30 protein-coding genes and 7 pseudogenes (1 of these 37 running past the window's edge) are annotated in these 57671 nt (G+C 64.7%); 20 read left to right on the top strand and 17 right to left on the bottom strand.

Annotated elements, in window-relative coordinates; translation table 11 throughout:
• The 3 genes in view from GD429_RS32920 to GD429_RS32910 are tightly spaced (at most 1 nt apart) and all read right to left on the bottom strand, a layout consistent with a single transcriptional unit that may run on beyond the window.
• Positions 1-3974: the beginning of a non-ribosomal peptide synthetase gene (locus tag GD429_RS32920; protein WP_152863417.1), read on the bottom strand. It extends 7135 nt beyond the left edge of the window; only the first 3974 of its 11109 coding nucleotides appear in the window; it begins with the start codon at positions 3972-3974; its stop codon lies beyond the left edge, outside the window.
• Positions 3971-11626, bottom strand: coding sequence for a non-ribosomal peptide synthetase (locus GD429_RS32915; protein WP_193727264.1), 7656 nt, complete (start codon positions 11624-11626; stop codon positions 3971-3973). Before GD429_RS32915 ends, GD429_RS32920 begins: the two co-directional genes overlap by 4 nt.
• Position 11627: 1 nt before the next feature.
• Positions 11628-18011: a non-ribosomal peptide synthetase gene (locus GD429_RS32910; protein ID WP_152863413.1), complete on the bottom strand. Its 6384-nt coding sequence runs from the start codon at positions 18009-18011 to the stop codon at positions 11628-11630.
• A 319-nt stretch (positions 18012-18330) separates the two neighbouring features.
• Between GD429_RS32910 and GD429_RS32905 the strand changes: the two genes are divergently transcribed.
• The 8 genes from GD429_RS32905 (at position 18331) to GD429_RS32870 (ending at position 29513) form a co-directional block, all read left to right on the top strand.
• Positions 18331-19674: an MFS transporter gene (locus GD429_RS32905; RefSeq protein ID WP_152863411.1), complete on the top strand. Its 1344-nt coding sequence runs from the start codon at positions 18331-18333 to the stop codon at positions 19672-19674.
• Positions 19675-19784: 110 nt separating this feature from the next.
• Positions 19785-20654 carry a S66 peptidase family protein gene (locus GD429_RS32900; RefSeq protein ID WP_152863408.1) on the top strand — a complete coding sequence of 290 codons (870 nt, stop codon included), beginning with the start codon at positions 19785-19787 and terminating at the stop codon, positions 20652-20654.
• Between the two features lie 467 nt (positions 20655-21121).
• Positions 21122-21451 carry an H-NS family nucleoid-associated regulatory protein gene (locus GD429_RS32895; protein ID WP_152863406.1) on the top strand — a complete coding sequence of 110 codons (330 nt, stop codon included), beginning with the start codon at positions 21122-21124 and terminating at the stop codon, positions 21449-21451.
• Between the two features lie 325 nt (positions 21452-21776).
• Positions 21777-22337 carry a hypothetical protein gene (locus GD429_RS32890; protein WP_152863404.1) on the top strand — a complete coding sequence of 187 codons (561 nt, stop codon included), beginning with the start codon at positions 21777-21779 and terminating at the stop codon, positions 22335-22337.
• Positions 22338-22406: 69 nt separating this feature from the next.
• The gene (locus GD429_RS32885; RefSeq protein ID WP_321575060.1) at positions 22407-25205 is read left to right on the top strand and encodes a type VI secretion system Vgr family protein; all 2799 of its coding nucleotides are present in this window, start codon (positions 22407-22409) and stop codon (positions 25203-25205) included.
• Between the two features lie 4 nt (positions 25206-25209).
• Positions 25210-27600, top strand: coding sequence for an effector protein Tle3 domain-containing protein (locus tag GD429_RS32880; protein ID WP_193727263.1), 2391 nt, complete (start codon positions 25210-25212; stop codon positions 27598-27600).
• 93 nt (positions 27601-27693) lie between these two features.
• Complete coding sequence (locus tag GD429_RS32875; protein WP_227791886.1) at positions 27694-29244, top strand: type VI lipase adapter Tla3 domain-containing protein; 1551 nt, start codon at positions 27694-27696, stop codon at positions 29242-29244.
• A gap of 8 nt (positions 29245-29252) precedes the next feature.
• A complete protein-coding gene (locus tag GD429_RS32870; protein WP_152863400.1) occupies positions 29253-29513 on the top strand; it encodes a PAAR domain-containing protein in 261 nt (86 codons plus the stop codon).
• Here the strand turns inward: GD429_RS32870 and GD429_RS41915 are convergent.
• The gene (locus tag GD429_RS41915; RefSeq protein ID WP_321575059.1) at positions 29510-29797 is read right to left on the bottom strand and encodes a tyrosine-type recombinase/integrase; all 288 of its coding nucleotides are present in this window, start codon (positions 29795-29797) and stop codon (positions 29510-29512) included. The two genes, GD429_RS32870 and GD429_RS41915, sit on opposite strands and share 4 nt — an antisense overlap.
• Before the next feature lie 379 nt (positions 29798-30176).
• Between GD429_RS41915 and GD429_RS32860 the strand changes: the two genes are divergently transcribed.
• Entirely contained in the window at positions 30177-30464 is a 288-nt protein-coding gene (locus tag GD429_RS32860; RefSeq protein WP_152863399.1) for a hypothetical protein, read from the top strand.
• A gap of 451 nt (positions 30465-30915) precedes the next feature.
• Here GD429_RS32860 and GD429_RS32855 read toward each other — a convergent pair whose 3' ends face one another.
• The 3 genes and pseudogenes from GD429_RS32855 to tssI form a co-directional block, all read right to left on the bottom strand.
• On the bottom strand, positions 30916-35781 hold the full coding sequence (locus GD429_RS32855) for an RHS repeat-associated core domain-containing protein (protein WP_152863396.1): 4866 nt from the start codon (positions 35779-35781) through the stop codon (positions 30916-30918).
• A gap of 103 nt (positions 35782-35884) precedes the next feature.
• A pseudogene (locus GD429_RS32850) lies at positions 35885-36208 on the bottom strand (hypothetical protein); the annotation flags it as partial.
• A pseudogene (tssI, locus tag GD429_RS32845) lies at positions 36178-36931 on the bottom strand (type VI secretion system tip protein TssI/VgrG); the annotation flags it as partial. The pseudogenes tssI and GD429_RS32850, both read right to left, overlap by 31 nt.
• An 873-nt stretch (positions 36932-37804) precedes the next feature.
• Between tssI and GD429_RS32840 the strand changes: the two are divergent.
• The gene (locus tag GD429_RS32840) at positions 37805-39757 is read left to right on the top strand and encodes an ATP-dependent nuclease (RefSeq protein WP_227791877.1); all 1953 of its coding nucleotides are present in this window, start codon (positions 37805-37807) and stop codon (positions 39755-39757) included.
• A gap of 30 nt (positions 39758-39787) precedes the next feature.
• Here GD429_RS32840 and GD429_RS32835 read toward each other — a convergent pair.
• Positions 39788-40018, bottom strand: a pseudogene (locus GD429_RS32835) (tyrosine-type recombinase/integrase); the annotation flags it as partial.
• 490 nt (positions 40019-40508) lie between these two features.
• Here GD429_RS32835 and tnpC point away from each other — a divergent pair.
• A pseudogene (gene tnpC, locus GD429_RS32830) lies at positions 40509-41165 on the top strand (IS66 family transposase); the annotation flags it as partial.
• On the opposite strand, the gene GD429_RS32825 reads toward tnpC, so the two are convergent.
• The 5 genes and pseudogenes from GD429_RS32825 to GD429_RS32805 all read right to left on the bottom strand — a co-directional run bounded on the left by GD429_RS32825 (position 41159) and on the right by GD429_RS32805 (position 48038).
• Positions 41159-41428: a hypothetical protein gene (locus tag GD429_RS32825; RefSeq protein WP_321575057.1), complete on the bottom strand. Its 270-nt coding sequence runs from the start codon at positions 41426-41428 to the stop codon at positions 41159-41161. The pseudogene tnpC and the gene GD429_RS32825 sit on opposite strands and share 7 nt — an antisense overlap.
• A gap of 280 nt (positions 41429-41708) precedes the next feature.
• Positions 41709-42440, bottom strand: a complete 732-nt coding sequence (locus tag GD429_RS32820) for a hypothetical protein (protein WP_152863392.1) — start codon at positions 42438-42440, stop codon at positions 41709-41711.
• A 223-nt stretch (positions 42441-42663) separates the two neighbouring features.
• Positions 42664-45610, bottom strand: a pseudogene (locus GD429_RS32815) (Tn3 family transposase).
• 333 nt (positions 45611-45943) lie between these two features.
• The gene (locus GD429_RS32810) at positions 45944-47365 is read right to left on the bottom strand and encodes a Cu(+)/Ag(+) sensor histidine kinase (RefSeq protein ID WP_152863390.1); all 1422 of its coding nucleotides are present in this window, start codon (positions 47363-47365) and stop codon (positions 45944-45946) included.
• Positions 47355-48038 (bottom strand): heavy metal response regulator transcription factor, encoded by a 684-nt coding sequence (locus tag GD429_RS32805; RefSeq protein ID WP_152863388.1) that lies wholly within the window; start codon positions 48036-48038, stop codon positions 47355-47357. The genes GD429_RS32810 and GD429_RS32805 overlap by 11 nt, the downstream gene beginning before the upstream one ends.
• A gap of 216 nt (positions 48039-48254) precedes the next feature.
• Between GD429_RS32805 and GD429_RS32800 the strand changes: the two are divergent.
• The 9 genes and pseudogenes from GD429_RS32800 to GD429_RS32760 form a co-directional block, all read left to right on the top strand.
• Positions 48255-48668, top strand: a pseudogene (locus tag GD429_RS32800) (copper resistance protein B); the annotation flags it as partial.
• A 210-nt stretch (positions 48669-48878) separates the two neighbouring features.
• On the top strand, positions 48879-49505 hold the full coding sequence (locus GD429_RS32795; RefSeq protein ID WP_152863386.1) for a LemA family protein: 627 nt from the start codon (positions 48879-48881) through the stop codon (positions 49503-49505).
• A gap of 50 nt (positions 49506-49555) precedes the next feature.
• Positions 49556-50362 carry a TPM domain-containing protein gene (locus tag GD429_RS32790; protein WP_152863384.1) on the top strand — a complete coding sequence of 269 codons (807 nt, stop codon included), beginning with the start codon at positions 49556-49558 and terminating at the stop codon, positions 50360-50362.
• 2 nt (positions 50363-50364) lie between these two features.
• On the top strand, positions 50365-50889 hold the full coding sequence (locus GD429_RS32785) for a TPM domain-containing protein (RefSeq protein WP_152863382.1): 525 nt from the start codon (positions 50365-50367) through the stop codon (positions 50887-50889).
• A gap of 91 nt (positions 50890-50980) precedes the next feature.
• Positions 50981-51250, top strand: coding sequence for a copper resistance protein CopC (locus GD429_RS32780; RefSeq protein WP_193727262.1), 270 nt, complete (start codon positions 50981-50983; stop codon positions 51248-51250).
• Between the two features lie 14 nt (positions 51251-51264).
• Positions 51265-51573, top strand: a complete 309-nt coding sequence (locus GD429_RS32775) for a DUF2933 domain-containing protein (RefSeq protein ID WP_152863380.1) — start codon at positions 51265-51267, stop codon at positions 51571-51573.
• Positions 51570-52217: a methyltransferase family protein gene (locus tag GD429_RS32770; RefSeq protein WP_152863378.1), complete on the top strand. Its 648-nt coding sequence runs from the start codon at positions 51570-51572 to the stop codon at positions 52215-52217. The genes GD429_RS32775 and GD429_RS32770 overlap by 4 nt, the downstream gene beginning before the upstream one ends.
• Before the next feature lie 46 nt (positions 52218-52263).
• Positions 52264-52536, top strand: a complete 273-nt coding sequence (locus GD429_RS32765) for a heavy-metal-associated domain-containing protein (protein ID WP_152863376.1) — start codon at positions 52264-52266, stop codon at positions 52534-52536.
• 94 nt (positions 52537-52630) lie between these two features.
• Positions 52631-55096, top strand: coding sequence for a copper-transporting P-type ATPase (locus GD429_RS32760; protein WP_227791869.1), 2466 nt, complete (start codon positions 52631-52633; stop codon positions 55094-55096).
• A gap of 120 nt (positions 55097-55216) precedes the next feature.
• Here the strand turns inward: GD429_RS32760 and GD429_RS42170 are convergent.
• From GD429_RS42170 to fghA, 4 genes and pseudogenes are all read right to left on the bottom strand, one after another.
• Positions 55217-55665: pseudogene (locus GD429_RS42170) on the bottom strand (hypothetical protein); the annotation flags it as partial.
• A gap of 85 nt (positions 55666-55750) precedes the next feature.
• A complete protein-coding gene (gene hutC, locus GD429_RS32750; RefSeq protein ID WP_152863374.1) occupies positions 55751-56446 on the bottom strand; it encodes a histidine utilization repressor in 696 nt (231 codons plus the stop codon).
• Positions 56447-56593: 147 nt separating this feature from the next.
• A complete protein-coding gene (locus GD429_RS32745; RefSeq protein ID WP_152863372.1) occupies positions 56594-56977 on the bottom strand; it encodes a VOC family protein in 384 nt (127 codons plus the stop codon).
• 56 nt (positions 56978-57033) lie between these two features.
• Positions 57034-57671 (bottom strand): S-formylglutathione hydrolase (gene fghA, locus GD429_RS32740; protein ID WP_152863370.1); only part of this gene is annotated, 638 nt, incomplete at its 5' end.

Raw genomic sequence — 57671 nt, 5'->3', positions numbered from 1 at the left:
CCGTGGCGCTCCGCATGCGCGCGCAGCGCGGCGGCGGTCGCGTCCGGCAGCGCGCGATCGTGCCGGCCGGCGCGCGGCGACTGCAGATCGCGCGCCGGATGCGGCCAGCGCGGCAGCGCGGCGGCCGGCGCGCCGGCCAGCCGTTCGGTCCAGAAGCGGCGCGTCTCGGCGTCGTCGAGCGCGGCTTGCTCCAGCCGCACGAATTCGCGATACGGCGTGGCCGGCGCGACGAGCTCGCCGCCGCCGACCAGCGTCGCGAAATCGGCGAGCAACCGCGCGACGCTCCAGCCGTCGAGGATCGCGTGATGGAACGCGATGCCGATCTGCCAATCGTCGCCGCCGAGCGCCTGCAGCACGATGCGTAGCGGCGACGGCTGCCGCGGGTCGCAGCGCTCGGCGCGCAGCCGCTCGAGCAGGCCGGTGAAGCGGCGTTCGCGTTCGAGCGGGTCGAGCGCGCTCAGGTCCTCGAGATCCCAGCGCGGCGTCGCGCGCGCATGGACGAGCTGCAGCGGCCGCTCGACGTTGTCGAGCAGGAAGCGCGTGCGCAGCACCGGATGCGCGGCGGCGAGCGCGTCGAGCGCCGCGGGAACGCGCTCGACGTCGATGCGGGCCCGCACGTGGAAGCACATCGCGTCGTAGTACAGGTCCCGTTCGTCGCCCGATTCGGCGTGGTGCAGCATGCCGGCCTGCAGGCGCGCGAGCGGGTACGCATCCTCGATATCCGCCGGCAGGCGGCGGCGCTCGTCGCCACCGATCAGCGAGAACGGCGCGGCCGGCGGCGCGCTTTCGCGCGGCGCGGGCGCGTGTTGCCCGTCGCGCGGCTTCGCGGCCAGCAGCGCCTCGATCGTCCGGTGCCGAAACAGGTCGGCGATGTCGATGTCGAAGCCGCGCTCGCGCGCGAGGCCGGCGACGCGGATACTGCGGATCGAATCGCCGCCGAGCGCGAAATAGTCGTCGCGCACGCCGACCGTGTCGACGCCGAGCGCTTCGTGCCAGACGGCCGCGAGCGCTTCCTCGTCGGCGTTGCGCGGCGCGACGTGCGCATCCGCCTCGCGGGCCGGCGCGGGCAGCGCGCGCCGGTCGAGCTTGCCGTTCGACGTCAGCGCGAACGCGGGCGTCGCGATCAGGAACGACGGCACTTCGTGCGCGGGCAGCCGCGCGTCGAGATGGCGGCGCAGCGCGTCGACGTCGACCGTGACGCCGGGGCGCCCGACGAACCACGCGCACAGGCGCGCGTCCCGGGCCGCCGCATCGCTGCGCTCGGCCGCGACGAACGCGTCGGCGACGCCCGGATACGCGAGCAGCGCCGCGCGGACTTCGTTCGGCTCGATCCGGTGGCCGCGGATCTTGAGCGCATCGTCGCCGCGGCCGATGTAGACGAGTTCGCCGTGCGCGTCGCGCCGCGCGAGATCGCCGGAATGATAGACGCGCGCCGCGCCGACACCCGTGAAGCGCTGCGCGGTGAGTTCCGGCCGGTTCAGGTAGCCGAGCGCGACGCCCGCGCCGCCGACCAGGATCTCGCCCGTCGCGCCGTCGGGCACGTCGTGGCCGCACGCGTCGACGACGCGGATCGTCAGGTCCGCGAGCGGCTCGCCGATCGGCGACGCATCGGCGTCCACGTCCTGCGCGCGCATCGTGCGCAGCGTCGCGTGCACGGTGATCTCGGTGATCCCGTACAGGTTGTTCAGGTGCGGCGTCGCGTCGCCGCGCCGCGCGATCCAGCCGGCGAGGTCGCGCGGATGCAGCGCCTCGCCGCCGAACACGACGTGGCGCAGCGCGAGCGCGGGCCGCCGCTCGGCATCGGCCGCGTCGAGTATCCGGAACGACGACGGCGTCTGGCTCAGCATCGTCACGCGCTCGGCGTCGAGCAGCGCGAGAAGCGCGTGCGGATCGCGCGCGGTCTCCCGCGAGGCGATCACGACGCGGCCGCCGTGCAGCAGCGCGCCCCACAGCTCCCAGACGGAGAAGTCGAATGCGAACGAATGCGTGCAGCTCCACGTATCGTGCGGGCCGAAGCCGAAGTGTGCGCGCGTCACGGCGAACAGGCGGCTCACGTTGTCGTGGCTGACGAGCACGCCTTTCGGCTGGCCGGTCGAGCCCGACGTGTAGATCACGTAGGCCGGCTGATCGCGCTCGACCGGCTCGAACGCGGTGTCGTCGGCCGGCGCCGGCCAGCTGTCGACGTCGTCGATCAGCAGCAGCTCGCAGCCTCGCGGCGCGCGCGCGGCGGTCGAACCCACGGCGAGCAGCTGGCGCGCGCCGCTGTCGGCGACGAGGTACGCGAGCCGTTCGTCCGGGTGCGTGCTGTCGAGCGGCACATAGCAGCCGCCCGCGAGCAGCACGCCGAGCATCGCCGCGACGGCCGATGCGTCGCGCTCGAGCAGCAGCGCCACGCGATCGCCGCGCGCGAGGCCGGCCGCGCGCAGCCGCGCGGCGATCGCGCGGGCGTGCGCGGCGAGCTGCGCGTAGGATGCGTGGCCGCCCGGATGCGTGACGGCGATGCGCTCGCCCGCATCGGAAGCGACCGCGAGAAACTGTTGCGCGAGGCCGAGGCCGAGGGCGGGCGTCGGGCGTTCGGCGGTTGCCGGCACCGCAGGCACCGGCGGCGCTGCCGGCCGTTGCGGCCGCAGGCCGATGTCGCGCAGCGGCGCCGCCGCGTGCGCGACGAACGCATGCACGACATGCAGCACCGCGTCGAGCACGCCTTGCGCCGCGTGCGCGTCGATGCGCGCCTCGTCGAAGCCGAGCTTCACGCCGATGCTGTCCGGCCCCGGCGCGAAGCTCAGCGTCAGCGGCAGGTGCGTGTGCTCTTCCTGCCGGACCTCCGAGATCCGGAAGCCGACGTCGGCCGATTCGAGTGCGTCCTGCAGCGGGAAGTTGTCGACGGCGACCAGGCATTCGAACAGCGGCCGGTCCGGCGCGACGCCGGCCGCGTCGCGCACGTCGGGCAGCGCGCAATGCGCGAGCCGCAGCAGGCCGTGCTGGCCGCGCTGCACGTCGCCGAGCCACTCGGCGACGCTCAGTGCGTCCGGCACCGCGACGCGGAACGGCACGGTGTTCGCGAGCAGCCCCACCATCTGCTGGATACCGTCGACCGGCGCGGTGCGGCCCGACAGCACGAGCCCGAACACGGCTTCGCCGGCGCGCGCGAGGCGGCTCAGCACGAACGCGCACGCGCCGATCAGCACGGTGCCGGCGGTTACCCGCGCCGTTGCCGCGAGCCGCGCGACGTCGGCCGCGGGCAGCGCGGCGCGCAGCGCGCGCATGCGCCGGCCGTCCTCGCCGGGCCGCGCCGGGCGATCGACGCCGAGCGGCATCGGCAGGCTCGCGCCGTCCAGCAGCGTGCGCCACGCGTCGACGTCTCGTGCGCGATCCTGCGCGCCGAGCCAGTCGACGTAATCGGCGAAGCGGGCGGTGACGGGCAGCGCCGCGTGCGCCGGATCCGCGTAGAGCGCGAAGAAATCCTTCAGCACGAGCGGCAGCGACCAGCCGTCGATGATCACGTGATGGTGGGTCCAGACCAGCGTCCAGCGCGTGTCTTCGTCGCGGATCAGCGCGACCCGCATCAGCGGCGGACGGTTCAGCCGGAAGCCCTGCCGGCGCTGTTCGTCGGCGAAGCGGGCGAGCGCGTCGGCGCGGGCGGCGGCGGGGCGCTCGCGCCAGTCCTCGACGGTCAGCGGCACCGTCGCATCGGTGAACACGACTTGCCGGGGCTCAGACTGGCCGCGCGTGACGAACGCGCTGCGCAGCGTCTCGTGACGGCGCACGAGCGCCGCGAGCGCGGCACGGAAGCGCTCGGGATCGACGTCGCCGTCGAGCCGGCAGACGATCTGCTCGAGATACGCGGGGCTGTCGGGCGCCGCGAGCGCGTGAAACAGCATGCCGCGCTGCAGCGGCGACAGCCCGATGATGCGTTCCACGGCGGGAACGGATCGCGGGTCGGAAACGGCGGGGCGGTTCTGAGCTTGGCTCATTCTGTATCCGTGAGGTCGAGAAGCAGGGCATCGAGTTCGGCAGGCTGCAACTGCTCGCCGCCGGGAAGCGGCGACGCGGCAGGCGATGCGTCGGGGTCCGTCGCGGCTTGCGCAGCGAGATGCGCGCACAAGGCGCGCAGCGCGTCGTCGGTCAGCGCGGCGAGGCGTTCGATGTCGGGCGGCGGGGCGGTCACCGCACCGTCTGTACCGCCGGTCGGCACACCGCTGTACGCGAAGCGGATCGACAGCGCGCCGGCCGTGATCGCCGCGTCGATCGCGAGCGGATGCAGCACCGGGTCGTCGGGCGCGCGGCCGTCCGGCAGGCCATCCGCCACGACGCGCGCGCCGAGTTCGGGCAGCGCGCCGGCGTCGCCGTCGGCGGCGGTGCCGAGATAGTTCCAGCTGACCGCGCGCGGATGCGCATCGGCGAGCGTGCCGTGCTGCGTCAGCACGCCGAAGCCGACGCCGCCGTCGGGTACCGCGCGCAGCAGCGCCTTCGCGCGGGCGATCGCGGCATCCCAGTCGTCGTCGGCTTCGAGGCGCAGCGGGTAGACGCAGGTGAACCAGCCGACCGTCTGCGACACGTCGGCGTCGATGCCCGCCGGTGCCTGCCGGCCGTGGCCTTCGACGTCGACCTGCAATGCGGCGCCGTCGGTCCAGCGATGCCATGCGTGTGCGAGCGCGGCCAGCAGCAGCTCGTGCGTGCGGGTGTCGCGCACCCGGTTGAGCGGGCCGTTCAGCCGGGCGGTGAATTCGGCGTCGAACCCGAGCCGCACGACGTCGAGCGCGTCGACGCGGCCCGGTGCGCCGAGCGTGTCGGCGGCGTCGCGTGACGTCGCGGCCAGCACCGCTTCCCAGAAGCCGCGCTCGGTCTCGCGGGCGCTGGCGGTCGCGGCGAGCGCGTCGTTCCAGCGGCGGTAGCTCGTCGCGCGCGGCGCGGGTGGCAGCGGTTCGCCGCGCCGGATGGCGCCATGGCAGGCGTCGAGATCGGCGAGCAGGATGCGCCACGACGCGACGTCCATCACCAGATGGTGGGCGACGACGATCAACTCCGGCGTGCCGCTCGGGCCCTGCGGCACGTACGCGGCATGCGCGACGGGGCCGCGCACCGGATCGAGCGTCGCCTGCAACGCGGCCGCGTACGCGCCGAGCGCCGCGTCGTCGGCGAGCGCGGCGGGCGCGATCGAAAGCGGCAGCAGCGCGGCGCCGTCGCGCGGCGCATAGCGCTGCCGCCAGCCGTTCGCATCCCGTTCGACGCGCAGCCGTAGCGCGTCGTGACGCAGCGCGAGCGTGGCCAGCGTGCGGGCGAGCGTGGGGGGATCGAGCGGCGCCGCGAGCGCGAGCCGCACGTCGATCGTGAAGCGTCGCGGCGCGTCGATGCCGGCCGCGCCGCGTTCGAGGAACCAGCGCTGGATCGGCGCGAGCGGCACGTCGGCCGCGTCGGGTTCCGGCTCGGCCGCGCGCACCGGCGCCTGCGCCGCGTCGCGTGCGCGCCAGAGGTCGGCGATCGCGCGCGGCGTGCGCAGCTCCAGCACTTCGCCCGCGCCGACCCGGATACCGTGCCGCAGCAGCGTCGCGCCGACCTGCAACGCGAGAATCGAGTCGCCGCCGAGCACGAAATAGTCGTCGTCGACGCGCGCATCGGGTACGCCGAGCACCTGGCGGAACGCGTCGCGCACCCAGCGCTCGACGTCGTCGCGCGGCGCGTCGGCCGCCGCAGTATCGGCCGTTGCGTCATCGGCCGTGCGCGGCGCGGGCGCGTGCGCCTCGCGCAGCGCCGCGCGATCGATCTTGCCCGACGCCGTGAGCGGCCATGCCGTCACGGCGACGAAGCGCGCCGGCACTTCGTGCGGCGCGAGCGAATGCGCGGCCCGTGCGCGCAGCGCGTCGGCGTCGAACCCGGCGGCGTCGCGCGGCATCACGAACGCGGTCAGTTCCGGGCGACGTCCGGTTTCCGTCACGTCGACCAGCGCCTCGCGCACCGCCGGATCGCGCAGCAGCACGCCGGCGATGCCGTCCGGATCGATCCGGTAGCCGCGCAGCTTCACGTGGCCGCCCGCGCGGCCGAGATAGCGGATCGAACCGTCGGCGAGCCTGACGCCGCGGTCGCCGGTCCGGTACAGGCGCGCGCCGGGCTCGCCCGACGTCGGGTCCGGCACGAAGCTCGCGGCGGTGAGCCCGGCGCGGCCGAGATAGCCGCGCGCAAGCGCGGGCCCGCCGACGCAGATCTCGCCGGCGACGCCGATCGGCGCCACCCCGAGCCATTCGTCGAGCACGACGGTCCGCACGCCGTCGATGCCCGCCCCGATCGGCGGCAGCGGCTCGTGCGCGTCGCAGACATGCAGGCTCGCGCAGACGGTCGCTTCGCTCGGCCCGTACGCATTGACGACGCGCCGGCCGCGCGCCCAGCGCGCGAGCAGCCCGGCGGGCGCGGCCTCGCCGGCGGCGACGATCGTTTCGACGCCGGTGAGCGCGGCGTCGTCGAGCGCCGCGAGGAGCGACGGCGGCAACGTGACGTGCGTGACGCGGCCCGTGCGGGCGGCGTCGAGCAGCGCGTCCGATGTGCCGCTCTGCTTCGCGCCTTCCGGCGGCAGCACGAGTGCGGCGCCGCTCGACAGTGCGGTGAAGATCTCCGCGACCGACGCGTCGAACGTGAGCGGCGGGAACAGGAAGATGCGGCTACCCGCGTCGACCGCGAACCCCGCGTGCATCGCGCGGCACATGTTCGCGATGCCCGCGTGCGTGACGCCGACGCCTTTCGGCTCGCCGGTCGAGCCGGACGTGTAGATCACGTATGCGAGGCTCGATGACGGCAGCGGCGGTGCGTCCGCTTCCCCTTCCGACAGGTCGCCGGCGGCATCGAGCAGGCCCGCGACGCGCAGCGCGACGACACCGTCCGCATCGGGCGGCGTTGCGTCGTCCGGGACGAGCACGAAGCGCGCACCGGCGTCGCGCAGCATGTAGCTCAGGCGCGCCGGCGGATAGTGCGGATCGAGCGGCAGATACGCGGCGCCCGCCTTCAGGATGCCGAGCAGCGCGGCGATCGCGTTCGCGCCGCGCGGCAGCATCATCCCGACGACCGTCTCCGGCCCGGCACCGAGCCGGCGCAAGTGCGCGGCGATGGTGCTGGCGCGCTGCGCGAGCGCCGCGTAGGTCAGCGTGGCCGCCGGCGTGATCAGCGCGGGCGCGTCCGGCTGGCGCGCGGCAGTGCGCTCGAACAGCGCATGCGCGAGCGGCGCTTCGGGTGCCGCGCCATCGTGCCGGGCGGGCGCGCTCGGCACGGTGTCGGGCCGCGCGGCCGGCTCGTCACCCACTTCGGCCAGCGTCGCGTCCGGCGTCGCGGCGAACCGCTCGACGAGCCGCGCGAGCCGGTCGACGAGCGCCGCCGCCTGCGCGTCCGGATAGCGGTTCGCGTCGTATTCGAGCCGCAGCGCGAAGCGCTCGCCGGGAATGATCGCGAGCGTGACCGGGTAATTCGTGTGCTCGTGATAGTCGGGCCGCGCGAACACGAGGCCGTCGGGCGCGGCGAAGTCGCCTTCGACCGGATAGTTCTCGAACACGACGAGCGTATCGAACAGCTCGTTCGTGTCCGCGCCGGCCGCGCGCAGGATGTCGGACAGGCGCTCGTGCTCGCTCGCGTGCAGCTCGGCGAGCGCCTGCTGCACACGCGCGAGCAGCGCGCGCACGGTCTGTGCCGGCGCGAGCGTCACGCGCAGCGGCAGCGTGTTGATGAACAGGCCGATCATCGCGTCGGCGCCCGGCGCACCGCTCGAGCGGCCCGACAACGTGACGCCGAACGCGACGTCGGCGCCGACGCCGCTGCGCGCGAGCAGCAGCGCCCACGCGGCGTCGAACACAGTGCTCGGCGTCACGCCCGCGTCACGCGCGAGCCGCTCGATCGCGTCGCTCGCTGCGTGCGTCAGCGCGACGTCGTGGCGCGCCTGGCGCGCCGGCCCGCGCGCGGGAGCGGCGAGGCGGGCGGGCGCGAGCCCCGCGAGGCGGGCGCGCCACGCTTCGTGCGTCGCACCCGGCGCGCGCAGCGCCAGCCACGCGAGATGGTCGGCGAACCGGCGCGGCGCGGGCAGCGCCGCGTCGCGCCCCGTATAGATCGCGATCAGCTCGCGGAAGAACACCGGGATCGACCAGCCGTCGAGCAGGATGTGATGGAAGCTCCACAGCCAGCGATGCCGCTGCGGGCCGAGCGTCGCGATCGTCAGCCGCATCAGCGGCGGGCGCGCGAGGTCGAACGGCCGCGCGGCGTCGTCGCGCAGCCATTGCGCGAGCCGTGCGTCCTGCGCGGCGGGCGTGGCGGCGTCGGACCAGTCAAGCCATGCGACGGGCAGCGTCGATTGTGCGTCGACGAACTGGATCGGCCGGCCGCCCGCACGCGCGACGAAGCCCGCGCGCAACGCGTCGTGCCGCGCGAGCATCGCCTGCCAGGCGGCCGCGAAGCGCGGCAGGTCGAGCGGGCCGTCGACGACGGCCGTGATCTGCTCGTGGAATGCGCGCGAGTCGCGATGAATGCTCGTCTCGAACAGCATGCCTTCCTGCAGCGGCGTGAGGCTGGCCAGCATCGCCGCGTGGGCGACCTCGGGCGCCAGTTCGTCCATCTCGCGCTGCGCGACGCGTGCGAGCGGATGGTCGGCCGCGAGCCGTGGCGCGGCGGCGATCGCATCGAGCAGCGCGTCGAGCCGCGCGATCCAGCGCTGCGCTGCGTCGTGCACGCGCTGCGGATCGAGCACCTGCGGCGCATAGCGCCAGTCCATCCGCAGCTCGCCGTCGATCACGCTCGCGACCACGTCGAGCGTGAAGCTGCGGCGGTTCATCGCGCCGCGCTCGCCGGCGATCAGGTCCGGACGCAACGCGAACGCGCCGTTCGCCGGGCGGCCGATCACGCCGAGGAAGTTGAAGCTGATCTCGGGCAGGCCGGCGGCGTCGAGGCGTTGCCGTGCGTCGGTCGAGGCCCCGAGCCAGCGCGCGAGGCCGTATTCGTGGCGGCGCGGCGCGAGCGCGGCGAGTGCGTGGGCGGCGCGCGCGAGCAGGTCGAGCGGCGCGTCGTTCCGCAGGCAGCCGTCGAGCACGAGCGGGCTGAGCGCGGTGAACCAGCCGACGAGCGACGATGCGTCGACGCCGTATTCGCCGTCCCGGCCGTGATGTTCGAGCGTCAGCGCGACGCGCTCGCTGTCGAGTGCGGGCGCGAGCGCCGCGCACAGCGACGCGATCAGGATCGCCTGGGTGCGCGAACGCCGGCCGCCCGGGCCGGCGTCGAGCAGGCGCGCGGTCTGTCGCGGCGACAGCCGCCACGTGTCGACCCGCGTCTCGGCTTCGAGGCCCGGGGCCGGCGCGCGCGTCGGCAGCGCCGCGAAGCCGCCTGCGGCGAGCGCGAGCCACGGCGCAGGGTCGGCCGCCAGCGCGGCGACGCTCGCCGCGCGATGCCAGTCCGCGAGCGACGCGGCCGGAGCCGGCGGCGGTGCGTCGCCCGCGAGCGACGCGGCGAGCTGATGCAGCAGCACCGACCACGAGAACGCGTCGACGGCGACGTGATGCACGGCGAGCGCGAGCAGCGCCGGCGCGCCGTCGCGGTGGATCAGCGCGGCGCGTGCGAGCGGGCCGTTGCGCAGGTCGAGCCGCGCGGCGAGCGACGCGACGGTCGCGCGCGCGTCGTCGTCGTTCGCGGCCGTGCAGACGTCCAGCGGGAAGTGTTCGGTTTCGTCCTGCCGGCCGCCGTCGCCATCGTCCGGCGCGAAGGTGACGCTCGCGCGGCCTGCGTCGAGCGTCACGCGCTGGCGCAGCGCCGCGTGCCGCGCGGCCAGTTGCCGCAACGCGTCGCGCAGCGGCTCGGGCGCGATCGCGTGGGTCGTCTCGACGACGATCGTCTGCGCCCAGTGATTCGGCTCGGCCAGGCCGAGCTGCGCGAACCACGCGACGATCGGCGTCGGCGGCAGCGGGGCATCCGCGTGCGGCTCGCCGGCCGCGTGCGGTGCGGCCAGCGGCGCGTGGTCGCGCGGTGCGCGATCGAGTTCGTCGGCGAGCGCGCGCAGGGTGGCGCCGCCGAGCATCTGGCCGGGCGTCAGGTGCAGCCCCTTGCCGCGCGCCTCGACGATCGCGCGCAGCGCGCTCAGACTGTCGCCGCCGAGCGAGAAGAAGCTGTCGTCGCGGCCGGGCTCGCGGCCCAGGATGCGGGCCCAGACCTCGGCGAGCGCCTGCTCGGTCGCGGTAGCGGGTGGCGTCGGGGACGCGTCGGCGTGGCTGTCTGCCGTTGCGTCGGGCGCCGCTGCGTCGGAGGCCGGCGCGGCGGACGCAGGCTGCGGGGCCGCGAGCCCCGGCAGCGGCAGCCGCGCGATCGGCGCGAGCGGGTCACGCAACGCCGCGTCGAGCAGGTCGGCGAAGCTGGCGAGCCACGCGTCGGCGGTCGGCGCATCGAGCACGTCGCAGCGATGCTCGAGCGCCGCATGCAGCCCATTCGCACGCGGCTCCAGCATCATCGTCAGGTCGAATTTCGCGGTGGCCGGATACACGGGCACGACCTCGAGCGACAGCGTGCCGAGCGTCGGCGCGCGCAGCGGTGCGCTCTGCAGCGCGAACAGCGCGTGGAACAGCGGCGTGTCGACCGCGTCGCGCGCATGCCGCCGCGCGACCTCGTCGAACGGCGCGCGCGAATGCGCGAACGCTTCCAGCACGACGCCGCGGCAGCGCGCGACCAGCGTCGCGAAATCGGGCTCGCCCGACAGGTCGACGTCGAGCACGAGCGTATTCGCGAAGAAGCCGATCATCGGCTCGAATTCCGGGCGCAGCCGGTTCGCGACCGGCGTGCCGATCGCAAGCCGCGTCGCGCCGCTCGCGCGATGCAGCAGCGCGGCGAACGCGGCGAGCAGCACGACGAACGGCGTCGTGTCCGCTTCGCGCGCACATTGCTCGATACGCCCGGCGTGCAGCGTGGCGAGCGGGCGCTGCGTCGTCCGTCCGGGCACCGCGCGCCGAGCGGTCGGTACGGCCGGTACGGCCGTGCGCGGGAACGGCAACGGCGCGAGCGGTGCGAGCCGGCTTGCCCAGAAATCGACGTCGGCCGTCAACGCGTCGCCGGCTTCTTCTTCCCAGGTCGCGTAGTCGCCGTACTGGAGTTCGGGCTCGTCGGGCGCGCTCGCGTCGCCGCCGGTTTCGAACGCGTATTGCGCATCTAGCTCGCCGACGATCCGGTCGAGCGACCAGCCGTCGCACGCGATGTGATGGATCACCAGCGACAGCACGTGCTCGTCCGGTGCGAGCGCGAACAGCGTCGCGCGCAGCATCTGCGGGCGGTGCAGGTCGAACGGCGTCGCCGCTTCAGCGGCGAGGCGCGCGTGCAGCGCGTCGCGCACGAGCGGTTCGCGCGCCAGCTCGAAGGAGGCGTGCGGGTGCACGAACTGCATCGGCTGGCCGTCGACCGCGCCGTAGCTCGTGCGCAGGATTTCGTGGCGGCGCACGAGCGCGTCGAGGCTGCGCGCGAGCGCGCCGGCGTCGAGCGCGCCGACGATACGCAGCGCGAGCGGGATCGCGTAGGCGGTCGAGTCCGGGTCGAGCTGCGCCAGCATCCACAGGCGCCGCTGCGCGCGCGATTGCGGAAAGACGAAGACGTCGTGCGTGTCGAGCGGATCGCGGTTCGTTTGCGTCATCTCAAAGGGCTTTGTCGAGGGTCGTGAGGTGCGAGCCGTCCGGCCCGGCGGAAATTCGCGCCCGTACGCGCGCTGCGCGGCGCACCGGCGTGGGCGTCGAAGCGCCCGCTTCGCGCGCGTCGGCCGCGAGCGCATCGATCCACGCGGCGAGCGCATGCAGCGTCGGCTGCATGAACATCCCTTGCAGCGGCAGATCGAGGCCCGTCGCGACACGCGCCGCGTTCAGCGCCTTGAGCGACGCGATGCTGTCGCCGCCGAGCGCGAAGAAGCTGTCGTGACGAGCCGGTTCGCGGCCGAGGACGCGGGCCCAGATGTCGGCGAGCATGCGTTCGGTGGGTGTCGCGGGCGGCTCGCGGTGAGCGTCGTCGACCACGGCTTCGGGCCGCGGCAGCGCGCGGCGGTCGAGCTTGCCGTTGACGGTGAGTGGCAGCGCATCGAGAACGACGACGTGCGCGGGGATCATGTGAGCCGGCAGGCGGGCGGCGAGATGACCGCGCAGCGCGACGGGGTCGAGCGCGTCGCTCGCCGGCGTGGCATAAGCGACGAGTCGTGCGTTACCGTGCGCATCGTCGTCGGCCACCACGGCGGCATCGCGTACGCCTGGGTGATCACGCAGCGCGGCCTCGATTTCGCCGGGCTCGATACGGAAGCCGCGAATCTTGATCTGCTGGTCGGCGCGGCCAAGGTAGACGATCTCGCCGTCGGCGCGGCGTCGCGCGAGGTCACCCGCACGATAGCGCCGCGCGCCTGGCGCGCCGTTCGGATCGGGGACGAAGCGCGCGGCGGTGAGCCCTGGCCGGTTCAGATAGCCGCGCGCGACGCCGGCGCCGCCGACGTGGATCTCGCCGGCGACGCCGTCGAGCACCGGCTCGCCATGACGATCGAGCAATTGCAGCGACAGATCGGCCAGCGGCTCACCGATCGGGCTGAGCGGCGTGTCGGCATCGGCGCGGTGCAGCGTGCGCGCGGTCACGTGGACGGTGGTCTCGGTGATGCCGTACATGTTGACCAGACGTGGGCGTGTGTCGCCGTAGCGGTCGAACCAGTCGCGCAGCGCGGCGGGCTCGAGCGCTTCGCCGCCGAACACGACCAGGCGCAGCGCGGGCAGTGTGCCGGGCTGCCGGTCGAGCAGGCGGAAGGCCGAAGGCGTCTGGCTGAGGACGGACACGCGATGCGTGCGCAGGAAATCAACGAACGCGAGCGGATCGCGGCTCGTCTCGAAGGGGACAAAGACGGCCTGCGCGCCGTGCAGCAGGGCGCCCCAGAGTTCCCACACCGAGAAGTCGAAGGCGGTGGAATGAAAGACGCTCCACACGTCGTGTTCGGCAAGCGAGAACGACTCGCGCGTGACGTCGAACAGGCGCAGCACGTTCGCGTGAGTGACGATGCAGCCCTTGGGTGTGCCGGTGGAACCGGACGTATAGATCACGTAGGCGGCTTGCGCGGCGCAGACAGAGCGGGGCGGAGCACGGCGATTGCCGTCGTCATCGTCGAGGCTGATCACACAGCGCGGCAGATGCTTGTCACGCGGCAGGCGTTCGAGCTCAGCGTCGGTGCCGACGATGGCGATCATCGCGCTGTCGTCGATGAGGAAACGCAGGCGCTCGTCGGGATAGGCGGAGTCGAGCGGCACATAAGCGGCGCCGGTCTTGAGAATGGCGAGCATGCCGATCGCGAAATGAATGTCGCGCGCGGATGCGAGACCGATGCGCAGCTCGGGGCCCGCGCCGAGATCGCGCAGCGTCCACGCGAGTGCATTGGCGCGTGCATCGAGTTCGGCATAGGTCAGCGAACCGGCGTCGCCCGATACGGCAATCGCATCCGGATATTGCGTGGCGATCTGCTCGAACGCATCGCACAGGTTCGCATGCCGCAGCGTCGACGCGATCGGCGGACGCGATGTCACCGGCCAGTCGCGCACGCCGACGACCGCCATCGACAGCCACGGCGCATCGACATCGGCCGCGATGTCGCGCAGCGCTGCGTCGAGCACCGCGACGTGCCGTTCGATCTGCGCCGCGCCGAACCGGGCGACGTCGTAATGCAGCGACACGTCGAAGCCGTCGCCGGCCGGGTCGCGCGCGAACTGCACGAGCAGCGGGAAGTCGGTTTCCTCGTGCGCGTCGAAGTCGACGACCGCGACGCCGGGCAGATCGAGCGCGTCGCGATAGACGTGGAAGTGGATGTAGTTGAACGCGACGTCGAACAGGCGGCCCGCGCCGGCTTCGTCGGCGATGGCGGCGAGCGGCAGGCGCTTGAGCGAGTCGATCTCGCGCTCGGCAGCGGCGACCTGCCGGATCAACCCGGCCCACGAACCGGGCGCGAGGCGTGCACCGAGCGGCACGCTGTTCAGAAACAGGCCGGTCGCCCGTGCGCTGAGCGCGTGATCGGGCCGGTTGTGGACGACGTAGCCCGTCACCGGGCAGTCCGATCCCGTCAGCATCGACAGCGCGCGCAGATGCGCGGTGAGCAGCTGCGAGCGCAGTTCGACGCCGAGCGCGCGGGCCTGCGCGGCGAGCGACGTCGACAACGGCTGCGACACGCGCAGGACGACGCGCTCGACCGTGCGGCGGCTGGTGATCCGGCTCGGATCGTGCGGGTCGCCGCCCGCGTCGGCATCGCCGGCGAGCAGCGTCGCGGGCTGCCGGGCTAGTCGTTCGCGCCACGCGCGGCGCAGCGCATCGTCCGCGAGCGCGTCGCGCTCGGCGGCCGCGTGCAATGCCAGCACCGGCGCATCGCTGGCGGCCTCGATGCGCGGGCCGCCGCACGCGTGGCCGATCAACTCCGTCATCAGCGTCGCGACGCTCCAGCCGTCGACGATCGCGTGATGAAAGCTCAGCGTGACGTGGATCGCGTCGTCGGCGACGCGATGGATGAACAGCCGCAGCATCGGGCCATGTGCGATGTCGAAATCGCGCCGCTGCTCGGCGTCGACGAACGCGTCGAGCGCGACGCGCTGCGCTGCGTCGTCCAGCGTGCGGCAGTCGAACACCTGCAGCGAGGCAGCGGCTTCGCGGCGGATCAACTGCAGCGGCGTCGAAAAGCCGTCAAGCGCGAACCCGGTGCGCAGCGTCGCGTGCGCGCGTGTGACGGCTGCGAGCGCGCAGTGCCAGGCGGCCTCGTCCCACGCGGGAATTCGCAGACGATAGCGGAACACGTCGTGAAACACCGCGCCACCGTCGCGCTCGCGATGAAACAGCATGCCGAGTTGCAGGCGGGACATCGGCAGCGCGTCTTCGAGGCCGTCGGGCAGCCGCGCGCGGTCGGCGTCCGACAGCAGCGCGAACGGCGCGGGCGCGGCGGACGCCGCCACCGGCGGCAGCGGGTCGCGATCGACCGCTTCGGCGAGCGCGGCGAGCGTCGGGCATTCGCGCAACTGAAGGGGCGACACGTACACGCCGCGCGCGCGGGCCTCGGTGACGACTTCGAGCGAATTGATGCTGTCGCCACCGAGCGCGAAGAAACTGTCGTAGCGGGCCGGTTCGCGGCCGAGGACGCGGGCCCAGATGTCGGCCAGCAGGCGCTCGGTGGGTGTGGCGGGCGGCTCGCGGTGGGTGTCGTCGACGACGGCTTCGGGCCGCGGCAGCGCGCGGCGGTCGAGCTTGCCGTTGACGGTCAGCGGCAGCGCATCGAGGACGACGACGTGCGCGGGAATCATGTGAGCCGGCAGGCGGGCGGCGAGGTGAGCGCGCAGCGCGACGGGGTCAAGCGCGTCGCTCGACGGAGTTGCATAGGCAACGAGCCGTGCATTTCCGTGCGCATCGTCGTCGGCCACCACGGCGGCATCGCGTACGCCTGGGTGATCACGCAGCGCGACCTCGATTTCGCCGGGCTCGATACGGAAGCCGCGAATCTTGATCTGCTGGTCGGCGCGGCCAAGGTAGACGATCTCGCCGTCGGCGCGGCGTCGCGCGAGGTCACCCGCACGATAGCGCCGCGCGCCTGGCGCGCCGTCCGGATCGGGGACGAAGCGCGCGGCGGTGAGCCCTGGCCGGTTCAGATAGCCGCGCGCGACGCCGGCGCCGCCGACGTGGATCTCGCCGGCGACGCCGTCGAGCACCGGCTCGCCATGACGATCGAGCAATTGCAGCGACAGATCGGCCAGCGGCTCACCGATCGGGCTGAGCGGCGTGTCGGCGTCGGCGCGCCGCAGCGTGCGAGCGGTCACGTGGACGGTGGTCTCGGTGATGCCGTACATGTTGACCAGACGTGGGCGTGTGTCGCCGTAGCGGTCGAACCAGTCGCGCAGCGCGGCGGGCTCGAGCGCTTCGCCGCCGAACACGACCAGGCGCAGCGCGGGCAGTGTGCCGGGCTGCCGATCGAGCAGGCGGAAGGCCGAAGGCGTCTGGCTGAGGACGGACACGCGATGCGTGCGCAGGAAATCAGCGAACGCGAGCGGATCGCGGCTCGTCTCGAAGGGGACAAAGACGGCCTGCGCGCCGTGCAGCAGGGCGCCCCAGAGTTCCCACACCGAGAAGTCGAAGGCGGTGGAATGAAAGACGCTCCACACGTCGTGTTCGGCAAGCGAGAACGACTCGCGCGTGACGTCGAACAGGCGCAGCACGTTCGCGTGAGTGACGATGCAGCCCTTGGGTGTGCCGGTGGAACCGGACGTATAGATCACGTAGGCGGCTTGCGCGGCGCAGACGGCGCGGGGCGGGGCGGTGCGATTGCCGCCGTTATCGTCGAGGCTGATCACACAGCGCGGCAGATGCTTGTCACGCGGCAGGCGTTCGAGCTCAACGTCGGTGCCGACGATGGCGATCATCGCGCTGTCGTCGATGAGGAAACGCAGGCGCTCGTCGGGATAGGCGGAGTCGAGCGGCACATAAGCGGCGCCGGTCTTGAGAATGGCGAGCATGCCGATCGCGAAATGAATGTCGCGCCCGGACGCGAGACCGATGCGCAGCTCGGGGCCCGCGCCGAGATCGCGCAGCGTCCATGCGAGCGCATTGGCGCGTGCGTCGAGTTCGGCATAGGTCAGCGAACCGACGTCGCCGGATACGGCAATCGCATCCGGATACTGCGTGGCGATCTGCTCGAACGCATCGCACAGGTTCGCATGCGACGGTACGGGCAGGGCGGTCGAACACGTCGCCCGTGCATCGCGATCCGCCAGCTTTGCCGGAACGAGCCGCGCATTCGCGTCGTCGAGCGCTTCACGAAGCACGTCCCGGAACGCATCGACGAGCGTCTGCGGCGCAAGCTCGCCGAAGCATGAATCGTTCGTGTCGAAGTCGACGTAGATCGGCCGTCGCGCGCTGAAGTCGCGCACATAGACGCGCAACGGATAGCTTTGCGCGGGCGTGCGCAGCGGTGTCACCGTCGTCTGCGTGCCGTCGAACTTCGCATCGTAGTCGTGCCGCTCATACGACAGGCTCACTTCGAACGGCAGCCGGCCCTGGTCGCCCGACACCGCGTCGAGCGGATAGCGCTGATGGCGGAAATCGGCTTTCAGTTGCGTGCCGATTCGCGCGACGAGCGCCGCGAACGTGTCGGCGGGCGTGGCCGACGTACGCAATACGCAAAAGCCGAGAAAGAGTCCGATCGTCTGCTTGTCCATCGCGGTGCGACGGTTCAGGATCGGCAGGCCGATCGCGAGGTCGCGGGCGCCGACGACGCGAAACAGCGTCGCCTGCAGGACCGCCGCGAAGAAATGAAACGGGCTCGCGCGCTGCGCGTCCGACCACGCGTGCAGCGCGGCGGTGTCGGCCGCGCTCAGCGCGAGCACCGTGCGGCGGTTCGACTGCGACGTCGCGCGCGAAAAATACTCGCTGTCGTATGACGCGAGGCGCTCGGCCCAGTAGCGCCGCGACGCGTCGCACTTGTCGGAAGCAAGATATGCGCGCTCGTCGGCGAGCATCGCGTCGACGCTCGTCTCGTCCCACGGCTGCGGCGCTTCGCCCGCACGCATCCGGTTGTACGCGTCGCAGAGGCGCGCGTAAAAGAGCGACGTGCCCCATCCGTCGAACAGCGCGTGATGGAATTTCGCATAGGCGATGTGGTCGTTATCGCCAACCTGTATCAGCACCATCCCGCAGGCGATCTCGCGTCCGTCGGTGGCGAACGGGCGATTCGCGAAATCGTCGTCGACGAAGCGCTGCGCAGCGGCCTGCGGATCGGCATGCGCGCGCAGGTCGAGCATCTCGCGCGCGAAGCCGGTGTCGTCGTGCGCGATCTGGTGCTGGCCATCGTCGCCGTCGTGTAGCGACGAGCGTACCGCCGCGCTGTGCTGTGCGACGAAGTCGGCCGCGCGCCAGAAGAGATCGGCGTCGAGCACGCCGACGATGTGCGCCAACGCGCCGATGTGCGCGAGCCGGTGGTCTTCGTGGATGTTTTGCGCCGACAGAATATTGCGCTGTGCTGCCCGTAGGGGGTATTTCATCTCGCTGCCCGCCGTAGATGGATTCGCTTTCGAAAATTATTCGGATGCCGATACATTGCGACGTTCGATTGCGCCGGAAACCCGCGCAGCGGATGCGGCCATTCTCAAGTGACGGGCATTAAAACACCGCGCCGGCCGAGCGTCTGTCCCCCCAACGCCGGACAATGCACGCGGCGCCCGTCATGCATTCCCATGACAGACATCGGGCGCCGCCGGTGTTCTAATCCGGCAGGCCGGTTCGCGCGCCAGATGCGCGAACGCCGAATCCGACGCGTTCGCGTCGCGCGAGCTTGATCGCGCTCAAACCGGGAAGGACTGCATGTCGACGGGTCGTCGTTTCTTTTTTTTCTGGCTGGGCGAATCGTCGATGCAATGCGCCGCCGCGCTGATGTCGTTCGCACTCGGCGTGTGGGTCTATCAGCATTCCGGCTCGGTGACGGCTTTCTCGAACACGGTGATCGCAGCGACGCTGCCGTCGGTGCTGATCCTGCCGTTCGCGGGCGGCCTGGCCGACCGGATCGACCGCAAGCTCATCATCGTGTCGGCCAACGCGGCGCTCGCGCTGCTCACGCTGCTGCTGCTCGCGCTGTTGTTCGCGGACCGGCTGCAGCCGATGCACTTGTATGCGTTCAACGCATGCGCGTCGGCGGTCGGCGCATTTCGGACACCTGCCAATCAGGCGTCGATCAATTCGATCGTCTCGAACGACGCGCTGACGCGTGCGAACGGCCTGATGGGTATCGGCAAGAACGTGTCGACGCTCATCGCGCCGCTGCTCGGCGGAGTCATCATGGGCGGCGCCGGCCTGAATGCGGTCTTCACGATCCATTTCGTCGCGAGCGTCGCGGCGATGCTGTGCGTGCTCAAGGCGCTGGGGCATCCCGGCGCGGCATCCGTCGAGCCGGTGCGCGCGGACCGGCCGCTGCGGCGCGATGTACTGGCGGGTATCGCGAGCGCGTTGCGCTTCTTCGAAGCGGAGCCGCTGATGCTCGGACTGCTCGGCTACATGATGATCCAGAGCGCGCTGATCTCGCTTGCGACGATGATGATCGCACCGCTCGTGCTCGCGACTCATTCGAGCGCGCAGCTCGGGCTCGTCTACACGTCGGCTGCAATCGGTGGGCTCGCCGGCATGTCGCTCCTCGTCGCGACGACGAATCCGCGGCGCCTGATGCTGATCGTCGTGTGCGCGGATGCGGTGCTGTCGCTCTGCATGCTGTCGATCGGCCTCGTGTCGGCCACGTCGTCGTACTGCGCGATCGCGTTCGTCGCGCTGGCGGCGGGCAGCGTCGCCGAAGGGTGCGCCAGCGCGCTGTGGCTGCGCAAGATCCCGGCGCGCAACAAGGCCAGCGTGCTGTCGTTCGTCAGCATGCTGATGATCGCGACGATGACGGTCGTCGTCGCGGTGGGCGGGTTCGTCGTCGACCGGGTGCTGGAGCCCGCGCTGTCGGCGGGCGGGACGTTCGCGCAGGCGGCGAACGCATGGCTCGGGATCGGCAAGGGTGGCGGCGTCTCGCTGTTGTTTGTCGCGGTGGGCGCGACGAGCGTGCTGCTGTGCGCGTGCATGTTCGCGCATCCGCGCATGCGACGGATCGACCTGCTGGTGCCGGACGATCGTTCGCTGAATGTGATCGATGTTCGGGAATTGCCTTCGGCGGAGTGATCGATGTGAATCAGGAGTCTCGGTATCGACGGCCTAGCTCGCACGTGTGAGCGGCTCGCGAGTGGTATCAGGTATATTCAGCGGGTTCTTGTCCTCACGGTATCCGTTCAATGGAATCAAGACGCAAGACAGTGTGCGTCGTCGCGCCCGCAGGTGTGCCCGATCCGCAAGGAATCGAGCGCGGCATCGCGCTCGTCGAAAGCTGGGGCTTCAAGGTCACGACGAGCGCACATCTCGGCAGCCGGTACCGCTATTTCGCCGGTACCGCCGAGGAGCGCGCGCACGATCTGCGGCGCGCCTTGATGGATCCGTCAATCGATATCGTCTGGCTCGCGCGAGGGGGATTCGGTTGCGCGCATCTGCTCGAGCACCTGCCCGACGAGATCGCGACGCCGAAGACGATCGTCGGTTTTTCCGACGCGACGTCGCTATTCTGCGCGCTTGCAGACCGGCCCGGCGTGCGCTTGTTGCATGGTCCGACATTCCACAGCCTGGCGACCAAGGTCGACGACGCGACGCGTGCCGACATGCGCGCCGTGCTGACCGATGGCAAACGCGCGCCGCTGAGCCTGCGGCATTTGTCCGGCGCCCCTGGTGCGGTGCGGGGACGTCTGTGCGGCGGCAACGTGACGGTGCTCGCGAGCGTCGCGGGTACGCGCTGGTCGCTTCGCTCACGCGACGCGATCGTACTGCTGGAGGACGTGACGGAATTCGGCTACCGGCTCGACCGCAGCCTGACGCAACTGCGTCTGAGCGGCGCGTTCGACGGGGCCCGCGCGTTCGTGCTCGGGCAATTCACGCGCTGCCCGATCCCGGACGGCGCGGATTTCACGCTCGAGCAGATGCTTGTCGACGTGCTGGGCGGCTTCGGCCTGCCGATCTACTCGGGTCTGCCGATCGGACATGAACACCGCAACATCACTTGGCAATACGGCAACCAGGCTGCCATCGAGAACAACGCGATCCGGTTCGTCGCGTAACGTCGAATCTAGAAGGACAGGAACGCGTATTCAAAGCCGGCTGTCCCGGGCACGGGCACAAGGGTGCTGTCGCAATTATTTTATTTTACATAATATGTATGACCAACATTTTTGGTTGTAGTGGCTAGATTGAAATGTCCGCTTTGGGGGTGCGGCGGAATTCTTGGACTGGCTTCGATGGCTGCAACGGAACGGATCACGATGCGCGAACTGGAACGCAATAGAGGGCACTCGTTCACCGAGTGCAGCGCTCATTGTATTGGACTCGAGTATCGTCGAGTATGACCAAGCCACTGGCGTGGCCCGCTACCGGAACGATCATCGTGGTAACCAGTCGAAACGGCCCGCCACCACAAGGCGGCCTACCGACCCGTGCGCAAATTCCGATCAGGTGGCACTGAGATGCGAAATAATAGCGGCACTCGGCGCTCGTTTTCTGCCACATCCAAACCTTCTTTCCGGGACTTATGGAAGCATCTACCCTTCACGCGCTGCAAGCCGAGCTACGCGAACTCGATACTCAGCTGACCCAGACCAGGGCCGTAGAAAAGAAGGCTGCGCTGGCAGCCTTCAAGAGACAAGTTGAGCTGTATGGCATTACCCAGCAAGAAGTGTTGTCCGCACTGGGCTATATACAGACGCGATCAAAGCGCGTTGCCGCGAAGTACTACGATCCGTCGTCGGGCCGCAGTTGGTCAGGCCGCGGCCCTCGGCCGAAATGGCTGGAAGGCAAGGAACTGGTCGACTATGCAATCGACCGTGAGCGGCGGACGTGGTGGCCCGGCGAAGACTCGTGAATGCCGCACCGGTGTTTCGCAAATAGCTTACGCAGTACATTAAAAATGCCCATCGTTTGAGCGTGCGACCTTCTCCGACGACTTCGAGGAACAGACTGTTGAGGTCGTTTTTCGGAACCCGAACAGCAACGTAACAATGATTGACTTTCTGTCTGGAGTTCCCAGCCTAGAATTGCATACCGACTCGTCATATGGTGCAATGGAAGAATTGCGCGATGCATAACTGATCTCTGCGGCCGACGCGTTCGAAAACATGCCAGTGCCTTATCCGAAACGGGCCGTATTCGTCATGACGTCTCCGACACGTCCAGACGTTGCGTCGGTCGTGGCTGACATCTCCCGGTACGGTCCTGCGGTGCGCTGTTTCCTCTCGCCGTTTGACGCGCTGTTAGAGATGCGGTTCATGCGGCAGAACGATCCTGATGCGGTCAACGGGGTCGTGCGTTCGAACCTTTTGCCGATAGGGATTTTCTATTCGAGTCGGTTCCGGCAACGGCCGCTCGCAGTGCATTTGGCCTGGCTCGCGCACCACCAACGATTGGTTGCGCATAACGACGGCCAATTGATCCGTGTAGTTCGCGATCAGGCGCCCCAATGGCGAATGCAGCCGAGAAGCCCGGAGAGGATGGAAATCGACAGCGAGACCTGGGCGGTATTGGACCGGTTACATGAACGCGCCGGCCTGTTCGCCTGGCGCGACACGCTACAGATTGTGCAACAATGGTTCGCTAATCCGGTCGCAGCGGAATCAACGCTGCAGCGGACTGTTACGGCACTCGACACAATCGAATCGATAGTGGTACCAGTCGGTCGCGCTGAACAGGTGGCGGTGTTTGACCCGGAATCGGGGCAATGGCATTTCGTACCGCGTGACACGATCAATTAATACACTGAGAGAATCCGCCCAGGCCGGGACGGATTAACAGGATGTGAACAACGAAGAAAGGGGCTTGCGGTGGGCATTCGCGACACGTTCAATAACTTCGCAACGGGTGCAGTCGACTGGAATCAGCGTCCCGTCAGCCTCAATTTTGGCCAGGCGCAAGGTGCACTGGGCAATTTGGTTGCGCTTCAGCACGCACGCATCCATGAGGGGTTGATGACCGGCATCCACGGCGCGCTTACCTGCGTGTCGCCTCGTCATCATTTGCCTCCGAAGCTGTTCATGGGCATGCCGGTCTCCGTCCAGATCACCACCGATCGCGGGCAGCAACACTGCGTCAACGCGATCATCCGCGATGTCCAAGCCGGACAGAGTGATGGCGATCTCTGCGTGTACCAGCTCACGATCTGTGATGCCTTGTCGCTGATGGACAAGCGCACCAATTCACGGCTCTTTCGCACGAAAAGCGTCGTCGACGTGCTCGCCGTTCTGCTCAACGAATGGCGGCAGCGCAGCCCGGCGCTCGCCCGCGCGTTCGAATTCGATCTGTCCGGCTTGAACCGTAGCCGTTACCCCGCGCGCGAACTGACCCGACAGGTCAACGAATCGGACGCGAAATTCATTCGTCGCCTGCTGCGTCGCGAAGGCATCACCGTGTTCGCCCGATCCGGTCCCGTCAACGGCGCGAAAGGGACCCCCAACGAGCCCCCTGTCCACACCCTCGTCTTCTGTGACGACCCAATGGGCCTGCCCGAAGCGCCGGCCGGCACCGTGCGCCTGCATCCGCGCGACGCTGGTACCGAAGAGCGCGACACCGTTACGCTTTTCGCACAACACCAGCAACTCGTCTCGGGTGAGGCCAGCCGCCCGTCATGGGACTACAAAAAAGCCCGCGTCGACACCTCAGCGGCCACGATAAGCCTCGACCAGGGCGAGGCCGGGAACGACCTCGCCAAGCTGCTGGCCGACGTGATCATCGACATCCCGCACGCCGGCGATTCCTGGGACGATCTCGATCGCCTCACGCAAACCCGCATCCACGCCCATCAGTTTCAAGCCGAGCGGGTCGACGGCGCGAGCGGCGTGCGCGATCTCGCCGTCGGCGCGTATGTCACTCTCACGGGTGATGTCGACCTCGACATGCAGTCCGTTGACCAACGCCAGTTCGTGATCACCTCGATCCAGCACGACATCTGGAACAACCTACCGAAAGGCTTGAGCGATCGCGCACAAGCCTTGTTTGCCGCCAGCCGCCATCTGGCTCAACCCACGTCGGCTTGGGCCGCCTCGCTCAGCGAGGATAGCGATACCCGCTACGAAAACACCTTCACAGCGGTACGCCGTGGCGTACCGCTCACGCCCGGCTATGACCCGCGCATCGATCTGCCGCCCGTTCATCTGCTCACTGGCGTCATCGTCGCGCGCGACGGCGAGGACATCGTGTGCGACCAGGATGGCCGTGTCTATGTCCAGTTACAGGGCCTTGATCCGGCTGATCACGCCCATGCCCAGGGCGTTGGCACCAACGGCAACTCCGGCGACAGCGTACCGATCCGCGTCGCCACTAGTCTTGCCGGCCCGGGTTTTGGTGCATCTTTCCTGCCGCGCGCCGGCATGGAAGTCTTAATCGATCATGTCGCCGGCGACCCCGATCGTTTGATCATTACGGGCGTCGTGCCCAATGGGGCAAACCCACCTGCAGCTTTCACCCATACGGGATCGCTGCCCGGTAATCGTTACGTTTCGGGCATCAAAACTCAGGAAATAAAGGGCAAGCGTTATAACCAGCTCCGGCTCGACGACACGCCGAACGAAATCAGCGCGCAGTTGGCGAGCGAGCATGCCTATACCCAATTGAATCTCGGGGACCTGACCCATCCTCGCGAGAACGGCACCGGACAAGCACGTGGCGAAGGCGCGGAGTTGCGCACCGACGCGGCCGCCGCGGTGCGTGCCGCACGCGGCATCCTGCTCACGGCCTATGCACGCACCCGCGCCAGCGGCGACCAGCTCGACCGTGACGAACTGATCGCCCTGCTCGGCGAGTGCTCGGATCTGTTCAAGTCGCTCGGTGATTACGCAGGGCAGCACGGCGGCCAATCCGCGGATACCACCGGCCAGCAGGCCGTCGCCGCGGCTTTCAAGAACTGGGCCGCCGGCGATGGCGCACCAAACTCGACCGGATCCGCTGCCGCGCCTGCGTCGGGTTCATCTGCCTTGATGGCGATCGGCGCACCAGGTGGTTCGGTCAATCTGACGCCAAAGACGCACGTCACCTACGCTGGCGAAAACATCGACCAGGTCGCGCAGCAACATCTGCAGTTGACCAGCGGTCAGCGCTTCAGTGCGTCTGCCGGCCAGGGCCTTCACCTGTTCGGGCGCGGCGAAGGCGTACGCGCGATCGCCGGCGACGGGCCGCTGATGTTGCAGGCCCAGCAAGACATCCTGTCGGCCATCGCGCAGAAAGGCGTGCAGATCACGTCGATCGGCGACGAGGTGTTGATATCCGGCAAGACCATTCGAATGGTTGCTGAAGACGGCAGCTATCTGAAGATCGGTAGCGGTATTCAGGGCGGCTCGAACAGCGCTTTCACCATGCATACGGCAGGCCACGATTTCCTCGACCCGGCCACTGATCACGTCTCGTCGCCCGCCTTCTCACAGGCTGGTGCCGACCAGAAATTCCGCCTGCGCTATCCCGGTACCGACAGTGCCGATAACCTGCACGCCGTGCCGAACCGGCCGTACAAGATCACCCTGAACAACGGCCAGGTCATTCAAGGCGTCTCCGATCACGAAGGTTTGACCAACCTCACCGCCAGCGATGCAATGCACATCGCTCACGTCCACGTTTTCGACGCTAAGGAATAAGCCGATGGCCACCTCACAAACTCCACGCGTGGTCGGCGAAAAGAAAGCGGTCCTTCAATCGAACCGTCCTCAAGACGCGCACGTCAACGTCGACGTCGAGCACCGCTTTCCCTGCACCACCATCCTGATCCACGGCGTCAACGATCTCGGCACCGATTTCGGCACCGTCGAAGGTGGGCTCTGCGAAGGGCTCAACGATCGCCTCGGCCGCAGCGATCTCAAGGCCGCCGAGTATAAGCACGGCCGCATGGCCCATGACGATCCGAACAAAAAAACTGTCACCGCTGCCGACCTCATGAAAAACCTCGACGATGTCCTTTATCGTCGTCAGGAAGCAGCCGACACCCGCAGCCCACTTATCCCCTTCTATTGGGGCGTCCGAGCAGACAAGGACGATCTGCCGAAAGACCCCAACAAGCAAACAGTCAACGGCCAGTATGTCGACAAGTTCGGCAACCGCTTGGACGTACACCGTGCCAAGGGTGGCGGTTTCTTCGCCAACGCCACGACCGACATCCCCGGTATGTTCTCCTCGCACTTCTTGGGAGGAAAACTTACCGCCTCGCTCAATTTCCTCTCGGGCGATCCGACCCATCCGTTGCTCGAAGCCCCGAGCCGCCACTACATGGTGCTGGCTGCCGTCCGGCTGGCTGCACTCGTTCGACAGATCCGCATCATCAACCCTGACGAGACGGTCAACATCATTGCGCACAGCCAGGGCACCCTGATCTCGCTTCTCGCTCAGGCCTTCCTGATCAACGGGCTGGATTCGAAAGTGTGCAGTGTCGGAGATCGACCAGCCGACACGCTGATCTTGATCGACTCGCCCTTTACCCTCGAACAGGAATTCGCGGACCGCTTCGGCCAGACCGGCGACGAGCAGCAAACCACTTACGCACGCACCAAAACCCTCTCTAATCTCACGCAGTTGGTCGCGCAAGCGAAGCACGGCACGCCGCCACTCGATAAGCTCTGCGCCACCGATGGACAGGGCAAGGTCGTGCGCGACAACTTCGGTATCACCGGGCCTAAGTGGGGGTCCCAACATGCCACGCGCCTGACAGGCCCCAACGATGTCGTCGGCAATGCTACGTTGGCCTTCGCCGAACGGGACAATCGCGGCAAGGTCTATCTTTACTTCTGCCCCGAAGACTCCACCGTCGCCATGAACGGCATCAACGGCATGGGCTCGTCGGGTCTGCCCGATTCTCGCAGCGTCACGGCCTCGCGCGATGGTGCAAAACCCGAGACCATCCGGATCCTGTCCGATAGTTTCCGCCAACGCGTGTTCACGCGGCGCTTGCGCAACGACAAACCGGTACTTGTCGGCAATGCCCCCGGTCCTTTCACCTTGCGCGAAAAAGGCGAAAGCGCCCACGGAACTACCGGGGTGACGGAGAAATTGAAGCGCGCCGACATCCCCGTCGGCACCGTGCGGACGATCAATGGCGAAGCGTTGCCTCCGCCGTTTCCACCGGAACTGCAAGCCAATGTGATCGACGGAACCCAACGCACGCCACTGGACGGCAGTGCGAGCGAGGTCGAGCCGGGTCAGCAGGCCCTCGACCAGCTCGAAGCCGAGACCGTGTTGAGCACGGATGGCGGCCCCGGCACCTTGCAGAAGCTACCGATTCAAACCATCGACTGGCCCGGTTTCGGAATCGGCAGTCGGATCCCCGATCGCGGCACAGTCGAGACCCGACTGAATGAAGGCAAGACCAATGCCGACGATCGGTTTCGCGTGCTTCAGGTCACCGCGCCCTTTCCGATCCAGCCCGGCAAGCTGCAGATCGTCCGACAGGAATCCCCCAACGAGGCCAAGGTGCGCATCATGAACTCCTTCCGCTCCCCGGACTCCTATCACTCCGCCGTCATGAGCGGTCGACGCAATCACCGCTGCGCCACCGCCTTCGATGTCTCCATCGGCCAGGCCCGCGCCATCGATGATCCAGACTGGGCAAAACTGCTGCGCGCCATCGCAGATTGGCGGCTGTCCTTTGACAAAGTACAGGGCGCATCAGGAAAACAAAAATACAACCAACTCGATCCCCTAACCCGCAAGATCGTCGAAGCAAATTGCAAGTACTACTACGACGGCACGTTTCCGGCCGCTGACCTAGTGCCCGCCGCGCCTCCGTCCCAAGTGGTGAGCGAGATCTACCAACAGCAACAGGATTTTAAAAAGAAGCAGGAAGCCGACCAGGAGCGCAAGCGCATCGACGAGCGCAATCGGCGTCTGAAGGCACAGGCCGACCAGGTCAAATCCCAGGTCCAACAAGGCATGACGCGTGGCCAGCAATACATTGGCAAGCAAGTCGACGCCGCCAAGCAGGGGCTGGACGGGGCGCTCGAAAATGCCAAACAGGGCGTCCAGGACCTCTGGAACAAATTCTGATCTGCGATGACAATTACACCTTCTACCAGCGCGTCGAAACGCCCCCTATTCGGGGTACTGCTGATGGTCCTGGCTTTGCTCTGGACCGCCGTATTGAAACTGCTCACCGTGAGCGGCGCTCTCCCTTGGGGAACCACATCGATGACTCAACGCGGGCTGTTCTGGCTGCTACCGATCGTTCTGATCAGCGGCATGGTGTATGCCGGCTATAGTGTGTGGTCACGCCAACATGCACCACGCGCGTTCGATCCGGCAGCGGTGCCGGCCGCCGCTGTGCATGACGATGGGTTCGCTGCGGCCGCTGCGCGCGATCCGCGCTTCACGCTGGAGATCCGTCGCTTCGGCGTCACGGTCGACCGCTTCCGTCAGCGCGCGCTGCTGATGCGGCTGGATGAAGCCGGCGTGAACGGTAAGTTGCTGTCGCAAGATCCGAAAGACTACCCGTGGGAAGCAATGGCGCGGATGTCTCAAGAAGGGCAACGCGAAAACAACGTTTTCGGCTACACCCTGCGCAACTGGACAGATTACTGGCCAATCCCGGTCATCGTGGCTGGACCTCCAAGAAAGGAGAACGACCCCGACGCCGGTCGCATGGCTACGCATATCGGCAGCGCCGACAATGGTGCAGGGATCGGGAACACGCTCTACATTCGCCTCGATGAGATCCATACCGAACACGGCGATGAGGTAATTTCGCGTGTGTTCGAGTTCTTCGATCGGCATCCGGACCTGCCCGCCGTCGTGCTGCTGATCGAGGATGGGTTGAATACTCGGTCGTATTTGAGCACTCCGGGAGAAGACCTAACGCAACAAAACAAGAACGGCAACTTCGTGCCGACCCGGCCCGATAGTTTTGTGGCCCTGCTGGTGACACGCAAGGATCGTGTCGACCGACTGATCCGGCCTTACACGGTTGACGCACCGGAGGCGATCGACAACACCAAGACGCAGTACGACGTGATCAAGCTGTGGAATTACTTTTGGGCCCAACAGAAGGCCTATTGGGCAGCAGGCGACGCAGCAGGCGAAGCAACGCACAAAGAAATGCCCTGGGACTATTGGCAATTGAAGCTGGCGGAATTCTGGAAGACCACGCCGCTAAAAACGCCGGAAGGCTTCAAGCCGAATCCGTGGGTGCCGGTGCCGTGGACGACCTGGCAGTTGAAGGAATACGACGACTGGCCGGTACTAGCCTACCTGCATCGCCCCGTGCGCGTGGATCTGAGCGACGGCCATGGAGAACCGCTGAAAAAGGGCGAAAAGATCGAAAAACTCCGCGCGGGTTGGCAGCAGGCACTGGACACGTTACCGACAGGTGTCCAGCCGGGCCGTATGTTCTACGACACGGGTGCGTCAAACAGCTCGTTGGCACTGCTGGTGCAGTCGCTACACGACAATCCGCAACACATCGATCTCGACGATCCGAAGGACGCTTTCGACATGCAGCGACGCATCGGTGGCGACACGGGCACAAGCTCGACCTGGGTGCAGCTCGCACTAGCCTTGATGATGGATTACGGGGACGGCAAGACGAGCGCGTTGGTGAACCTACGCGACCCGTTGCACGGGACAATCGTGATGCTGACGCCTCCGGACGAGACGTCGCGGAAAGCGAACCCACAGACGTTCAGCTGGGATTTTTAGGGCCCTACATGAGCGAGAAACCCTATATTCTTGAGGGCGATGCCCATAGCCATGGTGGTCGCGTCCTGTCGGGCGCGCCCCACTCTCGCATCAAGGGCCAGGCGATTGCGCGTTTGCACGATCCCGCGATTTGCGAACTTCACGGCCCAACGACCATCGCAAAGGTATCGGGTCGTGGCCGTTTCGACGGTCAGCCCGCCGCGTGCGATGGCGACGAGTTGGCCTGTGGCGCGAAGCTGATCGCGAGTCAATCGGGCACCGGCGGCTAAGACCAAACCCTCGGCACCCCGCCGGCGAGCTCCTCGTCAACGGTGTGCGGCACCAAGCTCGTCGCAACGCGGGCCGCGGACGACGGGGTCGTGATCGCCGCCCCGCCCGTGCCTTCGGCCCCGTCGAGCGCCGCGTTGAAAAACGTCTCGACCGACTGTAACTGCCGCACCGCGTCCGCCTTTGTGTAGAGCGTGGTGGTGCGCAGGCTCGCATGGCCGAGCAGCTCCTGCACGTCGCGGATGTCGGCGCCGACGTCTAGGCCGTGGTTCGCGAAGGTGGGCAACTTTACTTCCCATCACTGCGAACGAAAGATCGGTCTTGTCGATGACGAAAAGTAAAACCGTGACGTTGAGAAAGTTTGGCGACGAAAAACGTCAGTGTCGACGGTCTCCAAGACAACACCAGACCGATAAGTCTTCAAACGGTCATCAACACCAACTGGAGGGGGAAATCGTGTGTATATTTACCGTAGAAATCGATCTCCCCAAGAACATTTCTACCTCTCACGGAGTCGATGCGACCGGTACGGCCGCGCCGATCAAACCTCGCGTCTCGCGTTATCAGTTGATCCATATAAGCGGATCTAAGAGTTCGCGACGGGACTTACAATTGCAGTGCCTGTGGCCTCGTCAAGAAGAGTTAAATCAAACGGAGACGCGATAATGATGTTGTACGGGATATCGGACCTGGCGATCCTGCTTTGCTTGGCGCTTGCCGTCACCATACCGATCACGCTGATCATCGCGGCTTTCGGATTGAACGGTCGCGTTCGCGCACATAAAGCCTGGAGGATCTGCATCGTCTTCCTCTGCTGCCTGGTGTTCGGGCAGGTTGTCGCCCTTTTCAACCATCGTTCAATTGCCGATAGCTATGACCATGCAATAAGCGCCTGGCACACCCACCACCTCACACGGGCAACGGTATTCGACGGGATGCTGGCGTCGGAATGAACGTACCAGCGAGATAAGCCTTGTTATCACTACAGCACGATTTTCGACCAAAACTTGGGTTTCGCACAACGTGTGGCCGGGACTACCGGCGCTGCAACGGCATCGCGGGGGAGTTGACACCGCCCTTCGCGACGCTGCGCCCTGTGACGATTTTAATGCACCGCACGCAACCCCGTGATTCTTCGAAAACTTCCCGTCTCGGGGCCAATGTCGCGCGGCGAAGTGACATCTTTCCTTCGCAAACGGTGACGACTTTCCTTTGGTCTACGCCTTGGCAGTGGCGTTCCCCGCCTCGTGCGATTCGACCACGTCTTCCATATGACCCGTGTGACACATTGCGCTCGGCAAGCGTCGAGCCCGGTTAACTTGATGGCAGATCGGCGTATCGAACCTGCCGAACTCGCGTCTAAATCGACTTCAGCGTCAATGCCAGCACTTACGCCCAATTCAACTATTCTGGCGCCGGGGGCGGCGGACAACCATTTCGTCTCTTATCAATAATCGGTATGTCGCCAAAACAATGAAAAGGATCCTTATAGTAAGCTTCAATTCCACGCTTAGTATCAGATATGGATATGTCCATCCCCGCCACAACCTTATTCAAATCAAATCCGAGGTTCTCGAAAAATGGGTGCGAATACGGTTGACGTGAATCGACGATGCCGAGGTCCAATACACGGCTCCCAGGAAGATTGAAATATTTACCATTTTCTCTGTACCCCGGCACCCGTAAGCCATTCTTACCCCAGGTAGCTGGTTGCGCCTCAAACCGATAGGGACCCTGCAAAAGTGGGTGTGTAGCATTCAAGTGTGCTGCATGCGATTCCAGGATCTCTTCGGCGCCCCGTCCGGTTTTACCCCGGCGGACTGCGTCTCCGCCGATCGCCTTCATTAAATTGATGATTCGCGACAGTGGGTCATCCGCGCTATCCAGTCCAAGGGGATCTGCCCAGGATGTGGTGTTCTTCGCATACCGGTAAATGTTCGTGGCCGGCCCGATGCCAAGCGGATCCTGGGATATAAACATCCCGACGCGACTGTCGTAGTAGCGGTACCGGTTATAGTGCAATCCAGTTTCCGCCTCGAAGTATTGCCCCTGAAGCCGGAGCGGCTGGTCGAAATCATTAAGAGCCCAGCTTCGACTGACTGTGCCCCAGGCCGCGTAGCTGCCGGTCCAGAGGACCATGCCAAGCGGATCGGTGATTCGGGTTGGCGCGCCGTTTGGATCGGAATGAAAGTAATGCATCGCTGAAGGATCGCGCGTCAGGTCCAGCGACGATCGCATCGTCGGCCGATCCCGACTTCCCCGGTCTGTAGGCTGGGCTTGCAGTTGCTGCGCCTCCCACACGTCGTCGCGGCCAGTTGCGTGTCCCGCATTCCGCGTGTCGCTCGCTGGCGACGCTGCCGTATCCGTTGCGGATACATGCCGCATTCCTGTCAGCGGCCGAAAGCCCCCAGGATAGTAAACCCACTCCCGTGCTTCGCCATGCACACTCGTTGATCCAGGTAACGCATCGCGTGTACCGCCTACACAATTCGGGGATTGAGACTGAGTCGTGTCGGCACGGGAGGGCACGTTTGGCGAGAGTTTGGGAATGTTCTCGTCAACCGCCGCAAATTCGCCCACCATCACATCCCCTTCCCAGAAGTAGCGGCTGGTACGGAGCGATGTTGACCCTGCCCGGGAATCGACGTCATGCTTAATCTTCGTGATCTTCTTCGTGCGTCGATGAAAGACGTCGTACTCATACCGCGTACGAATGTTCAGCGTGGCGTCTGAGTCCCCCGCGGCGGCCGGTGCCCGACGCAAGGTCAACGTTTCAATCAACAAACCGTCGCCATCCCAGCGCAGCATCAGGTCCTGTTGCGGATCCTGTCTGCGCACAAGGTTGCCGATGCGGTCGAATGCATAGTAGCAGCCGTCATGTTCGCCTTCCCGTATCCACATGTCGGTCTGTGGGCCCTGCCCGAACGCGCCAGTCTGGTTGCAGTGGCGAATCCGGGTCTTCAGCAGGTCGCCGGCCGGATCGTACAGAAAACGATGCAGCTTGTCGGCCGGATCGAGGTGTCCGGTCAGCTTCCCTCCCGGATCGTACTGGTAGCGCTCGACGCCAAGTCGCGAGTCGCGCCTTTCGGTCATTTCGCCATTGGCGTCGTATACGTATTCACTGGCGAACAGGGGGCCGGTACTGGCCAGCAGCGTTTGCTTTGCGAGCAGCCCTTCCGACGTATAAGATAGTTCGCGTCGCAGATCGACGCCAAGATGCTCAACGCGGATCTGCCCGACCGCGTCCCGCTCGAATGTGAGCGGCGCATTGTCGTCAATCTGGATCGATCTGACCACGTCGAGCGCGTCGTAGTCGTAGCGAACCGTATGCGTGATGATCTCGCCATCCGCCTTGAGTTCAGTTCGGCGTTCGATCCGGTTGCCCGCCGCGTTGTACACATAGACGATCACAAAATGGTCGCCCTGCCTTTCCTCTACGAGGCGACCGGCCGCGTCATACGCCAGTTCGACGCGGCTGTCCGGATTCTCGGCGACGATCAGGTTGCCACGGCAGTCATACGTGAGCATCTCGGTACGAATCCCGTCGGGTTGCCGCGGATCCGGCACGCGCTTTTTCACGATACGGCCAAGCATATCCGTTTCGTAGCAGATCGCCTGCCCCAGCGGATCGACGCTGCGCAGCAGCTCGCCCGCCGCGCCGTACTCGTAGTGGTGCAGCTGGCCCCAGTAATCGACCTCTTCCACGATCCGTCCCAACGCGTCGCGCTTCAGTTGATACAGTTCGCCGCGCTCGTTGACCACGCTGATCAGTTGCCCCTCGGTGTCGTAGCGATATTCGACCACGCCCCCGTCCGGCGTCAGCCGCTTGGCGGTTTGCCCGAGTGCCGAATATTCGCATTGTGTGACTTGGTCATTCGGATCGCGATAGCGCACCAGATTACCGTCGGCATCATAACCGCAGAAAATTTCCCGTTCGCCCGGCTCGATCGCCCGCGTCAGGTTGCCGTTGTGATCGTATTCATAACGGCTCACCTGACCAAGCGCGTTGACGGTCTGGATGACATTGCCCCGCGCATCGTGGGCGTACCGGGTGCGTTGGCCGAGCGGATCGGTCACCGCTTCAACATTGCCATCGCGATCGTAGTCGAAGCGCGTTATCCCGCCACGGAGTCCTGTATGCGCCACCAGTTGCCCGTGCCGGTCGTACTCGTAGCGCACGGTGGCATGCGTTGGCGTCGTCTGCTCGAGTAGGTTGCCGTGATCATCCCATGCGTAGTGCCACTGCCTGTCGCCTGGCACAGTGAGGCATATTGGCTTATGGTCAGCGTTGTACTCGGCACGCACGACACTCCGGTCCGGCAGCGTCTGCAGGAGCAGATTGCCGTACGCATCGTATTGCCAGGTGATAGTGCGCCCGGCGGGATCGGTTTTTGCGCTCGTGCGTCCCTGCGCGTCGTAGCGGTAGCTCCACACACCGCCCAGTGGGTCGACCCGTGCCACCGGCATGCCGCGCTGATTCGCCTGCAGGGTGGTCGTGTGGCCCAGCGAGTCGATAATCCGCGTCTCGCAATGATCGATATCGTAGACAAAGCGGTAGTCGAACAGGCCGTCGTCGCCCCACGCATGATCGACACGCCACACGCGATCGTCGCCCTGCTGGTAGCTGTAGTAGAACGACACGCCCCGCGCACTTGTGTGGCTCACCATCCGGTGGCCGTCGGCGTAAGCAAAATGATGCGGCTGGCTTATCGCATCCAGCGCGGCAACCAGATTCCCGTTCCGGTCGTGTTCGTAAACGACAAGCGGATGGGCGCGGCCGCCGGCATCGATGAACATCAGCACGGTAAGCAGATCCGCATGGCCTCCCGTGCGGCTGCCTGCAGCAGCTTCACATTTAATCACGCGTCCGGTCTCCTCCTGCCCTTTCCACTCGACCACGCGCGCCAGGGTGCCTTCCAGTTCGCGCTCGAATACCCACGCATTGCCGTTCAAGTCAGCCATCCGCCCAACGGGCAGCGTCAAGGTGGCGTCGTCCGCAAGCCTCTCAAGCGCATATTGCCAGTTCGCGGGCAATGCAAACTCATATTCGAGCCCTCCACGCGTGCGCAGGACCAGCCGGTCGTCTCGCAAGTACAACGCCAGTCCGCGCTGCCAGTCATACACGCGCGCCGGCCACCCAGTTGGGTCCGGCATTGCATCGAATGCCGTCGCGTGATTCAGGAAATACGCCGCCACACCCACAGTGCCGTCGTGCCGCATCAGTTCGAGCCGGATATCAGCCGGCGTCTGCCAGCCCACGCCCACCGCGCCGCGCCGCGTGTCGTGACTCGCGTAATGCCGTTCCCACACGAGCGGCAGGCGCCCCGACACCGTGAAGTCGTGCTGATGCATGACCACTTCGCCGGTGATCATGTTTACCGGATCGGCTCCCAGCACGGTGCAGCGCAGGAAGCCCGGTTTAAGATTCAGCTTGTCGGCCAGCGCCCGGGCCCACTTGCTTCCGCGAAAGGCCTTGAAGAGCGACGAAGCCAGCGCCGCCATGTTCATGACCGGCGGCCCGCCCACCAGCACCGGTCGCCCTACTGGAATCGGCAGCATCACCGAGCTCGGCATCGACAGTGCGGTTCTCTGCGTGTGCGCGCCGAAATGAGGCGGTGGCTCCAGCCCGATCGACCAGCAGCTCATCGCTGGCAGTGCCATGAACGACAGCGGATCATTGTTGGCCAACACAGTTCTGCTGCCCATATAGGATTCAGCGTCGTTCGACGGCAGTTCGGCAGGGGGCGGGGCGAACGACTCGCCTAAAGGAAAGTGCAGGCCGGGCACGTGAAAAGAGTGGGTGCCCGCCGTGGCACGCAAAAACCCGTTTATGAATATCGAGCGGCCTGCCATGCTGCCAATGCCGACACCGGCGCCGGCCGCGCTGGCGATGTCGCCGGCTGAGCTAGCGATGTCGCCGACAACCGAGGTCGCAACCTTGCTGAGCTTCACGCCTTTGGCAATCAGCGGGTTGCTCATCAGCTCGGCGTTCGCCTGCTGCAGGTCAGTCGCCGCGGATTTGAGCGCATGGTCCAGCTCGTTCGCGACATCGGGGTTGTCCTGAAGGTAGTCGATTACCTCTTCCTCGACGAAGGTGAACACGATGCTGCCGATCACGCCCAGCGCGGCGTTGATATACTCGCGGCGATCGAGCATGAAACCGACATAGGGATGCGGCAGGAACACCGGCGGCGTCCCCGGCGTGACCAGTACCGAATGCACATCGATCCCGACCACGGGATCCAGATGCTTGACCGCCAGCAGTGCCATTGCTCCCTCCGTTCAGCGTCCGCCGCGCAACGCAGCGACCTTCTCGCTGAGCGCGCCACGCCGTCGATCGAACGCACTCATCTGCGACACCATCCATTCGACGACGAGCCGCATCACGCCATTTCAGATACGCGGCGCCGGCGATCAGGTGCACGATGACACACTGGTCGAACCACTGCTCGCGCTCCGCCACCTTCAGCGCGGCCACCCGCAATGCCTCGAGCCGCGCCGAATGGCCGCCTTCGATCGTCTCGCTCAACATCACGAACAGGCGCCGGAACTCGCCGCTCGCGCCGCGCTCGCTGGATTCCGCCGTCAGAAGCAGTTCGCACGGCACGCTCGCCATCGCGTAACGGCCCTGCACGACGCGCACGGCCTCCGGATGACGTTGCAGCATTCGAACGACGCGAAGCCGTCGTGGCCGTGGCCGCGCGGGTCGACCTGCTGCGCGGACAGGTCCGCGCGCGGCTTCGTGTAGTCGTAGTCGCTGGTCTGGTGCTTGCCGATGCTCACTTCCTGCGCGGGCAGCCAGCCGTCGACGTGCTCCTCGTCGGCGATCGCGGTGCGGTCGGGCGCAATGAACGGAATCGTCGCGTAGCCGGGCAGCGCCACATGCGACGACATCGCGTCGCACAGCATCAGCGTGTGCGATTGCGCCGCGTGCCGGAAGTAGTAGTAGATCCCTTTGAACTCCATCAGGCGCGACACGAATGCCTCGTCGGTCTCCTCGTACTGCACGCAGTAGTCGCGCGGCGCATACGACTCCGTCAGCCGGTTCTCGATCGGAAACCCGAATGGCGCGAGCACGTCCTGCACGATCTCGGGTACGGTCTTGTTCTGGAAGATCCGGCAGTCCGAGCGGCGCGTCACGAGCCACAGCCACGGGCGCACGACCAGCGCGTAGCCGTAGTAGCGCTCCGCGCGCCGGCCGGCGCGCGACGACGCCGTTCAGGTAGCGCGTCGAATGATCCTGCTGCTCGATCCGGACTGTCACGGGTTTGCCGAGCAGGTCCTTCAGCGACAGGCTGTGACTGTCGGCGAGCGCCTCGATCCGGTATTCGAACAGGCGGCCGAGCGCTTCCTCGCCGTCGAGCCGGTGGAATTTCAGATCGTCGCCGCTCGGGCTGTCGAGCGTGAAGACACGATTCACGTCGCTTCCTCCTCGTCGAATCGGTAATCACCTCGATCGCCGACAACGCGCGGCCGTCGAGCGGCGCGCGCAGGATCGCCTGGCTGATCCGCAGCAGCACCGGACGCGTGAGGATCGCATCGATCAGCCGATCGCCTGCCGAGCCGGAATCGGCCTCATGGGTTACGCGCCACAGGACGAATAGTGCGGGCGACGGAGACCTTGCGACCTGGAGCCACATCCTTCTCTACCCTCTTGCCCGGGCGGACAGGCACAAGTAACAGTAGGACAATTAATCGTCTGACGAAAGGAGGGCTGCGTTAATCGGTCGCCAAGCTTGATGATGTTATGCGTCTGCAACACTCGACTTGGCCACTGGCGGCAGCAACTCCGAAAATTAAAGGGCTCGACTGAAGTTCTCCGCCAAGCATTGGCCAACGCCTGTCATCGTAGACCGCAATAAATCTGTCACCACCCCAATCTATAACGACGGCACCCAGCGGGATCGTATTGACACTTTTGCTTTCAGTCGAAGCGCAATGAAAGTGTCAATTCGCATTTGTCGGTATTAAATTTGTCAATTCCCTCCTAGACTTCGAATTCCGTCCGGGAGGCATTCATCTTACGGAAAATTCTCTGCTCACCGCAGAGCCGCTCGCGCTGGACTTATTCCGGAGGCATTCGCGCACTTCTCGATGGGAAATCAGGTGCTGGTTTTCACGCACCACCAGTACCTGTCGGATCTCGCTTGCCGCAAAGTTGCCGAGGGGGGCTTACGGACGGTGAGCTTGTAGCCACCGTACGGTCCCCCCAGTGGAGCTGTTTCCGCCGAGAGCGTGGCGTGGATTCGCCGTCATCGCGGAACTCAGATTGAGCGATCGTCCAGCACACTGGATGGCGAAGCGCAATGACGTCAAGGAAACGGAGCGCAAAATGACCAAACGATCAACGCTAGTTCGAATGACGGTTCGCAATATCGGCTGCATTGGCAATGAGGGGGTGACGATCGAGCTTGACGACATCGTCTGCCTCGTCGGGCGAAATAACTCTGGCAAATCGACGGTACTACGCGCGTACGAGCTTGCCAAAGGGACGCAGACCTTCAGCATTGGCCGGGATAGATGCCAGGCGGCAGCTCCTGAGCAGGCGTCTGAGATAGAGATTGAAGCCCACATCCCCGAGGGTATCGGCAACGTACACGAAAAATGGAAAATCGAAAGGGATGGTTTGCTGATCGTCAGGAGCCGCTGGCAGTGGAAGGCGCCTGAATTCGAGAGGGTGAGGACCACCTGGGATCCAGAAGTCAATGATTGGGCAGAGGACGGCAAGGCGGCCGGCGCCGATCCGGTCTTCAATTCGCGATTGCCGCGCGTGCTTCGCATTGGGTCGCTTGACGATGCGGAAACCACCGAAAAACTTCTGTTGACCTTGGCTCTCACCCCCTTGCTTTCAATGATCGCGAAAGAGCGAACGAGTGCTGAGTCTGCGCTGGGGAAAGCCCTGGGTGATGTGATTGCCCAGATTGACTCCTTGAGCTCGGCCCATGAAGAGCATTTCAATCAAATCGCCAGCCAGGTATCGGCCGGCTTCAAAGGCGTCTTCCCCAATCTCGACGTCCGGCTCAACGTGGCGACAGCGCCCTGGGCGCCCAAGATCGACGGACTCGTTAAGGAGGGGTCCGGGCTGCGGATTCGCGACGGGAAACACGATACGGCATTGGTTCAGCAGGGAACTGGAGCTCGTCGAGCGCTGTTTTGGGCCATGCTGCAGGTCCACAATGAACTCACCCGTGACAAGGAACTGCGTGAGGCATATCGCAAGAAGCTCGACAAAGAGCGAGCGGAAGTCGTCAAGGCTCAGAAGAAGGCCGACGCGGATCCACAACAACTGGCCGAGATCGATGCCCGCATCGCCGCTTTCGATGCCGGTGGTGCCATTCCGGAGAGCCCGGATGACCCTGCTTTCCCGGGCTATTTGCTATTGATCGATGAGCCGGAAAATGCTCTTCATCCGTTGGCAGCTCGGGCGGCCCAACGCCACCTATACAGACTAGCGGAAAGCGCTGACTGGCAGGTGATGCTCACAACGCATTCGCCGTATTTCGTCAATCCGCTCGTCGATCACACAACAATCGTTCGACTCGAGAGGGCCACCGATCCGCATGACACGCACATCACCCCAAGGACATACCGCTCGGATTCGATCGAGTTCGAGGGCGATGCAAAACGTCGCCTACAGGCGCTACAGCATATTGACCCGAGCTTGGCGGAGATCTTCTTCGGCTCCTACCCGATCCTCGTCGAAGGCGACACAGAGCATGCCGCGTTTATAGCGTCAATTGTCGAGAGAGAGCACGAACTTGTCGATCGTGTGACCATCGTTCGCGCTCGGGGCAAGGCAATTCTGGTGCCGCTGATCAACATCCTCCGTCATTTCAAGATCGATTTCGGGATTGTCCACGACTCCGACTCGCCTTTCCGGAAGGATGGCAGCGCGAACGGTATGTGGTCAGAAAACAGCAAGATTCACGAGGCGGTTCAACGGGCGCGTGCCGAAGGGATGACGGTGCGGCACCGAGTCAGCATTCCGGACTTCGAACGCTTCCTGGGCGGCGACGAAGCGTCTAAAGACAAGCCGTTGAACGCTTACATCAACGTTGCAGATGATGCGGAGCTTGGTTCGAAGGTGCAAACATTGCTCCAAGATCTCTTGGCTGGAGAGCAGGATGATCCGGTTGCCTTGCACGGTCCGGATGAGGATTACGCAACGGTGCTTCACCGAGTCGTGTTGGATTGGGCCGCAGTTCAAGGACTTCACGCGGATCTACGTTTCGCCGGTAAGAAGTAGAGATGTGGGTTCTGCGCCGGCGCGGCGTCTTCAGTCTTCTGCCGCGAGTCGCGCGTGGTATTTCGCGAGCTCGCGCCAGCGCATCCTCTGTTCGGCCGTCACGTACATCGAGGTGGTCTTCAGCGACGCGTGGCCGAGCAGCTGCTGCACGACGTCGAGCGGCACTTCGGTGGCCACCGACTGGGTACCGAACGTGTGGCGGAACGCATCCGGCGACAGCCGCGCGAAATGTCGGCGCTCGGTCTCGGTCAGATCCGGAAGATGCCTCGGATCGGTTTACCATCTTCGGAATAATGAGACCGAGCACAGGGTAATTGTTGAGGTCCGTTAATTTTGCTAACCATGTCCAATCAGCTTGCTAATGGCGGACTCTTCTATACTATTGATTTTTCAGCATAATTGTCGAATTTCCTTCGCCGCCAATTGTTGCGACTTCACAACACTTCGCGTAAAGCTTTCCCGCTAATTCTGCTAATACCAATTTTTTGCCCGTCAATTGTACTAACGTGGATTGAACGACCTCGACAATCGACATCATCATGCGCAAAGCGGACGGAAGGGGAACTCCGGCCCACGATCTACAAGCTTCGGCAATGCTTTCTGCCCGAACCTGTCACCTCGTGGACGACGTCCAAAGACAGACGGCCGCCGCTCGGGCGACCGGCCGCGAGATCGCTCTCTCTCGAACATCAGCGAATGTCGCCAATCGGCCCGAAGCACTTCGGCATAGACGACGTTAGCGCAATTAGTGCACCCAGTAGCAGAATTAACGGACTTCAACACCGGCTACGCCGAGCTCTACAAGAGTGGGCGGATCGAGGAAGCGGCCTGCATGGCGCACGCCCGACGTAAGCTGCACGACCTGCATGTCGCGAGGAAGTCGCCGATCACGACTGAAGCGCTCGAGCGCATCGGCGCGCTGTACCAGATCGAGGCGCAGATACGCGGCAAACCACCTGATGAGCGTCGACGCATCCGCCAGGCGCACGCCGTGCCGCTGCTCGACAGCTTGAAGCAGTGGTTCGAAGCCACGCTCCAGACGCTGTCGGGGAAATCGGATACCAGCAAAGCGATTCAGTACGCCCTGAACCGCTGGCCCGCGCTCGTCTACTACTGCAGCGACGGTCGAGTGGAGATCGATAACCTGCCGGCCGAACGCGCGCTGCGCGGGGTGGCCATCGGACGCCGGAACTATCTGTTCGCCGGCGCCGATTCCGGCGGCGACCGCGCGGCCGCGATGTACAGCCTCATCGGTTCTGCGCGCCTGAACGGGATCGATCCCGAGGCCTACCTGCATCACGTCATCGACCGCATTGCCGATCATCCGATTAACCGCATTGGCGAACTGCTGCCGTGGAACGTCATGCCGCTGCTGCCGGCCACCGCTCGCACCACGCCGGTTCACTGAACCGAACATCTCCGTCCGTCAACTCCTGCCACCACGGTACGAATCGCACGCTTACTGTCGTCGTCGGCCGGCATCCAGACAAGTGCCGTGCGCGCGGCGGCGGCCGCCTCGGCGATCCGCAGGCCGCCATCCCCCATCACCAGCAACAGCGCGCGCGCGGCGCGCCAGCGCGGCCCGCTCAGGCCCTGCAGCTCGCTGCGTTCAGCCAGCGTCGCGCGCACGCGCGTCCACAAATTGAGCGACAGGGCTGCAATTCGACTCATATTCATTGTCTGTTTTCCTATTCGCGCCGTAAAAGTCCGTTCGTGTTGCGGGGCGGTAGCGGAACACCTTCATCGCGCAATTTGGCCGTAACTTTCTCTTCGAGGTGCCGTGCCCATCCGTCCCAATTCGCGTCCCAGCACATGCGGCAAACGGTGATTCTGTACGTCGGAACGGCCTTACCTTCGTAACGATGTGGTCCAAATTGAAAGAGCCTGCCGCAAGCGTCGCATTTGAGCATTACCGGATCGGGTTTCATTGATGATCCCCTGAGTTTTCCTGTTAGTCTCCCGACGGACGACGCCTCCGATATGGATTCTCGGCGTCGATACGCACTGCCCACAAGACGTTCTTCATCAACTTCTGATAACGAGATTCTCCACCCTCGGTGTATCTTACAAATGCGTTCTTCACCTCAGGCCTGACGAGCCAAGTCCGTATAACTTGCGCGAAGATTTTCTTGGTCGCGAGATGCAGTTCTTCCGCATCTTCTGCAAATCCGGCCTTCCATTCCGCAAGTCGTTCCGCAGCGTCCGGTTGCGTCGAATACTTGACCTCGGCTTCCTTTATCTTGTTATAGACGTCGGCAAGGTACCGCCATTGTGCCGCGAACCTTGCATAGAGCGCCGTGTAAACCGAACCGAATACAACGGCCGCCGCCGTGAGGTGATGTGCCATATACTGGATCAGTCTATTACCGTCAAACGTGCCTCCTCTCGCGGGATCGAGCAGATCTTTCACTGCGAGGCTTGCTGGCATCACCAATAGCAATACCCATAGCGCCACAAAAAGCGCACGCAGTACGATTACACTCCCTCCATTCGACAGCCCGACTGAACTCAGCAGCCACTCGCCAGAAATGAGGCTGACCGCATAGTCGATCATGTCTGATATTCTGCGAGTCCGCTTAACGGAATATGGCACATCCTCTTCCAGTATTTCCGCCTCGACTGCGGAAGCGTCTGGCGTCTCAACCTTGGCGTCGTTCATATTGTCACCGAGAACTTTTTGCATTGCGGCCTATCCGGGGTGCCCTTGATTTCCACGCATTTTTCCGGTCAGCCGCCTTTAGGCCCAGTAAGGCTTTGCCTTTCAGCCCCAAATAAATGTCCATATAAATCAAAGGGATACTGTCTACCCTCCCTTGCTTGAAGGTCGCTGGTCATTGTCAGCAGGTTATGTCGGCCCGCAATTCCACCATCGTCAGCTGGGCAAGCAGGCCCGAAAGGCCGCCTTGTTAGGCTCGCTGACGGGTTGATTCGATGGCGTTGTCGGCCGCGGTACTCGGCAGGATCCGCTTCGCATAGAGCGCCACTGGGAAATTGAAGGTGCCGCGCAAGTTGATACCTTCCATATGAGTGGGAGCGATTCGCCGCAAATGGTCCGCTTCGATCGGTTGATCTCGATCAGCTTCGATACTTTCGAGGGCGCGTTGCATGTGGGTGGTGTTCCACGCCATCAAGATGTTCGAGAGCAGGGTCAACGCCGATGACACCGCGGCGAGCGATTCTTGGCGCCGCGCAAGCTCTACCGGAATGCGACCGATATGAATTGCGCGCTGCACGGTATGCACCGCCTCTCCTCGATTCAGCGCGTGTTGCAACTCTGACCGAAACACAGCATTGGTGAAGTAGTCGATCAAAAAGATGCTTCTGAACAAGCGGCCGATATGAACACCGCCATCGTACACAGCCTGCCCTCGGGCAGCCGAGCCGAATCTGGCAATCGCCTCGACGGCCGTACATTGGCCAGAGCGGATAGACGCCGCGACCCTCACGAACTCGTCCCACACATCAACGATGAGCCCAAGTCGGACGTCTCGATCCGTGATTCCTGCAAGCCGCGCGGGTATCGTCTGACTGCGAGGCACGTGGAGGCGGCGGTCGCGAAGGTGTGACAGGCGAGGGCACAAATCGAAGCCAAGCGCCCGGGAAATGCCCATTGCGAAGTCGGTATATCCATGGGTGTCGACTGCAAGCTGTGCGATGTCCTTCGTCGCGCTTTGCCGGACGACGCCCTCGATTGCTGCGCCGGCCTGCCGCTCGTTCAGGATGATAGGCTGGTCGTAGAAAATGCCCCAACGATCGAGCACGTGGGTGTACATCCCAATGGATGCCGTACGGCGAGGAGGATCCGCACGCGCGCGCCAGATTGTCCGAGTTGTTTCCAGCGACATCATGTCAGATGATGCTAGATCCGCTCGTCCCCAGTTTGCAGCGATCGGGTGCTCATGCATGAATTCGAGGACAGCGTCGGCGGCTGAACGCAGCATCCGTTCGTCCGCGAGACGCTTCATCATTTGACGAATCGCCTCAGTCGACACTTCCGGGACCATCCGAGAAATTTCAGCAGCCGTCAGCGAGGTGCCATGAGCCAATATTGCTGAATAGACCATCAGCAACTCGGTGCGGGACCGCGGCTCGCGGCCGAGCAGGGTCCAGCTGAACCGTGTCGCGCTGTCGATCTCGAGGATGATCTCGGGAAATTGGCCTGGTGGATGCGCTTCGAAGATCTGGCGTCGAAGTTGCTCGGCTTGTGTGTCTGGGTTCTGGGCCGCCATTGGCTCGAGGTGAACAGCCTCATCTACACGGATCGAACCATTCGCCACAGCTTCGTCGAGGAGGGCGAGGCGCTGATCGAGCTGTAGAAGGATCGGTTCGAGAAATTCGTTCGGGTCCTGTGGTAGGCCGAGGTGTCCGTAGTGATGGTTACGCTTTGCCAGCCACTGCTCGGTCGAAATCAGCATATGTGACTGGCTTCGGAACGAGAAGCTGTGATTGATAAACACCGAGCCGTTGCGCAGAGCGACGCGGAGCGCAAAGAGGGTAGCCCATTCGAAAGCCACCATCGCCCGGAGCCGGTCATAGCCATCGATCGCCTCGCGCCATGCTCGCCCAAGCCTGATATTGATCCCGTCGGGTAGCAGATGAGCACGACGTCGATACAACCCACGTAATAGCGAGATTGCATCGATTACAGGATGCACGTCTTCGGCCTCGAATGGCAGTTGCACGATTCGAATCAAAACATTACGGGCGTAATACCGCTTTCGGACCAGGCACTGCCGGATCTGGCTACGGCGGCTGATGGGATGCGGCTGCAAAACATCGTCAGCGAGCAAACGTAGTTTCTCGCCAAGCTGTTCTCGCGAGAGGGTTTCATCATCGGCCAGTGCTTTGACGGCGAGTGCAAACTCACGGAGTTGATCCGCCGCCTTCGTCCGCATGGCATCCACTTCGCGCGACGTGTCGTTGACGACTTTCAGCACCCATCGCCGAAGCATCTCGAGTAAGTGGTCAGTCGCGGTACAAAGCGAATACCGCATGAAACACGCGGCCTCGATCCGTCGACCCTGCGGTTCGATCCGCTTACTAATCGATGGCGGGCGGCTCGCGCAGCGGCGGGCATAGTGGCGCACCATGGCATCGTTGCATTCAATCGGCCAACGCGTTGCCGCATCGTGCATCGTGAGCAAGTTGATCTTGTCTAGAATCTCGCTCATCTGATGGGTTGAGTTGCGAAGCGGAACGGCCCACAGCCATCGCTGGAGACTTGAATGTTCACCGTGTGGTTGAGGGAGAATTCGCGCCCAACTCTCGAGCATTTCGATGCCGACGGCACGTTCAAGCGCGTCGTGTAGTTGGTCCTCGATGTCGCGTACGGCTTGGACGACAAACTGCCTGAGCATACGCTCCGGAGGTATCACGATGCGATGGTCGTAGAACCAACGTTTGAGATCGTTCGTCAACTGGCCGCGTTCCGGGCGGCCGGTGAGTTGTTCTTTGAGCCAACGGATGACGTACCGGCGTTGATGTTCCGCGACGGCGCGAAAATTAATGGTGTCCCGAGCAAAGCGCTGGTGGTCGGATAACGTCTTGAGGTTGCCATCGTAAAGTGAACGCAGCGTGCCGAGGCGTGCCGAGGTCTGGTGGCTTCACATTCAGCTGTCGGCCAAGATGTCGCCAGAGAACCGTGGGGATCTGCTTGTACGAGCCAAGGGGCCGGCCGGTCATACGTAGAAAGCCGATGTGCAGTGCGACCGCGAGCCGAAAGAGATCCGTGCGGCGTGAATCAATGGCAACACGCTCCCGCTTGGAGAAAGTGAAGAATGTGGCGAGCTCGAATTCGCTCAGTTCGCGCGGCACCTGCCGGATTCCGAGATAAGCCAATCGCCAGTGATCCATCGGCGGCTCCGCATCGATGATGAGAGCGGCCCAGCGTAGCGAGGCAAAAATTGAGGTGCTACGGGGAAAGTCAGGATGGCGGCTGCAGCCGTTGAACGCCTAAGAATAGTGTCGGAACGACAACGAGTCGGTCAACAAAACGAGGGAGCCGCGATTGTTCCGGCCGCGCTGAGCGCGTTCGCCTGAATCGGGCTCGGAGACGTATTTTTCTTGCGACCCCAAAAGATTGCTAGTTTAGCTTATGTAAAATCAAGTGTTAAGTAACTTCTGGTCGCCGCTACTCGAGGCAGGGCCATACCGCCACTACCTCCGCCGTGCAGACAAGCCAATGGATCAGGCGCTCCGGGGCAACAGGATATCGAACCGGGTCATCGCATCGTCGGATGCCACACGCGCTTCACCGCCATGCGCCTCGACGATCGACTTGACGATGGCGAGCCCTAGCCCGACCCCTTCGCTCTTGCGCTGCCGCGAGGGATCGACACGGTAGAAGCGATCGAACAGTCTGGGCAGATCTTCGTCAGCGATCTTGCTGCCCGGATTCTCCACGCTCACCGTGGTGCATCCCTGATCCTGGCTCAGTCGCACGGTGACGGCAGCGTCGCGCGGGGTGTGGCGGATGGCATTGGACAGCAGATTGGTCAAGGCGCGCCGCAGCATCTCGCGATCGGCCTTTATCGGCTCGATCCGCCCCTGCAAACGAAGGGTAACGTTGCGATCCTCCGCGAAGGCCTCGAAGTAGTCGAAGAGCCCCTTGATCATGTCGCCCAGGTCCATCTCCACCCGATGGAGATTGTGCGGATCGTTCTCCGTCTGCGCGAGAAACAGCATGTCCTCGATCATCCGGACCATGCGCCCAAACTCCTCCAGATTGGAGTACAGCACTTCCCGATACTCATCGGCAGAACGGGACTGGCCGAGGGCCACTTCCGTCTGCGTGGTCAGGTTGGTGACCGGGGTGCGCAGCTCGTGGGCGATGTCGGCCGAGAAATTCGCCAACTGCGCGAATCCGTCCTCGATGCGCCCGAGCATGTCGTTGAACGAGGCGACGAGTTCTTCCAGTTCCAGCGGCACGTCCCGGGGATTCAGCCGCACGTTCAGTTGCGATGAGCGGATCGCGCGAATCTGGGCGTTGACCTTGCGGATGGGTCGGTGCCCCCATTGAACGGCCAGCCAGGCGACCAGCAGCGCAATGCACAGCACGACGCAGGTGGCCAACCAGAGCATGCGCTTGAAGTCTTCGAGAAACGAGAGATGGAAGTCGATGTCCATCGCAACGGCGACGGTGTAGGGGCCTGTGTTCCGGCCTGCACCGCCATCCACACGAAGCACCGCGCCACGGTAGGACTTCCCTCGCTCCTGCCAGCTCGTCAGCTCGCGGACATTGATCGCCCCGGCGGGACTTCTGCTTGCGACAAGGGACGACAGTTCGGGACCTTCGCCCGCATGGACCTTGGTTCCTGCGGCGTCGGCGACGTAGTAGAACACTCCATGATGGCCCGTCACCGCGCCGGCAAGCCGGCGGCGCAGCAGCCCGTCATCGGCATTCGTACTGGCGTCGCGCAGCGGCTTGACGACAGCATCGGCCACGGCCCTGAGTTCCCCGGCATCCTGCTCGGCAAAGTGGTGCTCCAACGCGCGGACGATCAACGAACTGAAGACCAGGAACACCAGCGTCGTGGCAATGCCGACCAGGGCTGTGACCCGCAGTGCGAGCGATGCCGGGCGACGGATGTGAAAGGCCCTAGTCGGCATCGGGGGCATCGAGCGTGTAGCCCATGCCCCGTACCGTATGGATGAGCTTGGGCTCGAAGGCATCGTCGATCTTTGCGCGCAGCCGGCGAATGGCGACATCGATCACATTGCTGTCGCTGTCGAAATTCATGTCCCAGATCTGCGAAGCGATCAATGAACGCGGCAGCACCTCGCCCTGGCGCCGCCCCAGCAGTTCGAGCAAGGCGAACTCCTTGCTGGTCAGGTTGATGCGCTGTCCTGCCCGGGTCGCGCGCCGCCGCGGCGGGTCGAGCAGCAGATCGGCGATCTGGATGCGATCAGGATGATTGGGCGCGCTGCCGCGGCGTAGCAGCGTGCGCACGCGCGCGAGCAGCTCGGAAAACGCGAAGGGCTTGACCAGGTAGTCGTCGGCGCCGAGTTCCAGGCCCTTGACGCGGTCATCCACGCCGCCGCGCGCAGTCAGGAACAGCACCGGAACCTGCTTGCCCGCCTCGCGCAGCGACTGCACGATGCGCCACCCATCCACGTCGGGCAGCATGACGTCGAGGATGACCAGATCATAGGGTTCGCTCATGGCCTGGTGATGGCCGTCCAGGCCATTGCGTGCCACGTCCACCACGAACCCCGCTTCCATGAGGCCCTGGCGAACGTAGTCCGCCGTCTTGTTCTCGTCCTCGACCACCAACAGTTTCATCGCTCTTCCGTGACTGACGCCATGAACGCTCGCGCATCTACTTGCTCACCCTGCGCGACCGACCCTCGAATCAATGTACTCGGGTGAATCTTCCACCAGGATGACCAATTCATTACATGAATGTCATGAATTGGTCATGCGAGCGAAAGTGGCGCCTTTCTAGCATGGTCGTCAACGGGGTAAAAGCACGCTCCCTTTCACAGGGCCTCGCGCGTGGGCCTGCGCTACGACACGGGCATCGGCCCCGATCGTGGATGGCTCGCCTTCGGGGTCCAGGGACTGGCGCCGTACTGGTTCGATGTCGAAGCGACGGGCTACGTCGGCAACGGCGGCAGGATCGCGCTGAGGCTGGCCGCGAGCTACGACCTGCTTCTGACACAGAAGCTCATCCTGCAGCCGCGCACCGAGGCGCTGCTCTACGGCAAGAGCGACCCCGAGCGGGACATTGGAAGCGGCCTGTCAAACGCCACGGTCGGGCTGCGCCTGCGCTACGAGTTCAGCCGGCAGTTCGCGCCCTACATCGGCCTGGAGCGCAGCGGCAGCTTTGGCAAGACCGCCGACTTCGTGCGCGCTTCAGGCGAGCGCGCGCAGGAGACCCGCTGGGTTGCGGGCGTGCGCATCTGGTTCTAGCGACCGGGCCCCCAAGTCCGCTCGACCGAACAGCGCCGACCTTGAAGGGACAGGACATGGAAGCGATTGACTTGGACGTGCACGGCATGAGTTGCGGTTCATGCATCAAGGCGGTGACGCGGCCACTGCGACAGATGCCTGGGCTCGCCACTTAGCAAGCATGCGTTACGCCGTCACTTCTTCACTCATTACCTCTTTAAGGAGAACTCTATGCGCAAACTCGCTATCACGTTAATTGCACTCTTCGCACTGACCCTGTCAGGCTGCGGCTACAACACTTTCCAGACCAACGACGAGCAAGTCAAGGCGAGTTGGTCGGAGGTAGTCAATCAATACCAACGTCGCGCGGACCTGGTTCCCAATCTCGTCAACACGGTCAAGGGGGAGGCGAATTTTGAGCAGGGCACCTTGACCAAGGTAATTGAAGCGCGAGCGAAGGCGACGTCAATCCAAGCGACGCCGGAACTGATTAACGACCCTGCGGCTTTCCAGAAATTCCAGGCTGCCCAGGGTGAATTAAGAGGTGCTTTGTCACGCTTGATGGTGGTGTCCGAGAACTACCCTAACCTTCGCGCAAATCAGGGCTTTCGGGACCTGGCTGCACAGTTGGAGGGAACCGAAAACCGAATCACAGTGGCACGCAATCGCTACATCAAGTTTGTTCAGGACTACAACGTGACGGCACGGACATTCCCATCCAATCTGACGGCGATGGTGTTCGGTTACAAGGAAAAGCCCAACTTTACCGTCGAGAACGAAGGGGAAATCGCCAAGCCGCCGGCCGTGAGTTTCGATACCGCACCGGCCCAAAGCGGCGCGTCAGGAGCGGCACGATGATGCCAGAAGGTAGGGTACGGTGTACGGCGAGAGCATTGCTGGCAACAGCAATGCTCTGCTGGTCCCTCTTCGCGGTTGCACAGGTGCCGGTTCCGCCGCTTACGGGGCACGTGATCGACCAGACCGGCACGCTCAGCGTGCAACAGAAGGCTGCCCTGGAGCAAACACTGACTGCGTTCGAGGCCAGGAAAGGCAGCCAGCTTGCTGTGCTGATGGTCGATTCGACAACACCAGAAGCCATCGAGCCATTCGGGATGCGCGTCGCCGAGCAATGGAAGCTCGGGCGAAAGAAGGTCGATGACGGTGCCATCCTGGTGGTCGCCAAGAATGACCGCGCGTTACGCATTGAGGTGGGGTACGGCCTCGAAGGGGCCCTCAACGATCTCACCAGCAAACGCATTATCAGCGAGACGATCGTTCCCAGATTCGAGAGCCAGGATTTCTATGGCGGCATTGTGGCCGGGGTCGATCAAATCATCCGCGTCGTCGATGGGGAGCCCTTGCCGGAGCCGCGCAAGAGAGCCTCCACGGGCGCTGTGGACGTTCGTCAGTACGTACCGATTCTGTTGTTTCTCGCCCTTGTCGTGGGCAGGGTGTTGCGCGCCGCCCTGGGGAAGGTGGCCGGCGCACTGGTCACCGGCGGCGCCGTCGCGGTGATTGCCTGGTTCGTCGCGGGCGCCCTGTCGTTGGCGCTGGCAGCCGGCGTGATTGCCGTGTTCGTCACCCTGCTGGGTGTGGGCATGGGCCGCCACGGATTGGGGGGCTACCACGGAGGAACGGGACGCGGGTCGGGTAGCGGAGGTTTCCGCGGTGGCGGCGGCGGGTTCGGCGGCGGTGGTGCGTCGGGGAGGTGGTGATCATGAACATCAAACGCATCGTGAGGCATCTGGTGACGACTCAGGCGCAGGTCAGGCGGACCTTTCCCCGTAGCACATTGGCCGCGATCGAACGGGCGATCAAGGCAAGCGAGTCGGCGCACCTCGGTGAAATCCGGTTTGCAGTCGAGGGCGCATTGGACGGCATGCCGCTTTTTCGAGGGCAGACCGCAAGAGAGCGGGCAATCGAAGTTTTTTCGCAACTGCATGTTTGGGACACCGAGCACAACAACGGCCTGCTGATTTACCTGCTACTCGCCGATCGAGCGGTGGAAATCGTGGCTGACCGTGGTATTCACACCAGGGTCAACTCGCACGAATGGGCCCAGGTCTGCCGGCAGATGGAGGCTTCTTTCAGTCAGGCGAACTATGAGGGCGGAGTCGTCGCTGGCGTGCAGGCGGTCACGCAGCACTTGGCTGCCCACTTTCCCGCGGACGGCCAAGGCCGAAACGAGCTTCCGGACGCGCCGATGGTGCTCTCAGGCATCCATTTATGGAAGCCTTCGTAGGCGTCCTGCAGAGACACCCTGCCATCACGATCCACATCCTTCGACCACTCATAAAGCCGTCAATTCCAACGGTCATAACCAGAGAAAGAACATGCCCTCAATTCGCACACTGTTCCTCGCCATCGCAACGACTGCCAGCGCTCTGCTATTCGGTTCCGTCGCGCAGGCCCGCCCCAAATTGCTCACGTCTGATCCTCTGGCGGGCGCCGAAGTCGCCGCTCCGGCAAAGATCAAGCTGCATTTTTCCGAGACGTTGACGACCCACTTCTCCGGCGCCAAGCTGATGGAGAAGCGCATGGAGATTACGGAAACCATGATGCTCATGATGATGGATCGCATGGCGTCTTCACAAACCAAGTGAAAAAGGAATTCATCATGGACCGTGATCACGGCAGCAATGAATCTTCCCCACGCTTCTGGCGCTCCCGCTATGGAATCGGCATGCTCGTTCTAGGCGCGATCGCGGGCTACTTCCTGCTCAAGGAGCACACCGCCCATGTGGTCGGGTTCCTGCCTTTCCTGTTGCTCGCGGCCTGCCCGTTGATGCACCTCTTCATGCACCACGGCCACGGCGGGCACGACCATGCCTCCCACACACCGCCTGATACGACGTCGACCCAATCACCGAATCCGGGCGCCGGTTCCAACGCCGACGCACGCGATCAGCGTGGAGACCAGCCATGAGCCATGATCAACCTGCCTACGGACTGTGGATGCTGGTCTTCTTCAACTCGGCCATCTTCATCCTATTCGCCTTCAGCTTCTTCAAGCCGGCAACGGCGCGCGACTGGCGGACCTTCGGCGCATTTTCCGCTTTTATCGTCGCGCTGTTCGTCGAGATGTACGGATTTCCACTGACCATCTACCTGCTCTCGGGCTGGTTACAGACTCGCTATCCCGGTCTCGATCTGCTCTCCCACAACACCGGCCACCTGTGGTCGACCTTGCTGGGCGAGAAGGGCGATCCGCATTTCGGCGTGCTGCACATCGCCAGCTACGTCTTGCTCGTCTACGGCTTTTACCTGCTGTCCATATCCTGGCAGGTGCTCTATCACGCACAGCGCCGCGGCACCCTGGCCGCGGCAGGCCCCTACGCCCGTATCCGCCACCCCCAGTACGTGGCTTTCGTGCTGATTCTGCTGGGCTTCCTGCTGCAATGGCCGACGTTGCTCACCCTGCTGATGTTCCCGTTTCTGCTGGTCATGTATGGCCGTCTGGCCGTGACGGAGGAAACCGAGATGCGGGCCCGATTCGGGGCGGAATTCGAGCGCTACGCGCAGGCCACGCCACGGTTCGTTCCTCGTTGGCTGCGGTCCAGTGCAACTTGAATACGCCTCCCATCACCAAGCTGTCTCTTCTATAGGAGCCTTAACGATGAACACCATTGAACTCGAAGTCCAGGGCATGAGCTGCGGCTCCTGCGCCAAACATGTCACTGCGGCCCTCAAGCCGCTGTCGGGAGTCAATGATGTAGATGTTGATCTCGACACCGGCCGCGTTCGTGTCGGTGGCGAACTCGCCCAAGGCAGCGATCCGCTGGTGTCCGCGTTGGTTCAGGCAGGCTATCCGGCCCATGTGGTGGCCACCTCCGCTAAAGCAAACGAAGCGCCGGCCGCCGGCAGCCATCGGCGTTGCTGCTGCGGCTAACGCAAATGGGTCCGCCCCCCACCGGAAACAAAAACCAGTCCGCCCTTCAGGTCGAAGGTTGCATGCCAGCCCACAAGAATTCGGAGAAACCGTCATGAGCCAGCACCCGGAAAAACAGCCCGAACGGGATCACCCGCACGGGGCTGCGCCATCGAGCGGCCCGGCCTCTGATCCTCATGAGCATCTGGGCCTCGATCATCGACACGAGTCGGGCTCTGTCTACACCTGCCAGATGCACCCCGAAGTACGCCAGGATCACCCCGGAGCGTGCCCCAAGTGTGGCATGACTCTCAGACTCGTCCCGGCTGCACCGACGCACCCCCACTCCCCGACTCTTAGCGGCCAGGGCACCAACCACGGCCGCCACGACGATGGACCAGACCACGGTCATGCGCAGAGTGGGCCAGCATCGAAAGCGAACTCTGTGCAGCCACCGGAGTTTTCTCCTCCCGGCGCGATCTACACCTGCCCGATGCACCCGGAAATTCGTCGTAACCACCCCGGCAGTTGCCCCATCTGCGGCATGACCCTGGAGCCGCTGCTGCCGGACCTGGACGACGACAACCCCGAACTGCGCGATTTCTCGCGGCGCTTCTGGTGGACGCTGCCATTGACCCTGGTGGTGCTGGCGCTGGCGATGTTCGGCGAACGCCTGCACCTAATGGAAATGGCCACGCAGAGCTGGGTGGAACTGGTGCTCTCGCTGCCGATCGTGCTGTGGGCGGGCTGGCCGTTCTTTTCGCGCGGATGGCTGTCCGTGATCCACCGCAGTCCGAACATGTGGACGCTGATCGGCCTGGGCACGGGCGCGGCCATCGTCTACAGCGTGGTGGCGACCGCCGCACCCGGGATCTTTCCTGCATCGTTCATGTCGATGGGCCGAGTCGGCGTCTACTTCGAGGCCGCCGCGGTCATCATCTCGCTGACCCTGCTCGGGCAGGTTCTCGAACTCAAGGCGCGCTCGCAGACCTCAGCGGCGATCAAGTCGCTGCTGGGCCTGGCCCCCAAGACCGCGCGCCGCATCGGCGCAGACGGCAGCGAGGAAGACGTGCCATTGACCCACGTGTACGTCGGCGACCTGTTGCGCGTGCGCCCTGGCGAGAAAGTGCCCGTCGATGGGGTGGTGGTCGAGGGCGCAAGCTCGGTGGATGAATCCATGCTGACCGGCGAACCATTGCCCGTCACTAAGCGTGAAGGCGAGAAAGTCATCGGCGCAACGCTCAACACCAGTGGCACGCTCGTCATGCGCTCCGAGCGCATCGGCTCGGAAACCGTGCTGTCGCAAATCGTGCAGATGGTGGCCCAGGCCCAGCGCTCCAAGGCGCCGATGCAGCGCATGGCCGACGTGGTCGCCGGCTACTTCGTGATGGTGGTCGTCGCCATCGCCATCGCCACTTTCTTCATCTGGGGCTTCTTCGGCCCGCAGCCGTCCTGGGTGTTCGGCCTGATCAACGCCGTGTCGGTGCTGATCATCGCCTGCCCCTGCGCGTTGGGGCTGGCCACGCCGATGTCGATCATGGTCGCCACCGGGCGCGGGGCGACCCAGGGCGTGTTGTTCCGCGACGCCGCCGCCATCGAGAACCTGCGCAGGGTCGATACTCTGGTCATCGACAAGACCGGCACGCTGACCGAAGGGCATCCTGCCTTCGACCGCGCCGTCCCGGCCATCGGCTTCACGGCAGAAGAAGTGCTACGTCTGGCGGCCAGCCTGGACCAGGGTAGCGAACATCCATTGGCCGATGCCATCGTGAAGGCCGCGCGCGCCCAGGGTTTGGTACTCGACAAACCGGAGCAATTCGAGTCCGGCTCCGGCATCGGCGTGCGGAGCCAGGTGGGTGGACGGCAACTCGCGCTGGGCAACACGGTGCTCATGGGGCAGTCGGGTGTCTCGGTGGAAGCACTCGTGCCGCAAGCCGAAGCACTGCGCAGTGAAGGCGCGAGTGTGATGTATCTGGCAGTGGATGGGCGCCTAGCCGGCCTGCTGGCTGTGTCCGACCCGGTGAAAGCCAGTACGCCCGATGCGCTGGCCGCCCTCAAAGCCGCTGGCTTGCGGGTCATCATGGCCACCGGTGATGGGCTGACCACTGCGAAGTCGGTCGGGGCACGGCTCGGCATCGACGAGGTCCACGGCGAAGTCAAGCCGGCTGACAAGCTCACGCTGATCGAGCGGCTGCAGAACGAGGGCCGGGTTGTCGCCATGGCCGGCGACGGCATCAACGATGCCCCAGCCCTTGCCAAGGCGAATGTAGGCATCGCGATGGGGACGGGAACCGACGTTGCCATGAACAGTGCCCAGGTCACGCTGGTCAAGGGCGATCTGCGCGGAATTGCAACCGCGCGCATGCTGTCGGTGGGCACAGTACGCAACATGAAGCAGAACCTGATGTTCGCCTTGCTCTACAACGCGCTGGGTATCCCCATCGCTGCCGGAGTGCTGTATCCCCTGACGGGCTGGCTGCTCTCGCCGTTGATCGCTGCGCTGGCAATGAGCCTGAGTTCGGCATCGGTGGTCGGCAATGCACTCCGACTACGGCACGGTACGGCAGCCGATTGCGCGTAGTTGGTCGAGCAACGTCTCGACTCGCACCGTCATCGAATCCAGCGGCACTTGACCAAACTGGTGATAGACGAGAATCAGCACGCTGCGCGGTGAAAATGCATAAGGCACTGGTGCTCGGAAAGCATTCGACGGAGTTTGGGCAACATTGGTAAATGCGCGCCATGCGACAAACCGTGTCGCGAGGTGTTAGCGATAGAGAGAATCGCGCAGCAGATGTCGTTTCGGTGCGAAGTGCTGTCGGATCGAACCGAAGCTCGACAGGAAGACCTGCGTGCACTTCGGGTCGAGAAAGCCGCGCATGCGCCGCTCGCGCTCCCACGTGGGATGGTGGCTGTGCCACGTGCTATCCGGCTTGCGGCGCGCCGCTTTCACCCGACGGGCAAAGCCTGTGCCGAACTTCTCGCACCAGCGGCGAATCGTCTCGTAGCCGACCGTTACGCCGCGCTCGAACAGTAACTCCTCGATGTCGCGCAGGCTGAGCTGGAACCGAAAGTACCAACGCACCGCGTGGCTGCTGACCGACGCCGGGAACCGGTGGCCGTGTGATAAAGCGATTTCGCTTTCGTCATCCCATCACGTTATGCGGACACCCCGCCAACGTGACAGCGCCTTCATGACGACTGCTCCCGAAGGAAAATGAATATCAAATAGGAATCAGAAATGCCCGGTGAAGCGATAACGGCTGCCGGGATGCCACAGATTCGCCACCGAGGCGACGACGCCCTGCGACCAGGTGCGCCGATGTAAAACCAGACACGGCTCGACGTCGTCCATCCGCAGCTGCTCGCGCCGCTCCGGCGCCGGGGCCGCCGCTTCGATCCGGTACTCGACGCGCTGCAGCGGGGCCGCGCGCATCAGGTACAGGTTCGGCGTCGTGTTCGTGAAATCCTGCTCGGCGTATTCCGGCACGACCGCCGGATTCACCCATCGTTCTTCGAGCTGCACCGGCTCGTCGTTCTCGAAGTGCAGCACCTGCGAATGAAACAGCTTCGCGCGCACGGCCACCTGCATCTCGTCGGAGAGTGCCTCGTCGGCGCGGATCGTCTCGAGACCGAGCACGCAGGCGTGATACGCACGCCCGCGCGCACCCACCTCCTCCGAGATGCTGCGGATCGCGACCAGCGTCGATTCGTACTTCGATCGCGCCACGAACGTACCCGCGCCCTGAACACGCTTGATCACCTGCTCGGCCGTCAACTCGCGCAACGCGCGGTTGACGGTCATGCGCGAAACCTTGAACCTGCGCGCCAGCGCGTTCTCAGGCGGCACCTGGTCGCCCTCCTCCCACTCGCCGGCGTGGATGCGAGCCAGGATGAAATTCTTGATCTCCTGGTAGGCTGGTGCGCTCATCGGCATACTGTTTCAATACCATCGTGACGAACAGCGGCAGCGGAATAAACCGGCGTGTGGTGGGGCAACGGGTCGGTGCATGGATCGGATCCGACAGCGCTCCCGCGGCATGCGCGGGAGCTATACGCGCCGGATCGCCCGCCGATGTCAGGCCGCCTGGAAGCAATAGACGGCGAGCTTGTTACCGTCGAGGTCGCGAACGTACGCGGCATATGCGTCCGGTGCCCAACCGCGCGGGCCCGCTGCTCCTTCGTCCTTGGCACCTTGGGCCAGCGCAGCGTCATGGAAGGCATGCACCGCGGCGCGATCCGGCGCCTCAAACGAGACGGTCACGCCGTTGCCCACCGTCGCCGGCTGCCCGTTCGCGGGCTTCAGCACGAAGAACGATGGCGCTTCCTTTCCCCAGATCGAACCGTTACCTTCAAGGTCCGCGATTCGTTTCATCCCGATTTTTCCGAGAATCTCGTCATAAAAGGTGCGAGCCTGTTCCAGATCGTTGGTGCCCACAGTGACATGCGTAAAGATTGCCATATGCAATTCCGTTGATTAAGTAGAGGAAAATCACACGACAGTCGACAGAAGGTCGGTCAACTGCCATTCGTGCAATCGAGAATCCGCGCATGATGCGCAAGATGATCCCCGATGAACGTCGAGATGAAGTAGTACCCGTGGTCGTAGCCCGGATGGCGGCGCAGCGTCAGCGGCTGGCCGGCCTTCGCGCACGCGGCTTCGAACACGTCGGGGTTCAGCTGGTTCGCGAGGAATTGATCGGCGAGGCCCTGGTCGACCAGGATGCCGTCCGCGAACTTCGGCGCATCGGCGCGCGCAACGAGCTCGCTCGCGTCGTGTGCCTTCCACGCGTCGCGATCGTCGCCGAGATACCCCGAGAACGCCTTCTCGCCCCACGGGCAGCGCGTCGGCGCGGCGATCGGCGCGAACGCCGACACCGACCGGTACAGGCCGGGATGGCGCAACGCAAGCGTCAGCGCGCCGTGTCCGCCCATCGAGTGGCCGAAGATCCCGAGCCGCGCGCCGTCGATCGGCAGTTCGGCCGCGACGAGCTCGCGCAGCTCGCCCGTCACGTACGACTCCATCCGATAATGCGTGGACCACGGCGCTTCGGTCGCATCGACGTAGAAACCCGCGCCGACGCCGAAGTCCCACGCATCGGTCTCGCCCGGCACACCCGCGCCGCGCGGGCTCGTGTCGGGCATCACGAGCGCGA

The sequence above is a fragment of the Burkholderia sp. BE17 genome (genome assembly GCF_009362305.1).
In the GTDB taxonomy this organism is placed as follows: domain Bacteria; phylum Pseudomonadota; class Gammaproteobacteria; order Burkholderiales; family Burkholderiaceae; genus Burkholderia; species Burkholderia pyrrocinia_C.
Note: the sequence above shows the minus strand (reverse complement) of the source record. Positions and strands in the feature narration are given on the sequence as shown.

Bases quoted from the DNA above. Each gene is read 5' to 3' on its own strand.
- GD429_RS32915 (WP_193727264.1), bottom strand. From the start codon at position 11,626: ATGACGCAAACGAACCGCGATCCGCTCGACACGCACGACGTCTTCGTC.
- GD429_RS32910 (WP_152863413.1), bottom strand. From the start codon at position 18,011: ATGAAATACCCCCTACGGGCAGCACAGCGCAATATTCTGTCGGCGCAA.
- GD429_RS32905 (WP_152863411.1), top strand. From the start codon at position 18,331: ATGTCGACGGGTCGTCGTTTCTTTTTTTTCTGGCTGGGCGAATCGTCG.
- GD429_RS32900 (WP_152863408.1), top strand. From the start codon at position 19,785: ATGGAATCAAGACGCAAGACAGTGTGCGTCGTCGCGCCCGCAGGTGTG.
- GD429_RS32895 (WP_152863406.1), top strand. From the start codon at position 21,122: ATGGAAGCATCTACCCTTCACGCGCTGCAAGCCGAGCTACGCGAACTC.
- GD429_RS32880 (WP_193727263.1), top strand. From the start codon at position 25,210: ATGGCCACCTCACAAACTCCACGCGTGGTCGGCGAAAAGAAAGCGGTC.
- GD429_RS32870 (WP_152863400.1), top strand. From the start codon at position 29,253: ATGAGCGAGAAACCCTATATTCTTGAGGGCGATGCCCATAGCCATGGT.
- GD429_RS32860 (WP_152863399.1), top strand. From the start codon at position 30,177: ATGATGTTGTACGGGATATCGGACCTGGCGATCCTGCTTTGCTTGGCG.
- GD429_RS32855 (WP_152863396.1), bottom strand. From the start codon at position 35,781: ATGGCACTGCTGGCGGTCAAGCATCTGGATCCCGTGGTCGGGATCGAT.
- GD429_RS32840 (WP_227791877.1), top strand. From the start codon at position 37,805: ATGGCGAAGCGCAATGACGTCAAGGAAACGGAGCGCAAAATGACCAAA.
- GD429_RS32825 (WP_321575057.1), bottom strand. From the start codon at position 41,428: ATGAGTCGAATTGCAGCCCTGTCGCTCAATTTGTGGACGCGCGTGCGC.
- GD429_RS32820 (WP_152863392.1), bottom strand. From the start codon at position 42,440: ATGCAAAAAGTTCTCGGTGACAATATGAACGACGCCAAGGTTGAGACG.
- GD429_RS32810 (WP_152863390.1), bottom strand. From the start codon at position 47,365: ATGCCGACTAGGGCCTTTCACATCCGTCGCCCGGCATCGCTCGCACTG.
- GD429_RS32805 (WP_152863388.1), bottom strand. From the start codon at position 48,038: ATGAAACTGTTGGTGGTCGAGGACGAGAACAAGACGGCGGACTACGTT.
- GD429_RS32795 (WP_152863386.1), top strand. From the start codon at position 48,879: ATGCGCAAACTCGCTATCACGTTAATTGCACTCTTCGCACTGACCCTG.
- GD429_RS32790 (WP_152863384.1), top strand. From the start codon at position 49,556: ATGCTCTGCTGGTCCCTCTTCGCGGTTGCACAGGTGCCGGTTCCGCCG.
- GD429_RS32785 (WP_152863382.1), top strand. From the start codon at position 50,365: ATGAACATCAAACGCATCGTGAGGCATCTGGTGACGACTCAGGCGCAG.
- GD429_RS32780 (WP_193727262.1), top strand. From the start codon at position 50,981: ATGCCCTCAATTCGCACACTGTTCCTCGCCATCGCAACGACTGCCAGC.
- GD429_RS32775 (WP_152863380.1), top strand. From the start codon at position 51,265: ATGGACCGTGATCACGGCAGCAATGAATCTTCCCCACGCTTCTGGCGC.
- GD429_RS32770 (WP_152863378.1), top strand. From the start codon at position 51,570: ATGAGCCATGATCAACCTGCCTACGGACTGTGGATGCTGGTCTTCTTC.
- GD429_RS32765 (WP_152863376.1), top strand. From the start codon at position 52,264: ATGAACACCATTGAACTCGAAGTCCAGGGCATGAGCTGCGGCTCCTGC.
- GD429_RS32760 (WP_227791869.1), top strand. From the start codon at position 52,631: ATGAGCCAGCACCCGGAAAAACAGCCCGAACGGGATCACCCGCACGGG.
- hutC (WP_152863374.1), bottom strand. From the start codon at position 56,446: ATGAGCGCACCAGCCTACCAGGAGATCAAGAATTTCATCCTGGCTCGC.
- GD429_RS32745 (WP_152863372.1), bottom strand. From the start codon at position 56,977: ATGGCAATCTTTACGCATGTCACTGTGGGCACCAACGATCTGGAACAG.